This is a genomic window from Pedobacter sp. UYP24, from assembly GCF_054057295.1.
On the sequence record NZ_JBSRZD010000009.1, the window covers coordinates 57,672 to 115,342 of the forward strand.

General features: G+C 38.2%; 54 protein-coding genes (2 of these 54 cut by a window edge). 26 read left to right on the plus strand and 28 right to left on the minus strand.

Annotated features, from left to right (window positions below; translation table 11 throughout):
* The 13 genes from murI to ubiE all read right to left on the minus strand — a co-directional run.
* On the minus strand, positions 1-572 hold the 5' portion of the coding sequence (murI, locus tag ACVWYN_RS14950) for a glutamate racemase (RefSeq protein ID WP_457289679.1). It extends 250 nt beyond the left edge of the window; only the first 572 of its 822 coding nucleotides appear in the window; its start codon is at positions 570-572; its stop codon lies beyond the left edge, outside the window.
* Between the two features lie 95 nt (positions 573-667).
* On the minus strand, positions 668-1,249 hold the full coding sequence (locus tag ACVWYN_RS14955; protein ID WP_457289680.1) for an OmpH family outer membrane protein: 582 nt from the start codon (positions 1,247-1,249) through the stop codon (positions 668-670).
* Positions 1,250-1,292: 43 nt separating this feature from the next.
* Positions 1,293-1,823 carry an OmpH family outer membrane protein gene (locus ACVWYN_RS14960; RefSeq protein ID WP_457289681.1) on the minus strand — a complete coding sequence of 177 codons (531 nt, stop codon included), beginning with the start codon at positions 1,821-1,823 and terminating at the stop codon, positions 1,293-1,295.
* A gap of 35 nt (positions 1,824-1,858) precedes the next feature.
* The gene (gene bamA, locus ACVWYN_RS14965) at positions 1,859-4,402 is read right to left on the minus strand and encodes an outer membrane protein assembly factor BamA (protein ID WP_457289682.1); all 2,544 of its coding nucleotides are present in this window, start codon (positions 4,400-4,402) and stop codon (positions 1,859-1,861) included.
* A gap of 63 nt (positions 4,403-4,465) precedes the next feature.
* Positions 4,466-5,206, minus strand: coding sequence for an isoprenyl transferase (locus tag ACVWYN_RS14970; RefSeq protein ID WP_457289683.1), 741 nt, complete (start codon positions 5,204-5,206; stop codon positions 4,466-4,468).
* Between the two features lie 18 nt (positions 5,207-5,224).
* Positions 5,225-6,046, minus strand: a complete 822-nt coding sequence (gene porG, locus ACVWYN_RS14975) for a type IX secretion system protein PorG (RefSeq protein WP_457289684.1) — start codon at positions 6,044-6,046, stop codon at positions 5,225-5,227.
* Between the two features lies 1 nt (position 6,047).
* Complete coding sequence (locus ACVWYN_RS14980; protein WP_457289685.1) at positions 6,048-6,926, minus strand: NAD kinase; 879 nt, start codon at positions 6,924-6,926, stop codon at positions 6,048-6,050.
* Positions 6,927-6,929: 3 nt separating this feature from the next.
* Positions 6,930-7,592 carry a CBS domain-containing protein gene (locus ACVWYN_RS14985; RefSeq protein ID WP_457289686.1) on the minus strand — a complete coding sequence of 221 codons (663 nt, stop codon included), beginning with the start codon at positions 7,590-7,592 and terminating at the stop codon, positions 6,930-6,932.
* Positions 7,593-8,357, minus strand: a complete 765-nt coding sequence (locus tag ACVWYN_RS14990; protein WP_457289687.1) for an alpha/beta fold hydrolase — start codon at positions 8,355-8,357, stop codon at positions 7,593-7,595. It abuts the gene before it with no gap.
* A 94-nt stretch (positions 8,358-8,451) separates the two neighbouring features.
* The gene (locus ACVWYN_RS14995; protein WP_457289688.1) at positions 8,452-8,898 is read right to left on the minus strand and encodes a GatB/YqeY domain-containing protein; all 447 of its coding nucleotides are present in this window, start codon (positions 8,896-8,898) and stop codon (positions 8,452-8,454) included.
* Between the two features lie 14 nt (positions 8,899-8,912).
* Positions 8,913-9,671, minus strand: coding sequence for an SDR family NAD(P)-dependent oxidoreductase (locus ACVWYN_RS15000; protein ID WP_457289689.1), 759 nt, complete (start codon positions 9,669-9,671; stop codon positions 8,913-8,915).
* Between the two features lie 50 nt (positions 9,672-9,721).
* The gene (porT, locus tag ACVWYN_RS15005; protein ID WP_457289690.1) at positions 9,722-10,447 is read right to left on the minus strand and encodes a type IX secretion/gliding motility protein PorT/SprT; all 726 of its coding nucleotides are present in this window, start codon (positions 10,445-10,447) and stop codon (positions 9,722-9,724) included.
* Between the two features lie 8 nt (positions 10,448-10,455).
* Positions 10,456-11,187 carry a bifunctional demethylmenaquinone methyltransferase/2-methoxy-6-polyprenyl-1,4-benzoquinol methylase UbiE gene (gene ubiE, locus ACVWYN_RS15010; RefSeq protein ID WP_457289691.1) on the minus strand — a complete coding sequence of 244 codons (732 nt, stop codon included), beginning with the start codon at positions 11,185-11,187 and terminating at the stop codon, positions 10,456-10,458.
* Between the two features lie 52 nt (positions 11,188-11,239).
* Between ubiE and yihA the strand changes: the two genes are divergently transcribed.
* The 4 genes from yihA to ACVWYN_RS15030 are packed head-to-tail and all read left to right on the plus strand — an operon-like array spanning position 11,240 to position 16,391.
* Positions 11,240-11,869 carry a ribosome biogenesis GTP-binding protein YihA/YsxC gene (gene yihA, locus ACVWYN_RS15015; RefSeq protein ID WP_457289692.1) on the plus strand — a complete coding sequence of 210 codons (630 nt, stop codon included), beginning with the start codon at positions 11,240-11,242 and terminating at the stop codon, positions 11,867-11,869.
* A gap of 9 nt (positions 11,870-11,878) precedes the next feature.
* A complete protein-coding gene (locus ACVWYN_RS15020; protein WP_457289693.1) occupies positions 11,879-12,745 on the plus strand; it encodes a UbiA-like polyprenyltransferase in 867 nt (288 codons plus the stop codon).
* Between the two features lie 3 nt (positions 12,746-12,748).
* Positions 12,749-14,464: a M3 family oligoendopeptidase gene (locus ACVWYN_RS15025; protein WP_457289694.1), complete on the plus strand. Its 1,716-nt coding sequence runs from the start codon at positions 12,749-12,751 to the stop codon at positions 14,462-14,464.
* Between the two features lie 10 nt (positions 14,465-14,474).
* Positions 14,475-16,391, plus strand: coding sequence for an amino acid permease (locus ACVWYN_RS15030; RefSeq protein WP_457289695.1), 1,917 nt, complete (start codon positions 14,475-14,477; stop codon positions 16,389-16,391).
* Between the two features lie 397 nt (positions 16,392-16,788).
* On the opposite strand, the gene ACVWYN_RS15035 is transcribed toward ACVWYN_RS15030, so the two are convergent.
* Positions 16,789-17,775, minus strand: a complete 987-nt coding sequence (locus ACVWYN_RS15035) for an aldo/keto reductase (RefSeq protein WP_457289696.1) — start codon at positions 17,773-17,775, stop codon at positions 16,789-16,791.
* A 245-nt stretch (positions 17,776-18,020) separates the two neighbouring features.
* Between ACVWYN_RS15035 and ACVWYN_RS15040 the strand changes: the two genes are divergently transcribed.
* From ACVWYN_RS15040 to ACVWYN_RS15050, 3 genes are read left to right on the plus strand one after another with little or no spacing between them, the layout of a single operon-like run.
* On the plus strand, positions 18,021-18,608 hold the full coding sequence (locus tag ACVWYN_RS15040; protein ID WP_457289697.1) for a TetR/AcrR family transcriptional regulator: 588 nt from the start codon (positions 18,021-18,023) through the stop codon (positions 18,606-18,608).
* A gap of 18 nt (positions 18,609-18,626) precedes the next feature.
* Positions 18,627-19,094 (plus strand): hypothetical protein, encoded by a 468-nt coding sequence (locus tag ACVWYN_RS15045; RefSeq protein ID WP_457289698.1) that lies wholly within the window; start codon positions 18,627-18,629, stop codon positions 19,092-19,094.
* A gap of 8 nt (positions 19,095-19,102) precedes the next feature.
* Complete coding sequence (locus ACVWYN_RS15050) at positions 19,103-19,441, plus strand: DUF3817 domain-containing protein (protein ID WP_457289699.1); 339 nt, start codon at positions 19,103-19,105, stop codon at positions 19,439-19,441.
* 10 nt (positions 19,442-19,451) lie between these two features.
* Here ACVWYN_RS15050 and ACVWYN_RS15055 read toward each other — a convergent pair whose 3' ends face one another.
* A complete protein-coding gene (locus ACVWYN_RS15055) occupies positions 19,452-20,573 on the minus strand; it encodes a hypothetical protein (protein WP_457289700.1) in 1,122 nt (373 codons plus the stop codon).
* A gap of 6 nt (positions 20,574-20,579) precedes the next feature.
* On the minus strand, positions 20,580-21,209 hold the full coding sequence (locus ACVWYN_RS15060) for an ABC transporter ATP-binding protein (RefSeq protein WP_457289701.1): 630 nt from the start codon (positions 21,207-21,209) through the stop codon (positions 20,580-20,582).
* A 161-nt stretch (positions 21,210-21,370) separates the two neighbouring features.
* Between ACVWYN_RS15060 and ACVWYN_RS15065 the strand changes: the two genes are divergently transcribed.
* The 4 genes from ACVWYN_RS15065 to arsB are packed head-to-tail and all read left to right on the plus strand — an operon-like array spanning position 21,371 to position 23,717.
* A complete protein-coding gene (locus ACVWYN_RS15065) occupies positions 21,371-21,700 on the plus strand; it encodes an ArsR/SmtB family transcription factor (protein WP_457289702.1) in 330 nt (109 codons plus the stop codon).
* Between the two features lie 53 nt (positions 21,701-21,753).
* Entirely contained in the window at positions 21,754-22,221 is a 468-nt protein-coding gene (locus tag ACVWYN_RS15070) for a DUF6428 family protein (protein ID WP_457289703.1), read from the plus strand.
* A 10-nt stretch (positions 22,222-22,231) separates the two neighbouring features.
* Positions 22,232-22,654, plus strand: a complete 423-nt coding sequence (locus ACVWYN_RS15075) for an arsenate reductase ArsC (RefSeq protein ID WP_457289704.1) — start codon at positions 22,232-22,234, stop codon at positions 22,652-22,654.
* A gap of 1 nt (position 22,655) precedes the next feature.
* Positions 22,656-23,717, plus strand: coding sequence for an ACR3 family arsenite efflux transporter (arsB, locus tag ACVWYN_RS15080; protein WP_457289705.1), 1,062 nt, complete (start codon positions 22,656-22,658; stop codon positions 23,715-23,717).
* 46 nt (positions 23,718-23,763) lie between these two features.
* Here the strand turns inward: arsB and ACVWYN_RS15085 are convergent, their stop codons facing one another.
* The 5 genes from ACVWYN_RS15085 to ACVWYN_RS15105 all read right to left on the minus strand — a co-directional run bounded on the left by ACVWYN_RS15085 (position 23,764) and on the right by ACVWYN_RS15105 (position 30,853).
* On the minus strand, positions 23,764-26,298 hold the full coding sequence (locus tag ACVWYN_RS15085) for a hypothetical protein (RefSeq protein ID WP_457289706.1): 2,535 nt from the start codon (positions 26,296-26,298) through the stop codon (positions 23,764-23,766).
* 100 nt (positions 26,299-26,398) lie between these two features.
* A complete protein-coding gene (locus ACVWYN_RS15090; RefSeq protein ID WP_457289707.1) occupies positions 26,399-27,178 on the minus strand; it encodes a GLPGLI family protein in 780 nt (259 codons plus the stop codon).
* Positions 27,179-27,255: 77 nt separating this feature from the next.
* On the minus strand, positions 27,256-27,690 hold the full coding sequence (locus ACVWYN_RS15095) for a hypothetical protein (RefSeq protein WP_457289708.1): 435 nt from the start codon (positions 27,688-27,690) through the stop codon (positions 27,256-27,258).
* A gap of 992 nt (positions 27,691-28,682) precedes the next feature.
* On the minus strand, positions 28,683-29,291 hold the full coding sequence (locus ACVWYN_RS15100) for a TlpA family protein disulfide reductase (protein ID WP_457289709.1): 609 nt from the start codon (positions 29,289-29,291) through the stop codon (positions 28,683-28,685).
* 251 nt (positions 29,292-29,542) lie between these two features.
* Complete coding sequence (locus ACVWYN_RS15105; RefSeq protein WP_457289710.1) at positions 29,543-30,853, minus strand: ATP-binding protein; 1,311 nt, start codon at positions 30,851-30,853, stop codon at positions 29,543-29,545.
* 160 nt (positions 30,854-31,013) lie between these two features.
* Here ACVWYN_RS15105 and ACVWYN_RS15110 point away from each other — a divergent pair, with 160 nt between their 5' ends.
* Positions 31,014-32,075, plus strand: coding sequence for a phosphatidylinositol-specific phospholipase C1-like protein (locus ACVWYN_RS15110; RefSeq protein WP_457289711.1), 1,062 nt, complete (start codon positions 31,014-31,016; stop codon positions 32,073-32,075).
* 48 nt (positions 32,076-32,123) lie between these two features.
* Here the strand turns inward: ACVWYN_RS15110 and ACVWYN_RS15115 are convergent, their stop codons facing one another.
* A complete protein-coding gene (locus ACVWYN_RS15115) occupies positions 32,124-33,191 on the minus strand; it encodes a medium chain dehydrogenase/reductase family protein (RefSeq protein ID WP_457289712.1) in 1,068 nt (355 codons plus the stop codon).
* Positions 33,192-33,311: 120 nt separating this feature from the next.
* On the opposite strand from ACVWYN_RS15115, the gene ACVWYN_RS15120 reads away from it, so the two are divergent.
* Positions 33,312-34,187, plus strand: coding sequence for a helix-turn-helix domain-containing protein (locus ACVWYN_RS15120; RefSeq protein ID WP_457289713.1), 876 nt, complete (start codon positions 33,312-33,314; stop codon positions 34,185-34,187).
* On the opposite strand, the gene ACVWYN_RS15125 is transcribed toward ACVWYN_RS15120, so the two are convergent.
* Positions 34,177-35,715 carry a glycoside hydrolase gene (locus ACVWYN_RS15125; protein ID WP_457289714.1) on the minus strand — a complete coding sequence of 513 codons (1,539 nt, stop codon included), beginning with the start codon at positions 35,713-35,715 and terminating at the stop codon, positions 34,177-34,179. The genes ACVWYN_RS15120 and ACVWYN_RS15125 overlap by 11 nt on opposite strands.
* A 272-nt stretch (positions 35,716-35,987) precedes the next feature.
* On the opposite strand from ACVWYN_RS15125, the gene ACVWYN_RS15130 reads away from it, so the two are divergent.
* The 11 genes from ACVWYN_RS15130 to ACVWYN_RS15180 all read left to right on the plus strand — a co-directional run bounded on the left by ACVWYN_RS15130 (position 35,988) and on the right by ACVWYN_RS15180 (position 48,515).
* On the plus strand, positions 35,988-40,148 hold the full coding sequence (locus ACVWYN_RS15130; protein ID WP_457289715.1) for a two-component regulator propeller domain-containing protein: 4,161 nt from the start codon (positions 35,988-35,990) through the stop codon (positions 40,146-40,148).
* Between the two features lie 116 nt (positions 40,149-40,264).
* Entirely contained in the window at positions 40,265-40,789 is a 525-nt protein-coding gene (locus ACVWYN_RS15135) for a T9SS type A sorting domain-containing protein (RefSeq protein WP_457289716.1), read from the plus strand.
* 61 nt (positions 40,790-40,850) lie between these two features.
* Positions 40,851-41,462 carry a fumarylacetoacetate hydrolase family protein gene (locus tag ACVWYN_RS15140; RefSeq protein ID WP_457289717.1) on the plus strand — a complete coding sequence of 204 codons (612 nt, stop codon included), beginning with the start codon at positions 40,851-40,853 and terminating at the stop codon, positions 41,460-41,462.
* Positions 41,463-41,464: 2 nt separating this feature from the next.
* A complete protein-coding gene (locus ACVWYN_RS15145; protein WP_457289718.1) occupies positions 41,465-43,180 on the plus strand; it encodes a M23 family metallopeptidase in 1,716 nt (571 codons plus the stop codon).
* 5 nt (positions 43,181-43,185) lie between these two features.
* Positions 43,186-43,650 carry a thioredoxin-dependent thiol peroxidase gene (gene bcp / locus ACVWYN_RS15150; protein WP_457289719.1) on the plus strand — a complete coding sequence of 155 codons (465 nt, stop codon included), beginning with the start codon at positions 43,186-43,188 and terminating at the stop codon, positions 43,648-43,650.
* Between the two features lie 140 nt (positions 43,651-43,790).
* Positions 43,791-44,636: a transketolase gene (locus ACVWYN_RS15155; RefSeq protein ID WP_457289720.1), complete on the plus strand. Its 846-nt coding sequence runs from the start codon at positions 43,791-43,793 to the stop codon at positions 44,634-44,636.
* 15 nt (positions 44,637-44,651) lie between these two features.
* A complete protein-coding gene (locus ACVWYN_RS15160; RefSeq protein WP_457289721.1) occupies positions 44,652-45,611 on the plus strand; it encodes a transketolase family protein in 960 nt (319 codons plus the stop codon).
* A 14-nt stretch (positions 45,612-45,625) separates the two neighbouring features.
* Entirely contained in the window at positions 45,626-46,186 is a 561-nt protein-coding gene (locus tag ACVWYN_RS15165; RefSeq protein WP_457289722.1) for an RNA polymerase sigma factor, read from the plus strand.
* A 34-nt stretch (positions 46,187-46,220) separates the two neighbouring features.
* Positions 46,221-46,841, plus strand: coding sequence for a hypothetical protein (locus ACVWYN_RS15170; protein ID WP_457289723.1), 621 nt, complete (start codon positions 46,221-46,223; stop codon positions 46,839-46,841).
* Positions 46,842-46,851: 10 nt separating this feature from the next.
* On the plus strand, positions 46,852-47,298 hold the full coding sequence (locus ACVWYN_RS15175; RefSeq protein WP_457289724.1) for a hypothetical protein: 447 nt from the start codon (positions 46,852-46,854) through the stop codon (positions 47,296-47,298).
* A gap of 23 nt (positions 47,299-47,321) precedes the next feature.
* Positions 47,322-48,515, plus strand: coding sequence for an aspartate aminotransferase family protein (locus tag ACVWYN_RS15180; protein ID WP_457289725.1), 1,194 nt, complete (start codon positions 47,322-47,324; stop codon positions 48,513-48,515).
* Here the strand turns inward: ACVWYN_RS15180 and ACVWYN_RS15185 are convergent.
* From ACVWYN_RS15185 to ACVWYN_RS15200, 4 genes are all read right to left on the minus strand, one after another.
* Entirely contained in the window at positions 48,493-49,413 is a 921-nt protein-coding gene (locus tag ACVWYN_RS15185; RefSeq protein ID WP_457289726.1) for a DUF58 domain-containing protein, read from the minus strand. The genes ACVWYN_RS15180 and ACVWYN_RS15185 overlap by 23 nt on opposite strands.
* A 65-nt stretch (positions 49,414-49,478) precedes the next feature.
* Positions 49,479-49,796, minus strand: coding sequence for a thioredoxin (gene trxA, locus ACVWYN_RS15190; RefSeq protein WP_457289727.1), 318 nt, complete (start codon positions 49,794-49,796; stop codon positions 49,479-49,481).
* Between the two features lie 73 nt (positions 49,797-49,869).
* Complete coding sequence (dnaE, locus tag ACVWYN_RS15195; protein WP_457289728.1) at positions 49,870-54,300, minus strand: DNA polymerase III subunit alpha; 4,431 nt, start codon at positions 54,298-54,300, stop codon at positions 49,870-49,872.
* A gap of 101 nt (positions 54,301-54,401) precedes the next feature.
* On the minus strand, positions 54,402-54,884 hold the full coding sequence (locus tag ACVWYN_RS15200; RefSeq protein ID WP_457289729.1) for a lipocalin family protein: 483 nt from the start codon (positions 54,882-54,884) through the stop codon (positions 54,402-54,404).
* Between the two features lie 172 nt (positions 54,885-55,056).
* Here ACVWYN_RS15200 and mdh point away from each other — a divergent pair, with 172 nt between their 5' ends.
* Both mdh and ACVWYN_RS15210 read left to right on the plus strand, forming a co-directional pair.
* The gene (gene mdh / locus ACVWYN_RS15205) at positions 55,057-55,995 is read left to right on the plus strand and encodes a malate dehydrogenase (protein WP_457289730.1); all 939 of its coding nucleotides are present in this window, start codon (positions 55,057-55,059) and stop codon (positions 55,993-55,995) included.
* Positions 55,996-56,008: 13 nt separating this feature from the next.
* Positions 56,009-56,431, plus strand: coding sequence for an aspartyl protease family protein (locus tag ACVWYN_RS15210; protein WP_457289731.1), 423 nt, complete (start codon positions 56,009-56,011; stop codon positions 56,429-56,431).
* Here ACVWYN_RS15210 and ACVWYN_RS15215 read toward each other — a convergent pair.
* Positions 56,428-57,671, minus strand: partial view of a Gfo/Idh/MocA family protein gene (locus ACVWYN_RS15215; RefSeq protein WP_457289732.1) — the 3' portion only. It continues 118 nt past the right edge of the window; only the last 1,244 of its 1,362 coding nucleotides appear in the window; its start codon lies off the right edge, out of view; its stop codon occupies positions 56,428-56,430. The two genes, ACVWYN_RS15210 and ACVWYN_RS15215, sit on opposite strands and share 4 nt — an antisense overlap.

A 57,671-nucleotide genomic window follows, 5' to 3' on the forward strand; every position in this document is an offset into this window, starting at 1 on the left:
GCTAATAATATGGTGTCTATCTGCTCATTTTTTGAAAGCAGGTCGGCTATATATTTTTCAATAAAATAATCAGCTCCTGGATTAATGTGTTCGTTGTTCTCAACCAAAGGAACCCACATCGGACAGCTCTGTTGTTCTACGGTTACTGCCGGAAAGAACTTGCCGATCTCCATTAGGTAAGATCCAGAATTAATAGTACCTCTGGTTCCCATCACGCCAATAACATTTGATTTGCTGTAATTACCAATCACCTCAGCAGTAGGCCTAATCACACCAAGCACCTTATTTTCAGGGAATTTAATGGGAAGAACTTTTTGCTGTATGGATCTTAATGCTTTGGCCGAAGCCGTATTACAAGCTAAAATAACTAATGGACAACCCTGAGAAAAAAGCCATTCTACACATTCAAGCGTATATTCATAAACCGTTTCAAACGAATGATCGCCATAAGGGGAGCGGGCATTATCACCCATATAAACATAATTGTAATCAGGAAGCTTCTCCACTATGGACTTAAATACGGTTAAGCCGCCGTATCCTGAATCAAATATTCCTATAGACTGATTTTTCATGAAAAGAAAAGCGGGATTGAGTTTTATTACTCAATCCCGCAATTTAATTATTTAACATCATATACGGCACCTTTGGCACCAATAGGTGTTTTAAATTATTTTTTTGGTGCAGCAGTAGGTTTGGCTACAGGTGAAGCTGCAGTTGCAGAAATACCTAGTTTAGTTTTAATTAATGCAGTGATGTCTTCACCTCCATCAAAATAAACCAATGCTGGATTTGCCACATCAAATACGTAAGCATAACCTTTTTCTTTTGAAACTGCATTGATAGCTGCAGCAGCTTTTGACTTAATTGGGTTAAAAATATCAGTGTTTTTTTGCTCAAGTTCTTGTTGTGCTTTAGCCTTTGCATCTTCGATACGTTTTTGAAGGTCTTGCAGATCAGCACCTGCAGCTTGCAATTCCTTACCAACAGTTTCTTTGTTTGCTTCGCTAATTGTTTTTTCCTTGGCTTGTGCTGCCTGATACTTTGTTTGATATTCAGCAATCATTTTGTCGATGTCAGCAGACTTTGTCTTAGAAAGTGCTTCCAATGCGGTTTGGCCAGCTTTAAACTCAGGCATTGCCTCGATAATCAAAGCCGAATTCAAGTGTGCTAATTTTTGTTGTGCATTTGCCATATTGGCAGTAAACAGTAACCCAGCTGCTACAAAAAATGCGTTCCTTAACTTTCTCATCTCTATTGTTCTTAAAAATTGTTGTAATTTACTTATTTATGTGTTATTTCAAAATAGTTCCTGGCTTATAGCCTAATCTGGTAATCACGTCATTACTTACATCGTAAGTAATGCTTGCGTAGATCATCATGGTTGATTCGCTACTTTTATCAAAAATGAAATCAAAGAACTTGGCCTTCGCAATTTCAGCAATGGCTTTAGTTACCTTCTCCTGAATCGGACTTAAAAGCTTTGTCCTGTTTTGGAATAGCTCACCATCCGGACCGAAAATTCTGCGTTGAAAATCTTTAGCATCTTTCTCTTTTTCGATAATCTCGTTCTCTCTTCTTTTTCGCATATCTGCAGTTAGCAATACCTGGTCGGCCTGGTAAGCTTTGTACATTTTATCAATATCGGTAAAATTATTATCTACCTGCTTTTGCCATTGCTCAGAGAGTACATTAAGCTGACTTAATGAAGATTTATACTCAGGCAAATGTTTCAAAATGTATTCTGTATCCACGTAAGCGAACTTTTGTGCAAAGGCGCCAAATCCGGCAAACAGAAAGAAGCAAATTAAAAAGTATTTTTTCATTTTATTATGTTTTTCAATAGGTGTCAAACGTTCAATTAAAACCCTCCCAATTGCTGGGCAATACTAAAGTGGAACTGGCCCTTATTGGCATCTGGTAAACCCGGTATCTTATCAAATCCGTATCCATAATCCACACCAAGCAATCCAAATATAGGCAAGTAAATCTTGGCTCCAACTCCCACAGATCTTCTTATATTAAAAGGATTAAAGTCGCTAAACTTATCCCATGTATTACCACCTTCAGCAAATGCAACAACAAACGCTGTAGCAGATTGGCTTGCAATTACAGGATACCTTAGCTCCATTACGTATTTGTTAAAAATCGGACTACCTGACTTTTGAGCAAGATTTACATTAGAACCCACAGGAACTACCGAATTATTGGCATATCCACGCATAGCAATCAGTTCAGAACCTTGCAAGAAATCAAAACCCTGCATACCGTCTCCACCCAATTTAAACCGCTCAAATGCAGACTGACCAACCGCTCTGTTATATAAACCAAGGAATCCAAATTGCGCTTGTGCTTTAACTACAAACTTACCCGCTAGTCTTTGGTACCACTGAGATTCAAATTTCCATTTATGGTATTCAGTAAACTTATAACGCTGCTTGTCTGACGCTGTGCTATAATTTATATTATTTAATAAAGAATATGGTGGCGTAGCCTGAATGGTAAACCTGAAGATAGACCCATCAGTAGGGAAAATTGTACTGTTTCTTGAATCCCTGCTTAGTTCTTGCGTTAAGTTGAAGTTATAAGATGTTCCAGTATTAAACAAGTAACCAGGATAATTAGTCAAGATATATTGCTGTGCATTGATAGAGTGTGTAAGCTGGAAATAGTTGTCCGGAAATTTTAATACCCTTCCCAAACTGATAGTTACTCCATTCAAACGGATTTTTTGAGCATTCGGACTAGCAGAACTAGCACCATTTGACTGAGATGAAGTGAATGCACTTACCCCAAAACTAACTGGCTTCTTTCCACCAAGCCATGGCTCAGAAAATGAGAAACTGTACGACTGATAATATTTACCATTGGTCTGCCCCCTTAAGCTCAACTTTTGTCCATCGCCTTTTGGCAACGGTTTGTATGCAGCACCGTTAAACATATTTCTCAGTGAAAAGTTATTAAAGGTTAACCCTAAAGTTCCAATGATGTTACCACCACCAAACCCACCAGATAGCTCAATTTGATCTGAAGGTTTTTCTTCCACTGTATATTCAATGTCAACTGTACCATCAGCCGGATTAGGTTTTGGAACAGGAACTGTTTTAGATTCATCAAAATAACCAAGTTGACCCAATTCACGTATAGTACGCACTAGAAGCTCTTTAGAAAACTTCTCTCCTGGTTTTGTACGAACCTGGCGCAATGCAACGCGATCGTGCGTTATGGTGTTACCCTTAATCGTTACGCGATTATTGGTATACTGCGGACCTTCAGCAATACGCATTTCCAGTTCAACAGTATCACCATAAATTTTAGTTTGAACCGGCTCTACATTAAAAGTAAGGTAACCATCATTCAGGTATAAACTGGAAACATCTTCACCAGACGGGCTTCCACGAAGTTTCTTTTCTAGCTTCTCTTCACTAAACACTTCACCTTTTTCTATACCCAATATGGTTGATAAAGCTTTGTCCGTATATTTTGCGTTTCCTGCCCAGGTAATGTTACCAAAGTAATATTTAGGCCCTTCAAACAGGTCTATTTTGATACCAATAGATTTATCGTTGTATTTATAAATGCTGTCTTTTAGAATCGTCGCATCACGATAACCCTTCTCCTGCATTTTAGCGATAAGCTTTACCTTATCTTCATCATACTTTTCCTTATTGAACTTGCCCGAACCAAAAATCTTATAAAAAGCCTGCTGTTTAGTCTTTTTGAGGAATTTTCTAAGTTTTGCAGAAGAAAAATCTTTATTTCCGGTAAAGTCGATTTCATGTACTTTAACCTTGTCGCCCTTAGTAACAAATACTTGTAAAACCATTCCATTCTCAAGATTGGGATCAGCAATAGTTTTGTATTCTACTGAAGTAAAGAAATACCCTTTACCCAATAAATATTTCTTAATGATGGCGGTAGTGGAATTATAAAGGTTTTCGTTAATAATTGCCTTACCCTTTTTCTCATTAATCTTTTCAAGAATATCCGTCTTCTGAGATTTACTTAATCCGTTCAATTCAAAAGTACTCAAACGCGGGCGTTCTACCACAGCAATATCAAAATAGACACTATCTCCATCAATCTTACTGATATCCAATTTGATGTCATCAAATAAGCCCTGAGCCCACAATGCTTTAATTGCATTTGCAGTTGCTTCACCAGGTAATGTGATCCTTTCGCCTTTGATCAATTTCGATAAGGTAACGATTACCTCTTTATCAATAAATTGAGTTCCACTAATGGTAGTTCCACCAATAATATATTCTTTTGGATTGAAATAATCGAGGTCAAGACCATTCACCTTTAAGGTTGGCTGGGCAGGAGGAGTTTGTGGACGGGTAATTTGTGCCATGGTTGGTAAACCAATCAAAAGCAAAAATATGAGTTGATATATTCTTTTCATTTACAATCTAAAAATCGATGCTAAGTTAATTTAAACACCTGTTAAAAAGTGTTAAAGTTAAAATTAGTTCAATTGTTCACTAATTTTACCAAAGCGGCGTTCGCGCTTTTGGTAGTCTACAATAGCTTCAAAAAGGTTCTCCTGTCTGAAGTCAGGCCATAAGGTATCGGTAAAATAAAGCTCCGTATAGGCCATCTGCCACAATAAAAAATTACTTACCCTATGTTCCCCGCTAGTGCGGATCATCAGTTCAGGATCTGGCATATTAACTGTAGTCAGCTCCTTTGTAAAGTTCTCTTCATTGATATCAGCTATACTGATTTTTTTGTCTTCAATCTGTTGTGCAAGCTTTTTGGCCGCATTCAAAATCTCCCACTTCGCACTGTAACTTAAAGCAAGTGTTAATGTGCAGCGGGTATTATTTGCAGTTTTATCCATCGCACTTTTTAAGTCGTCAATACATTTTTGTGGTAACGATGCGATATCGCCTATAGCATTTAAACGGATGTTATTTTTTGTTAGCGTAGGTGTCTCCTGATTGATAGTTGATATCAATAGCTCCATCAGCGCATTAACTTCGTCAATAGGTCTGTTCCAGTTTTCAGTCGAAAATGCATAAACAGTTAAATATTTAATGCCTATATCTGCACAGCCCTCTACTATATCTTTAACAGAAAGCACACCGGTTTCATGACCAAAATGCCTAAATTTTCCCTGATTTTTAGCCCACCGCCCATTACCATCCATGATAATCGCTATATGTTCAGGAAGGCGTGTTTCGTCAATTTGTTCTTTGAATCCCATTATAATGTGCAAATATGCCTAAAATGTATAACATTTTTGGGACACAAAGGTAAAAGATATGCCAACACCTACAAACATATATGAATCTCTTTTCCTAAAATCTCCTCTTTGAGTTCCAATACGCCCGTAATCAGGGTTTGAAGATGGGTTAGAAAGTTTTTCACGAATTGCCCTATTCTCATCTGCCGGCCAAACATTTGGGTCTGCATAAACCCCACTCACATCATCCAGGTAATCTGTAAAAGCTGTTCGGTAACCTATCTGCGTAAACAAACCCCAACTGTCTTTAATTCTAAATTTTGCTCCTAAACCATAAGGCACCGATAATGCAAAATTTCTATAGGCATTCGCCTGCCCTTCTGTTTGATAAAACCGCAGCCGGTATTCTTGTACTTCAGTCGAATTTCCGATTTGGTAATTACCTTTGGGACTAAAAAAAACTAAACCCACGCCTGTAAAAATATAGGGTGTAAAATTCTTAGTACCACCTCCGGCAAAGTATTCCAAAAAGTTAAAGTCTGCTTGCAAGCTTACTTCATTTAATGAAGTACTAAAATTCAATGCCCGGTTTTGTTCATATGCGTTACTACTCTTAAGGTCGTTAGCTTTAACCTTACCGAAGTTGTAATGCAATCCAACCGCCCAATAAGGGTCTAAATTAATCTTCAGATAGGCCCCTGCTGATGGCCCGCTTACTTTTAAATATTGTGTTTGATTCAGGTCTCCAATATAAGCAGCACCTCCTGCCGCTAATCCTATCTCAAGCTTCTGGGCAGTAGTATTGCTATACTGAAAAGTAAATAATACAAAAAGCCCAGCAAAAAGTAGCTTATATCGCATCTTAATAATTCCGCGTATCAATGCCCCACAACAACTTGTTCCGCAGCGTGGTCAGGTAACTCTCCTCATTTAACCGAATTAAATTCACATGGAAAGATGCCTTGTTTAAAGTTATTTTAACAGACCGGTCTACTGTTTCAGTTCTGGAATCACAGGAAACCAGGAACTTCGCGCTGCGCGCTTCAATTTCAAAAGTGAGGGAAACATCATCCGGAACAATAAGCGGCCTTACGTTTAGGTTATGTGGCGCAATGGGCGTTACCACGAAATTCTGCGAACTCGGATAGATAATTGGACCGCCACAGCTTAATGAATATGCGGTAGAGCCAGTAGGTGTGGCAATGATCAACCCGTCTGCCCAATAAGAGTTCACAAATTCATTGTTCATATAAGCATGAATAAGCATCATTGCAGAATTGTCTCTCCTGTGTATGGTAACGTCATTCAGTGCAAAATTCACATCACCAAAAAGGCCTTGTTTTGAACTAAAATTTAGCAGTGTGCGCTTATCTAAGCTATAGTTTTTATTATGGATCGCCTCAATGGCAGTCTTTATCTCATCTTTATTGATACTGGCCAGGAATCCAAGGCGACCAAAATTGATACCGATTACAGGAATCCCAGAATCTCTAACCAATGCCAGCGTATCCAACAGCGTTCCATCTCCTCCAAGACTAATCAATACGGCTGTCTTACCAGGCAATTCCTTGTGGTCCTGAAAAGTGATAATGTTATCGGGAAGCTTAATTTTATCGCTAATAAAATCCAGATATTGTTTATGTACCAATATCGGAGTATCATATTGTTCAAGTACAGTAAAAACTTCTTGAACAAAAGGTAATACACTGTTGTTAAATTCTCTGCCGTAAATTGCAATCATTAATTAAACGTTTAAATAATTCATAAATGAATTATACCTGTCTTCCGTACCATCGTCAGAAAGTGTTGTATTGAATACAGCTTTTACCTGATAATTATAACGTTCAAAAGAAGCAATAATACCCGAAAGTTCTGTCTTATTAATTTTAAGCGTAACCTCTAGCTTCGTAGAATCCGGGAAAGATTGTACATAGGATGATAGGATTTGCGCATTATCGGCTTCTACAATCTGGGCCATATGCGACAAGGAATTATTCCTGTTGCCGATTTCCAGAACAATGATACCCCCTTGCTCTTTAACTGCATAAATCTCTGAGGTGTACTCAATAATGTTATTAATTGAGACTGATCCCAGATAGTTCTTTTTATAATCCAGTACTGGTACTACAGAGATTTTTAACTGGTTAAATAGCCTTATAATATCATACACATGTGCATCTTCATACACAAACGGATTAAGCAGTGGCAAAGAAATTGACCCGATTGTCTGTTGTGTATCCTTAACTTCTAACAAATTTTCTTCAGCAATTAGGCCCAAAAATTGGCTTTCGTTTACTATAGGCAAATGGCTAAGTTTAAACTCGGTCACCCTTTCCAACGACTTCTGAACTGAATCAGAGGCTTTTAGCGGTGGTATTGAATTGGATATGAGTTCAGATGCAAACATTTATTTCAATAAAATTCTATTTAAAAACTTGTCAAGGTAATCGTTAAAAACCTCCGGTCGCTCCATCATAGGCGCATGACCGCATTGGTCTACCCAATTCAACTCAGAATTTGGGAGCAACTGATGAAATTCATCAGCAACCTCAGGTGGAGTAACTTTGTCCTGTTTTCCCCAGATTAGTGAAACAGGTATCGTTATTCTGGATAATTCTTTAGACATATTGTGGCGTATGGCTGATTTAGCCAGGGCCAAAATTCGTATTACCTTTGATCTTTCATTTACTGCCTTAAAAACCTCATCTACCAACTCCTTTGTTGCAGTAGCTGGGTCATAAAAGGTAAACTGAACCTTTTCACGCACATAATCGTAGCTCTCTCTTCTTGGAAAGGAGCCGCCAAATGCATTCTCGTATAAACCAGAGCTGCCCGTCAGTACCAGTGCTTTCACATATTCCTGATGTGCAGATGTAAAAACAAGACCAACATGCCCGCCTAAGGAGTTGCCTATCAACACCACCTGGCCAAGCTTCTTAAATTTGATAAACTTGTGCACAAATTTAGATAAGCTTTTTACACCGAGCGTAAGTAGCGGCAATTCATAGAGTGGCAATATAGGAACAAGGACATGATAACGATCCTTAAAATGATCTATTACCGCTTCCCAGTTACTCAGCTCACCCATTAATCCATGAAGTAATACCAGGGTTTCGCCTTTTCCAGCTTCAATATATTTAAACCCATCATCTTCTATTACTTCGTATTTCATGTGATTTTGATATGTACAGCTACTAAGTTAGTAGACTAAATTTAATTTAATGTAAAAAAAGCAATATTTGTGTATCCATAACTACAAACACAATTTATGCCAATTGTGCTTTAACCAACTCTGCAATTAGTTTTCCGTCTGCCTTACCAGCCAACTCTTTATTTGCCAGCCCCATTACTTTACCCATTTCTTTTGCAGATGTTGCACCAGATTGCTTAATCAAATCAGCTACGATCAGCTCCAATTCTGCCCGATCTATCTGCTGTGGCATAAAGCCGGCAATCACTTCAATTTCCTCTTCTTCAATAAGGCTTAAATCTTCCCTGCCTTGTTGTTTGTAGATATCTGATGATTCCTTACGTTGCTTTACCAGTCGCTGTAATATTTTTAGTTCCCCTTCTTCCGTAATTTCTTCTGCTGTCCCTTTTTCCGTTTTTGCCAGCAATAAAGCAGCCTTGATAGCCCTCAAACCTCTTAACCTTGGTTGATTTTTTGAAAGCATTGCTTGTTTTATTTCCTGATCTATTGTAGTTGATACCATGTTAATCGTATATTTTAGTTTCTATTTATTATAGTAGCTGCTGCTTGTGCCGTTGGCATAATCAGCATATCGTTTATGTTTACATGTGCCGGCCTGCTTACCGCAAACCAAATCGCCTCAGCAATGTCATTTGCAACAAGTGGTTCCAGTCCGTCGTACACCTTCTTTGCCCTGCCATCATCTCCTTTAAAGCGTACTTTAGAAAATTCAGTTTCCACCATTCCCGGGTTTATTGCGGTAACTTTTATCCCGTAAGGCAGAAAATCTATACGCATGCCTTGGTTTAATGCATCAACCGCATATTTTGTTGCGCAGTAAACATTCCCATTTGGATATACCTCCTGACCGGCAATAGACCCTATGTTTATAATATGTCCTGATTTCTCTTTGATCATCCAGTTGGATACAATCTTGGTGGTATACAATAAACCTTTCACGTTTGTGTCTATCATGGTATCCCAATCCTGAATGTTCCCTTTATCAATCGGATCTAAGCCCTGACTAAGTCCTGCATTATTAATCAGCACATTCACTTTTTTCCATTGGGCTGGTAAAGTTTCCAGTTTGTAAGACAAGTCTTCGTTATCCCTTACATCAGCAACAATAGATTTAACTTCAATAGCATATTTATCTTCCAGATGCTTTGATATTTCAACAAGAAGACCTTCTCTTCTTCCCAGTAATACCAGATGATAACCTTGTGCTGCGAATAGATGAGCGCAAGCTGCCCCAATTCCTGAAGTAGCGCCTGTTATTAAAGCAATTTTTGCCATAGTCGATTATGAATAGTTAAACAAATTTATAATTTTTTTGAATGTTGCTGCTACTCGAAAAATAAACTGAAAGTCACATGACGCAGCATTAGCTTATCTATCGGGGCCGCATAGCGATGCGGCTCATCAATAAGCACATTATTGGTAGAGTAAGACAACTTGATCTCGGGCGACATCTTGAAATATTCAAAATAAAGATCCAAACCAAATCCAGCCTCATAAGAAATAAAACTGCGGGCATTGTTCACTAATTTCTCAGTTGGGTCTGTAACCAGACTATTATTTGTTTTTTTCTTTGACGATATATCTGCTGAGTATTTCGCCCCGCCTAAAACATAAGCCCTAAAATTATTACGCCTGTCAGATTTTATTTTAATCCCTACTGGAAACTCAACCAGCGTCGTTTGGATCTTTTTAAGGTTATTATCTGTTGCGTTAACATATTGATAGTCGATGGATCGGTCGTTAAACACCAATACAGGTGTAAACCTTACGTCAGCATTCTCCGCCAAACGTTTATTTACAACAAAACCAATCCCAAAACCAGCAGAAGGTTTAGAAGAGATAGACCTTAAAGCAGAAGTATTTGGTACCTGCCCATCAGGATCCACATAGGGATCTTGCCAATTTGCTTTTTTTAAAATCTTGAATTCAGAAGAGATGTACTGAAAAGTAAAACCATAATGCAAAGATTCATCATCTACCCCCCCACCCCAATTTTGGGCGCTTGCGGTAAGTCCAAACAATAAAAACAATACAAATAATTTTAATCTCATTCTATCAATTACTTAATACCAGTATAGATTGCACTAATACCGAAGGTGAGCCTTCTATCTTTAGCATCCTTAAATCCAACTTTAGCCATAATGGCTAGAAAATCCTTACCATCAGGAAAGGCGGCAACAGATTCAGGCAGATATTCGTAAGCGCGACTATCCTTTGAAAAAAGTTTACCCAGCATTGGGGTAATGTATTTAAAATATAGATTATAGCCCTGCTTAACAGGAAAGTTTCTGGGTTTAGAAAATTCCAGTATCACTATTTTACCGCCGGGCTTTAAAACTCGGTACATGTCAGCCAAACCTTTCTCCAGGTTTTCATAGTTCCTTACACCAAAAGCAACAGTTATTGCATCAAAATGATCATCATCAAACAACAATCCTTCAGAATCACCTTTCTGTACGGAGAAAATAGGTGCAAGATTGCGTTCTACAATCTTTTTACGGGCAACACCCAACATACCCTCAGAAATGTCTACACCTATTATTTGATCCGGGTTCAGCATTTTTATTGCTTCAAATGCGAAATCACCGGTACCTGTTGCAACATCCAGCATGATCTTAGGCTTAAGCGCTTTAAGCTCAGCAATTGCCTTTTTACGCCATATAATGTCTATGCCCATAGACATAAAATGATTTAAAAAATCATACGTACCAGAAATGTTGTTAAACATATCGGCAACCTGTTCTTTCTTGGTTGCAGTTGGAGAATGATATGGAGTAATGTTTTCGTTCATAGTGCGGCTCAAAGATAAGTATTGTTGAAACTTAATTTTCTACCTTTGTCAAATGATTATAAAATCGGCAACATTTATTTGCAGCAACACAAAGGTTTCTGCGCTGCCTATCGCCAATATGCCGGAATACGCTTTTATTGGCCGGTCAAATGTAGGAAAGTCGTCGCTCATCAATATGCTGGTAAATCAGCATGGGCTTGCAAAAACCTCCCAAAGGCCTGGTAAAACACAATTGATCAACCACTTTCTAGTTAATGAGAAATGGTATATCGTTGATCTTCCTGGATACGGTTATGCCAAAGTATCCAAAAACAGTCGCGAGAACTGGGAAAAATTCATTCGCAATTACATCACCAAAAGAGAAAGTCTTCAATGTGTATTTGTACTGATAGATAGCAGGTTAGAGCCTCAAAAGATAGACTTGGAGTTTTGCTGCTGGATGGGAGAAATCCAAATACCTTTTGCGCTCGTATTTACCAAGGCTGACAAACAATCTACTGTAAAAACAGGGCAAAATGTGGCCGCTTTTAAAAAGGCGCTTGGTGGATGGTTTGAAGAGATCCCACCATCTTTTGTAACTTCAGCAGAGAAAAGTACAGGCAAGGATGAAGTTTTGGAATTCATCACCAATGTAAATCTAGATTTTGCAATGCCCATTCTAACTCCTAAAGAAGATTATTAAACTAAACACATGAAAAAGTACTTTTCACTTGTACTATTTGCACACTCCGTATTTGCGCTCCCATTTGCAATGATCGGCTTTTTCTTGGGTGTAACTACAACAGACAACCCTTTTAACTGGATCCTTCTCGTACTGGTTATCCTTTGCATGGTTTTCGCAAGAAATTCAGCGATGGCATTTAACCGGTATCTGGACAGAAACATTGATGCAAAGAATCCGCGCACGCAAATGAGGGATATCCCGGCGGGAAAAATAAAGGCCAATTCTGCACTGCTATTTGTCATCGTAAATTGTATACTCTTTGTAGCTACAACCTTCTTTATCAATACGCTTTGCTTCTACCTCTCTCCTATCGCACTTTTTGTCGTGTTATTTTACAGTTACACCAAGCGATTTACCGCATTGTGCCATCTAGTACTCGGCTTAGGCCTGTCGTTAGCACCAATTGGCGCCTACATTGCCGTAACGGGGGCATTTCATGTTGTACCTGTGCTATATTCCTTTGCAGTATTATTTTGGGTAAGTGGTTTTGATATTATTTATGCGTTGCAAGATGAAGACTTCGATAAGCAAGAGCATCTTCATTCTATTCCAGTAGCCCTGGGCAGGAAAAATGCGCTCACGCTTTCGGTTGTGCTTCACGTTGGCGCAGCATTATGTGTCATACTCCCTATCCTATTCACCAGCTTCAGTTTCATCTATTACATAGGTGTAACGTTTTTCTGTGTAATGCTTATTTATCAGCACTTACTTGTTAAACCTACCGACATCAGCAAAGTCAACAAAGCTTTTGCTACCACAAATGGTTACGCTTCAGTAGTATTTGCAATCTGTTTTTTATTGGATGCCTTACTAAGAAACCATTTTAACTTCTAGATCATGATCGACCTTACCATACCTAAAAAGAAAAGAAATTACATTCCGCAGGAACTTGAAATTAAATGGGAAAAACTAGAACCGATTCTGGAGGAACTCCTGGAACGGTCTATCCGCAATGTTCATGAACTGGAGCAATGGTTAAAAGACAAAAGTGAGCTAGAGGCTGCGCTTGAAGAAGATTTTGCCTGGAGATACATCAAAATGAGTTGCGATACCACAAATGAAGCTCTTGTTAAGGATTTCCAGTATTACGCTACAGAGATCGATCCAAAATTATCACCGCTATCCAACCGATTAAATCAAAAATTTAACGACAGTACTTTTATAGATGAACTGGATCCCGACAAATATTTTGTTTTCATCAGGGCAGTAAGGAAAGCCATTGAGCTGTACCGCGAAGAAAACGTAGAGCTTTTAACCAAACTACAAGTTACACAACAAAGGTACCAGTCAATTACGGGCTCCATGAGCGTAATGATTAACGAGCAGGAATATACCCTTGAGCAGGCTGCAAACTTTGTTAAAGACACCAGTAGGAAGGTTCGTCAGCATGCCTGGGAAACCATACAGCAACGCAGACTAGTAGATAAAGATCAATTGAATGTTTTGTTTGATGAGCTGATCACTATGCGCCACCAGGTAGCATTAAATGCCGGGTTTGAAAACTACCGTGATTACATGTTCCAGGCATTAGGACGCTTTGATTACACGCCTAAAGACTGCTATCACTTCCATGAAGCCATAGAAAAAGAAATTGTACCAATTCTTAGAGAACAGGCTGAAAAACGAGCTGAGCTACTTGGACTTGAAGAATTAAAACCATGGGATCTTGACGTGAGTACCTCCGGCAAACCGGCACTTAAACCTTTTACTGACGGAGTTGAATTAATTGACAAAAGCATTTCCTGTTTTAATGCAATAGACCCTAAACTTGGTCAGCTGCTAGCCATCATGAAACACAATAACTTGTTTGATGTGGAGAGCAGAAAAGGCAAAGCACCAGGCGGTTATAACTACCCCCTGGCAGAAACAGGTGCGCCATTTATCTTTATGAATTCCGCTAATTCCCTGAGGGACCTAACCACCATGGTACACGAAGGTGGTCACGCTGTACATACTTTTCTTACTGCAGGTTTGGAACTGAATGATTTTAAGCACTGTCCTGCCGAAGTTGCAGAACTGGCTTCCATGAGTATGGAGCTCATATCAATGGATTATTGGGACATCTATTTCGACAACGAAGAAGATTTATTACGCGCTAAGAAAGAACAACTGGCTGATGTGCTCAAAACCTTACCATGGGTTGCAGTGATTGACCAGTTTCAGCATTGGATTTACACCAATCCTGGCCATAATGCAATAGATAGAGAAGATGCATTCAAGCAAATCTATACCCGCTTTGGTCACGGCTTTGCAAACTGGGACGGACTGGAACATGAGTTTGGAAACGTTTGGCAAAAACAACTTCACCTATTTGAAGTGCCTTTCTATTATATCGAATATGCTATTGCTCAACTTGGCGCAATAGCGATTTGGAAAAACTATAAAGAAAACCCTGAAAAGGCACTTGAGCAATACCTGGCCGCACTTTCTCTAGGTTATAGCAAGCCGATTAATGAAATTTATAAAACTGCGGGTATTAAATTCAATTTTAGTGTAGATTATATAGAAGAGTTGGCTGCTTTTGTCAAAGATGAATTACATAAACTAGGTTAAATTAATTTTTATGTTTGAAAAGTTATTTAGAAAGAAATCCATATCCAAAATCCTGGCAGATGCGGAGAATGGGTATGGCGATCACGGAACCACACTTCATAAAACACTTGGAGTAAGAGACCTTACCGCCTTTGGGATAGCAGCAATTATTGGCGCCGGCATTTTCAGTACAATTGGCAAAGCCAGTGCAGATGGTGGCCCTGCTGTAATCTTTCTATTTATATTTACGGCTTTGGCTTGTAGTTTTGCCGCTTTTGCCTATGCAGAGTTTGCATCTATGGTACCTGTTTCAGGAAGTGCCTATACCTACTCCTATGTAGCTTTTGGAGAATTGGTGGCCTGGATTATCGGCTGGTCGCTCATCATGGAATATGCCATTGGCAATATTACGGTAGCCATTTCGTGGTCTGATTATTTTACTGGGCTACTCTCCTCCATAAAAATACCGGCACTGGGCATAAATGGAATTAACCTGCCCGACTGGATGACGATGGATTACCTCTCTGCATTTAATGGACACAAGCATGCAGAGGCATTGGTCAATGCAGGCAAGGACTTTAATGACCTTGATAATGCCACCAGGATTGCTAATAACGCATGGAATACAGCACCTAAAATTGGAAACTTTCATTTGGTAGCAGATTTACCTGCGTTGGGCATCATCATTTTCATCACCTGGTTGGTATACCGTGGGATGAAAGAATCACGAAATGCCAGCAATGCCATGGTTATCGTTAAACTAGCAGTAATTCTGCTGGTACTTTCCGTAGGTGTATTCTATGTAGATACTTCCAATTGGCATCCTTTTGCGCCAAATGGCGTTTCAGGAGTATTAAAAGGCGTTTCCGCAGTCTTCTTTGCATACATCGGATTTGATGCCATTTCAACCACTGCAGAAGAATGTAAAAATCCGCAGCGTGATCTTCCTCGGGGTATGATGTGGGCAATCATCATCTGCACCATTTTATACGTTGCGATTGCCATTGTTTTAACAGGAATAGTGAATTATAAATTACTGGCTGTTGGAGATCCTCTGGCCTTTGTTTTCGATCAGATAGACCTTAAACTGATGAGCGGTATCATCGCCGTAAGTGCGGTATTTGCAATGGCCAGCGTACTATTGGTATTTCAAATGGGCCAACCACGTATATGGATGAGCATGAGCAGAGACGGACTATTGCCAAAAGCATTTTCAAGAATTCATCCAAAATACCAAACCCCTTCCTTCGCAACTATAGTGGTGGGCTTCGTTGTAGCGATACCATCGCTTTTCATGAACTTAACTATCGTTACTGATCTGTGTTCCATCGGTACTTTATTTGCTTTTGTACTGGTCTGTGCAGGAGTTCTTGTCCTTCAAAACAAGCCTGATATCCAAAGAGGAAAGTTTAAAATACCCTATGCAAACTCCAAGTATATTATTCCTTTTGTATTTGCAGGTGCGATTGTATTAGCATTCACGATGTACAAAAAAGAATCTACCTCTTTTTTACTCAATACCCCTAGAGTTTATGAGCCTGTTTCCTTTTTAACGTCATTAAACGCCGAAGAGCTATCAGCTATCAAAAAAGAAATTAAAGCTGCAGATGCTGAAGCTTTTTTGAACAGTCTTACGCCTGCACAATATGAAGATTTCATGTCTGCCTCAACCGTATCTGCCGATAAAAAATACGAAAGTGGATTAAGCCTCTTTAAGCATAAAATCCCGATGTGGATCTTTCTGTTCATCTGTGTAATCATCACCTACTATTGCATCACTAAAAACTTGTCATTGATTCCCGTATTGGGACTAATCAGTTGTCTTTATATGATGTGCGAACTGGGAATATCCAATTGGATAGGCTTTGGAATATGGTTAATAGTGGGACTTGTGGTGTACTTTATGTATGGATTTAAACACAGCAAGCTTAATTTAAGCAAACAATAGGGGAAGTAAGGGATTATTTTTTCTTTTTAATCTACATTATGAGAATAAATCTCTACATTAGATGTTAGTAATTATATTCAGTGTATGATCTGAATATATTCCCTTCCTATTTATCCCTAAAATTGTTTGGTTGGAAACCCTACAATAAAGGCTCCTCCCCGGGGCCTTTTTATTTTTCCCTCGTCATCACATAAGAACCCTCACTTTGCTTCAAAGTCATTTGATTTTTAGCTGTATCAAAAAATTACAAATTCGCAAACCTGAAGAATAAGCTACCAATAGACTTAAGGGTGGTATATTTGAGAATTATATGATTGCCAATTTCTAAAAGTTAAATGAGAATAGGCACCAGTATAAATTGATCTTTTGCTTAAAAGTGCCATAGATGCACTTGCCCTCACGATGCAACCCATGGCATCAATTGTGCAGGATATCGGTCGCCCTTTATTTCACCAGGCGCGAATGCTTTGTTGATGATATTCATTTCATCTGCTGAAAAAGTAATTTCAAGCGCTTTCAGATTGTCCTCTACCCGGCCTGGCTTATTCATACCAACAATTGGTATAATATCCTCACCTTGATTTAAGAGCCATGCCAAAGCCAGTTGACCGGCGCTTACACCTTTTTTAGCAGCGAAATCCTTTAGCCATTCGACCTTTTTAAGATTATGTTCGAGGTTCACGCCCTGAAACCTTGGGAACATATTTTTGTAGTCGCTGCTAGCCAGCGGAAAACGCATCTCTCCGGTTAGCAAGCCGTAGTAAAAGGATGAATAAGGAACAATACTTACACCTAATTCCCGGGCTACGGGCAATATCTCGTTCTCTATAAATCGGGTCGCAAGGGAATATTCAATTTCAAGCGCGGAAACGGGATGAACGCTATGTGCACGTTTCAATTGCTCGGCATTAGCTTCGGACAGCCCTAAGTACCTTACTTTTCCTTCAGTTATCAGATCTTTAATTGCACCAACAGTTTCTTCGATGGGAACATTCGGGTCGATGCGTGCGGGCTGATATAGGTCAATTTCATCGACACCTAATCGTGTCAACGAATACGCGCAGAAATTTTTGATGGCTTCAGGTCGGCTATCTAAGCCCAAAAAGCGACCTTTAAAGTCCCGTAAAGTCCCAGTCTTAACACTCAGTACAACGTTGTTTCGTCTTCCTTTAATGGCCTCTCCAATCGTTAGCTCATTAAAGCCCATTCCGTAAAAATCAGCAGTATTTATAAAACTTACACCAGAATCTATCGCATGTTGCAATGTTTTAATTGTTTGTTTTTTGCTGTTTTCACGCTCTTCAGGTGCGGGAGTATCCATTCGTGTGCCAATGGCAATAGGAGATATTTCTGGCCCATCTTTCCCAAGTTTTCTTGATCTCATAGAAGTATGTTATTTTAATCAAAAGTACAAAAAACAAACTTGTTCTGATAATTAGGATCTATCACATAGCTACATAAAGTAATTCTCACTAACTCGGCAAAATATCGCTTCTACCATTGCATTTTATTTAATACTAGAATTGATTATTATTTTCTATATCGAACAAGATTAGAACTTTACAAAATATTGACGCAGAAAAAAGACTAATTACATACTAATTGGTATGTTTGTGCCATATTATTTATATGTCGAAAGCAGCTACCACTAAACAAGTTATTCTTCAAAAATCGCTTGAACTCATTTACAAAAATGGGTATCAGGCAACCAGCATAGATGACATAATTGCAACCACCACTGTAACTAAGGGTGCTTTCTTCTACCACTTCAAATCAAAGGAGGATATGGGTTTGGCGCTTATCAATCAGGTATTCTATCCAAAGGCCATAGCCGCAATTGAGGCGTCACTTTATAACCCTAAAAAGGCAACAGAAGCAGTTTATAAAATACTTCATTCACTTCTCTTTGATTTTGACGTTTTTAATATTGCTTATGGGTGCCCTGTAGTAAATCTGGTCGAGGAAATGTCTCCGGTTAACGAATCTTTCAAAAAAGCGCTAATCCACCTCATCACTCGTGTGCAGCAAATATTGGAATCCGCATTTTTAAAAGCCCGAATGGAAGGACAGATTAGGCAAGACGTAGATTGCAGAAGGGTTGCTGCCTTTATTCTTGCAGGATATAGCGGCGCAAGGAATATGGGTAAGCTGTTTGGTAAAAAGTCATATTTGGATTTTCTAAGAGAAATAAAAACATATCTAAAGAATTTAGAATAAACAGCTCGAAATAAAAAAATGTATAATATCTTACTCCCTTTCCACTCTATGATCAGATGGCTCGTTCTAGCGAGTCTGATCTATTCTATATATATATCTTTCATCGGTTATACTAAAGACGAACAGTTCACTCAAAATAATGATCGCGTTCGTCACTGGACAGCTACAATTGCACATATACAGTTGATCCTGGGTATCTTGATTTATACGAAAAGTATGGTTGTAAAAGCCTTTTTCTCAGCATTACCAGAAAGCTCCAGCACAATGGAATTGTTTTTTTTTGGAGTTATTCACATATTTTTTATGCTTATCGCAATCGTTCTCATTACAATTGGCTCAGCAAAGGCAAAGAGGCAATCAGAAAGCAAAGATAAGTTTAAAACGATATTGATTTGTTTTTCCATAGCATTGCTAATCATACTCCTGGCAATTCCATGGCCATTTTCGCCGCTCTCTAATCGTCCTTATATCAGAACATTAAATTAAAATATATTATGGATTATTTTTTAAAAACACAAGTTGGCAGGTTGAGGCTTATCGGCTTCCTGGAAGGTATATCATTACTTATCCTGATTTTTATTGCCGTACCAATGAAGCATTTTTACAAAAACCCCAGCCTCGTTAGCAATATGGGCCCAATACATGGAATGCTTTTTTTGTTGTTTATTTTCTATACGATCAGTGTAGGTGTAGAAGAGAAATGGAAGTTTAGCGTTACGACCTGGAAAGTATTAATTGCCTGTATAATTCCATTCGGGACATTTTACATTGACCGGCACATTCTAAAAAAAGCTCAGCAAGAAAAGCTTGTCATGGATCAATTGAACAAGTAATAGTTTCAAGCTAATTACTTGTAGGATCTACATCCACAGAAGACCTGAATTTGTAATAATTAAAATGAAAAATAAGGTAGGAAGCAACGAGGTTGAATAGGAAAAGTGGCCAGAATAGTTGGTAAACTATTACAAAGAAAGACACTATGAATATGCCGAAGGCAAATTTTGCATAACCATCCTGATTGGCGCCAAATAAATGTAAGGAACTATAAAGAAGCGACATGATACTCAAGCAAAGCATCAGCATCCCTATCGCTAAAATTGAAGGCAAAGACCACAATAACCAAACCGCCTCGGGAATTAACAACATGGCATGCATTAAGAATTTTGAGCCAAACAGTTGGAAGTTCCCAAATGGCAGATTTCTTGTTAAAGTCAAAAACGAATCCTCAAATTGCTTCTCTTTAAAAATCAACATACAATGGGCAACCGCAATAGCAAGCATGGCAATACCGGTTACCCGTATGTCCATCTTGCCGTCCGAAAGGAGCATGAACAGGCCTATTATCAACAGATACGACAGGAATTTTAAAAGCAGATATTTTAGTTTCAACTGATCGAATACCTGATAAATAAAAAGGCTAAACAGTGGCTTCGCAAATCTCCTTGTTAATTTCATTATAACAGATTGATTACTACCCTCCAGTGATTTATCAATTAACCAGCTGTAATAGTAAGCGCTCAAAAATGTTATCGCAGTGATGAAAACAAAAATCAAGGCAGCAGAAAGATAGTACTGGTGAGTAATTGCAAGACCTACACTTACCAGCGCGTAAAAAAGCACCGGAAAGCTAATTTTCAATTGAACTATCATCCAGCCGGCCAACTTCTGAGGTCTGGTATAACTGTTCATACTATAAAATAAAAACTGCTGATGAATCATAAAGATCCTTCCCGAAACAAAATGACAACATTTTAAAACGTACAACATCATCACACCAAAAGCGATCATCATTGCAAGAAAGTTGGTTATAAACAACAACATCAAGCTTTTATGAAGTTCTATAACCGCCTTTAAAGAACCGGGACCAAGATTAATAAGTAACAAAATTAAAAAGAACCCCATGTGTTCCTTATAGAACCTATCAGAAAAAATCTTTGACAATACGTTAACTAACGATTTTAACATAGAATGCTATTTACTTAAAGTTCCTGATGCGACAGTCAACGCTTTAACTACAGGTAGCTTGTCGGGATCCAGTTGCTGATGGGAGGTAATCAAAAACGTAGTATGGTTTTTTTCATGTTCATTAGCCATCCAGGAATATAGGATATGAAGCGATTCTACATCAATTGTGATGAGCGGTTCATCTAGCAAAATGATACTGGGATTGCCAATAAACGCTAATAGTAAAGAAAGTTTTTTGAGCATTCCGCTCGAATAAGAGTTGACCTGGTTAGCTATATAGTCGCCCATCTTCATACTCGCCAATAGCTCCTTACATTGCGTTACCGATCCATTTTTAGCAGACCTAAACAAGTCGACTAAATCAATACCAGTAATAAAAGGAGGAAATAGCGGTTCTGCCTCACTAAAATTCACCTTTTTACGGTAATTAACCGGATCGCTTTTCAGGCTTGTTTCCCCATTTATAACAATATCCCCATTACAAGACAACATACCTGCCATCGACTTTAGCAATGTACTTTTGCCAGAGCCATTAACACCTTTTACCCAGAATATTCCGGGTTCCAAATCCAGTTGAGGTATGGAGAGTACTGTAGTTTGACCGTATGACTTTTTAAAATCTTTAAAATGAATCATTGGATAGGCTTGCCTTTAGGTTAAGTTCTATTGAGATAATCCGGATTACAAATTGTTACAAACGATTAAACAACCTTATTTAGTTGTTTAAACAATCATGGCATCTGCAAAACAATATTTTGATATCTAATTATATTAATCGTAATATTGCGATACTAACTATGGGACTTACAAAGACTGAAATTTTTACAACAGAGCAGAACCAGCTTTCCACGCTTTTAAAGGCAATTGCGCATCCTGCACGCATTGCAATCCTACAACAGATTATCTCTGCAAATGCCTGCATCTGCGGCGATTTGGTAGAAGAACTGGGCCTTGCACAGGCAACAATTTCACAACACCTCAAAGAATTAAAAAGCGTGGGAATCATACAGGGAACAATTGAAGGGGTAAAAGTATGCTATTGCATCGAACCCACAAGTTGGGCAATGTTGGAATCACTGCTTGGTAATTTTCTTGGATCCTACAAAAAACCAGAAAGCTGTTGTTAGCTTTTTTTCAACTAATCAATCGTCAAATTGCAATATTATAATAAGTATTAATTATGAAGCTATCAGAAATAAAAAAGATTCTTTCAACAGCCGAAGCTGTAAACTTCCAGTTGCACAATGGGACAATGGTTCCAGCGCACTTCCATGTTACAGAAGTAGGGATCATTACCAAAGACTTTATCGATTGCGGCGGTAAGGTGCGACATGAAAAGGTGGCTAATTTCCAATTATGGGATGCAGAAGATTTCGAGCATCGCTTAAAAGCAACAAAGCTTTTGAATATCATTAGCCTATCAGAAAAAGTATTAGGAATGGAAGATTTGGAGATCGAAGTAGAATATCAATTGGGAACTATTGGCAAATACGACCTTGGTTTTGATGGCGCAACTTTTCTATTGATCGCTAAGCAGACTGCATGTTTGGCAAAAGACGCCTGCGGTGTTGAAGAAGATTCAAAACTAGAAATGGTTAATTTGGCAGGCACAGAAAACAGTTGTACCCCTGGTGGTGGGTGTTGTTAAGCAATTGCATATGAAGAAAAAAGTATTGGTATTATGCACTGGCAATAGCTGTAGAAGTCAGATTGCTGAAGGCTACCTCAGGTATTTTGCTAGAGAGGAAGCAGAAATATATAGTGCAGGAATAGAAACCCACGGCGTTAATCCAAAGGCTGTTGAGACTATGAGAGCGGATGGGATTGACATTTCAAGGCACACATCAAATAACATCAACGAATATAAAAGTATTGATTTCGACTATGTGATCACCGTTTGCGACAATGCAAAAGAGAGCTGTCCATATTTTCCGACCAATGCGGTAAAGCTTCATCACAACTTTCCAGATCCTGCAAAAGCAAAAGGCAACGATACAGAGGTTATGGAACAGTTTCGAGAGGTGAGAGAAATGATCAGAAAATACGCACAAAACTTTGTAAACGAGAACTTAAAACGTTAAAATGAGTGCAAACAACTGTACCCCGATAGTAGGCAGAAAAAGACTCGGCTTCCTTGATCGCTACTTAACCCTTTGGATATTCGTAGCCATGGCAGTTGGCGTAGGGATTGGGTATTTCATTCCTTCCTCATCTGGTTTTATCAATTCTTTGTCCAATGGCACAACCAATATACCGCTGGCAATCGGACTTATTCTCATGATGTATCCGCCGCTGGCAAAAGTAAAATACGAAAAGATGGCTGAAGTCTTTAAGGACACCAAGGTGTTGAGCGTTTCGCTGATCCTGAACTGGGTAATCGGGCCGCTATTGATGTTCTTTTTAGCCATTACATTTTTAAGAGACTACCCAGAATATATGGTCGGGGTAATTCTGATTGGTCTTGCCCGGTGCATTGCTATGGTGGTCGTCTGGAATGACCTGGCTGAAGGCAACCGAGAATATGCGGCAGGACTTATCGCATTGAATAGCATCTTTCAGGTACTCTTTTACAGTGTCTTTGCCTACATTTTCATTACCGTTCTACCCCCCTATTTCGGTCTCAAAAGCCTTGAAGTAAACATTACCATAGCAGAGATTGCCAAGAGTGTAGGTATTTATTTAGGTCTGCCATTTGGAATGGGAATTATCAGCAGGTATACCCTAATCAAGCTAAAAGGCGAAGAATGGTTTCAAAACAAGTTCGTGCCGCTAATTTCACCTCTCACGCTAATTGCCTTACTTTTCACAATCGTTATCATGTTTAGCTTAAAAGGGAATATGATTATAAAGATCCCGATGGATGTACTACGCATTGCAGTACCGTTGGTGATCTACTTCTCCATTATGTTTGTAATCAGTTTTTTTGCAGGTAAATACTTTGGAGCAGACTATTCCAAGAGCACTGCAATAGCTTTTACTGCAACGGGTAATAATTTTGAACTTGCCATCGCAGTGGCAATTGGTGTTTTCGGCATCAATTCAGGTCAGGCATTTGCAGGCGTAATTGGCCCTCTTGTAGAAGTTCCCGCATTAATTGCATTGGTTAACCTAGCCTTCTGGTTTCGGCGGAGGAGTTTTACCTAAAAACCTTAAAATCTTTGTAAATCATGAAAGTTCGGACTCTTTCTTCTTAACGAATAGTAAGCGAGACTTTGAACAAAAGGTACCTACCCAGCAAACTCGTACTACTTGTTGATTCCTGGATGTTACTCACATAAGTGTTTGTAAACGTTTTTACATTGTATAAATTTTTACCTTGAATGGTATAGGTTATTCCAGATTTAGTTGGCTGGTAGATCAGCTCAGTATTTAGAATTCGATAATTTTTGTTGTTTAATCTGTAAAGGTCGTAAGATGCAACGTGGAATAAATGCTTTCCTATTTTACTCCTCGAAACTAAAGCGTATTTGTATGAATTGTTGGAATTGATTTTAACATCAGATAAATAGGTATTACTTTTCAAATAACGAAATTCAGTTGAAAAATTAACAGGTAATTTAAAACCAGTACTAATATTAAAAACTATGGATTTACTGATGTCGGAATATGGATTAATGACCTGACCTATTGCAGCATAATATTCGCTGGTTGAGGCGCTCAAATCCAGCGAAAAATTACTTGCTACAAAAGGAACAAATTTTTGAAAAACCAAATTACCTTGAAAAATTTTCACTCCCTTATAAAGGCTTCGTTGGGAATAGTAAATCGTATTATCGAAAAAATTTGTAGCCAAGAACCCAAAGGGGCTGAATTTGGCGCTTCCGTTTGCCTGGAAAGAAAAATAATTCTTTGAAAAATCACTGTTGTTATAACCAACTTCAACTTTTTGGGTAGAAAAACTATAAATTTTATTTAAACCTGAATTTACGTTTCTTACATCTGTAAGAATACTACTTTGGTAATATTCCAGACTACCAGGACTTTTATTTTCAAGAGTATAACGGATCTTTAAAGTTTGAGATTCGCTAATCTTAGCGCTTAACGACAATTCTGGTTGCAAGACCAAAAAAGAACTGTCTCTTCCATAGACAACTATTTGTCTTAAACTTCCCGTCATTAAGGCCTGCAGTCTTATCCTTTTATTATCGAAAGTATATTTTCCACCCAAATAAGACTCTCTGATAATAAAATTATTGGCATTAATAAATTTATCAGCTAATAATTCTGGTTCATGACCACTATCTGCATTGTATAGGGATGTAGCTATTTTAGCATCCAAAACGTTATAACCAATATTTGTATAAAAATAGTTATATCCTGATTTTTTCAGCAACTGAATATCGGCTTTAGTCGTGTTTGTGCGTATTGAAGCAAGTTGAAGTAAACTACTCGCTCCACCAAAATATGGAACTACAGTATACAGATTCGAGTTTACGTTGTAGTTCTGCCTCAAGTCTTCAAATTTGTGGTTTATGGTGGTTATTAATGCGATATTGGCATTGAGCTTTAATACGTATTTTAACTGCCCGCTAATACTCTTTAACCTATCTGACTGTTCTTGACTTACTGAGTCGGAAGGATTATAATTGAAAAAAGAAAGGTCTTTAGATAAATACTTTTCGGGTTTAAAAGTTGTTGAAAAAGCGACAACTAGTCTCGATTTCTTATTTAACCGCTGATCGGCAGTCCACTCAGCCTGGTAAATTTTGCTATTACTATTCCGGTTTTCTTTATCAAAAGTTCTGATGGTATCCGCTGTATAAAAAAGGCGGTTATCATTCCGTTCATCATACAAATTATTAAGAATTCCATAAAGACCTAAACTAATTTTTAGCTTGTCTGTAACCTGGCTTATTGCAGAGATACTTCCAGCTAAACTTTTATTTAACCTAAATTGGTTGTTATCAAAAGGGTTGGTACTTTCAATTGCATGATTGATAAATTTATTGGTTTGAAATGGTACGCCATTATTACTCAAACTAAGTAAATCATCTTGATATTTACCTGTATTATTGTTATTTACAAAAGTAAAAGCCTTAAAACCTTTGGTAAATGACACGAGATTCGCAGTTAAATCATTCCGATTATTGCTTCCATAGCTTAAATCTAAACTTCCGGAAACACTCTTCTTCGCTTTCACTTTAAGATTCAGCACCACCTCATTTGAGCTAATAATTCCATTCATCAGATCATCTTCCACATAATTTTCAATAGCCTGTACTTCTTCAACAAGCTGAGGCTTTAAGTTTTGTGTAATGGTTTTATAATTATCTCCTGTCATGTCATCCCCTTCCAGTAAAATTTTGGCAATTCTTTGTTGATTGAAATAGATTACGCCATCTTTACTTACGGTCATACCAGGCATTTTTTTAATCACGCTTTCAATATTCTGATCCTCTGGACTTGTTAGCCTGGCTACATTATATTTTGTGGTATCATTGGTTTTAGTGATAATGGGAATATCAGCTATAATCTTTATTTCATCCAATTGTGTGGCATCATCGGTCAAATTAAAATTATGGTTAACCAGAAAAGGCTCCTGCAGCTTTGAAACATTTATTGTTAAAGTGTCTTTTTTTAAACCAATGTAGCTTGCAATCAAATACAAATTTGCAATGCTATCAATATTTGCTTTTAATTCATATTCCCCATTCACATTTGACATGGAGTAGGCTACCAGATCAAGACTTTTTGCGTTTTTTAATTGCAGTGTAACGGATGGCATAGCCGAACCGTTATTACTCAGCTTACCTGATATGGTTAGTTGTTGGCAAAAACAACTACTCGAAAAAACAGTAAGAAAAAAAGCGTATAAATACTTCAAATTAAAATTTCTCCATCTTTGGAGGAAGACTTATAATCATATCAGACGAATTTGAACCATCAACTTTCAATGATGCTCTGGAGAGTGCTTCATTTTGCTTTATCTTCTTATTTAGGGCTACAATGAAGTCCTTATGTGTAATTTCCTTATCCTTAGCATAAGCAGTCGGGACATTTAAAATTGATTGGGGGAAATTCTCTTTTAAATTAATACCAGTAAGTTCATAAGTATAAACAGCCGCCGCATCTTTAACTAAAACAATTAATCCAGGTAGGCCACAAAACTTCCATGGCCCATTTGATATCGCAATATCATCTGTATACCATGCTTCATAAGTGCGTCCCCTAAATATTGTAGTTGCCTTTACGCAATTATAATTGGATATTTTGCGTTTTTCGTTAGAAACCCTCCATTTAAAATTTGAAAGTGTATCTTTTATAAGGTAATAATTACGTTGAACATTATCACCTATCAGGAACTGTTTAGATAGAAAATTTTTGTAAATGAAATTAGTTTTTTTCGTAGAAATAACAATAGTTTTAACAAGGCTATTATCTCCATCTGCAATCAATTCAGTATTCGTAACCTTTGGCAGTGGAACCTCCAGAGATCTATTGCCTGAAAAATAGGTCATATAATTTATTATGCGAGGCTCATTTGTAAAACCATCTTTAATGGTTAGTTTGTAATTCAAAGACCCTTTTATTTGTGCAGAAGCATTTAAACCAAATAAAATTATAATAAAAAATATTGATTGACTAACAGCTTTTCTGTTTGGCATAAAAGAATATTAAGAAAATTAAAGTGAAAAAAAAGGGCTGTAAATTTGAATTTACAACCCTCAAATAATTTTTAAATTTAGTTAGCAGCCATCCATTGCGCTACCGGTGCCATTCTCCACTGTGCGTCTGCCATAGCCTCAGCACAAGTATTACCATAACCATGCATTGTGGCTCTGTCTACTACATTACCACTGCCATCAACAAATACAACGGTGTAAGTAGCTTGGCAACGTGCCATTACAGCTGTTTTTGCTGTTACGAAAGAAGATAATGACATTATGCTAATTAAGCACATTGTCAAAAGTGTTGCGATTTTTTTCATAGGGATATTTTTAAGTGGTTTTAAATGAAAAGGCAATAAAAGTGCCATAATTCGTATTAAAAAAGAAAAATTAATATCTTCCAAACTTTCTGTACTGGCTTCCATTCCTTCTGCTGTATAAATCCTATTGACGCCGTCCTGATGGATTACCAGTTGTATATTACTGGCAGTCTCAATTACTACGAGCACTATTTCCGCAGTGCGATGTAAATTTAATACATCAGATCTTACCGCCAGGTACCATAATAAGTAATAATTGTTTAGCAAGACCAACAAAACGGTTACTGAAACAGGATGTGTAAAATCATTACTTATTTTCCTTTAGATTCATACTCTAGGTTTCCTTGGAAACCTAAGCCTTGCATTGTTCCTGGAAAAAACTTAGAATACCTACCGATTATTTTCATTTCCAAGTCGCATTTCAATAAGCTATTAGAGATTAATCTATATTGTTATTTAGTTGGTACATACTTGATAGATAGTTGGTACATAGTTGATACATCCGTAGATGTAGCAAACATGAATGAACAAATGTGTTAACTATGTTTCATTCTTTATGGGAAAATTAACTCTACTGGTATATTAATCGGAAAAGTTGGCAAAGCTGCCAGCTATATGCTTAATGGTAAAATAATAAAACATCATTAAAGTTAAGGAGATGATTCCATTTAGCTGGATCTTGTGATACTACCATTATCACAAAAATCATGGATTGAAAAAATTGAGAACTTTGATCCTCTTTGCGGATCAGTTCCGTTCCTATTTTTATAATATAGGGTATCTCTAGGGCCTCTATAGGGCCTAATTAGGGTATACATAGGGTTATTGCCCAATTAATACTTATGAGATAGCTATCAAGGTATCTGAACAAAAAGAAAAGAGAATTAATAACATTGATCGTGTTTCGATATGAAATGCATACAAATCGGTGTTTAATGGGTGTGTTCTGGGTGTTTGATGGCTGTTGGCTCGGTGTATTCACCCAGAACATACCCCTAGAAGGCCGAAAAGACCCAGAACTTATACTTTTTTGTGTACAAGTAATATAAACGAATATCCAAACACACTAGCCAGAATATTTAGACATATACACAATAGTATAAATCATAAATAAAAATGTCATGGCTAAAAAACATCAAGGATGTAAGCTTCAATTCCAAGAATGATAAAATTTTATCAGGTCACTTAACGAGCTTATCAATAAATGAGGAGACTTCAGGATTTTCATAATAGGCACCTCCTACGTGATGGAAGGCAATGTTCCCTGCCTTATCTAAAATTACAGTAGTTGGCATTGATCCCGAAAAATACTCATTTGGAATTTCACTGGCTGATATAAATACCGGAAGGCTTAAGTGTTTGTTATTCATGAATGCTGTTGAGGCCGTGATCTTTCCATCAACATCCACCAGGATAAAAATCACGTTTTTGTTGTCTTTATATTTTGAATACAAGCTATTAATTGATGGCATTTCGGCAATGCAAGGAGGGCACCAAGTTGCCCAGAAATTCATAAAAACCACTTTCCCTTTCTGATCGGCCAATGTGATCGTTTTTCCATTTACATCTGTAAATAAGACCTGCTGTTCAGGAACTGAAGTTCCATTCTGCTTAGCGTTTTGTCGAATATCTGGTTGAAAAAAGCCCACTTTCATTAATCCCTGAATCAACAACCCTTTAGCTTCCGGACTAAAAACCATGGCAAGCATAAAAAGCACGAGTATCGTTGTGGTGATATTAGAAAAAGTTAACCACTGTTTATGGTCCTTTTTAGTGTTGTGATTGCTCATATTGCGAAATTACAATTTTCATTTCTCCGGTCATCTGTTGATTCCTGATTTTACTGCTAAACTACAGAAGCTGCTTTAATCATTAGTTTCACTATTTACGCTTCGATTAATCACATACTAATTCTTAGTTTTATAGCAATCTGGGGCAGGAACAAAATAATTAATAGATCATATTTTGCCTAACTATTTTTTATTTGTTCCTGCTATGGTGTATCAATTGTAACTATTGGTCTAGATATAAGTTTATTCATTTACATATCTTCCATTGAATAACCTGCGAATTCGACTTTATATTTGGACAACTCTTTTTGTATCGATTGTGATTTAATTTCAAGCATGCTTAAATTGATTTTTTTAGCATTGCGCTTCACCTCTGCTAAAACAGCAGTTTTATCAAGTTCATTGATTGCGATCAGGTCAATCTCATTTCCACCCCTTGTGTCCCAGTAGCTTCCTATTGCTGTAATACGTTCGCTTTCAGCCAGTTTTTCTCTAAAATATTTTTCCAGGATCAATCCGCTATATTGCTCATAATTTCCACCTATATATTCTCTTAGCAATTCATATTTACCCAATTCAATCATCGACTGATTTGGGTAAATAAATCTAAACCAGAACCTCAAATAGTTGTCGCTAATGCTCCATTTTGCTTTCCTGCTTTCAGGCTTAGAGAACATAGGCCTATTTTTACTGATCAACAAATAGTCCTTCTCCAGGTTAGCTAAATAGGCACCGGTATTCTTTCCGACAATAGAATCAATCTCTGTCTGTGTTGTTTTTCCTGAAGCAATCAATTGTAATATAGAAAAATAGGTACCATATTCCTTACCAAACTCTGAAATAAGTAGATCCCTGCCCTCCACTAGAAAAGGACTGTCAGACCTTGTTACGAAATCAAACATTTTGGCAACCTTTGTTGCCCCAGCCTCCATCAATAACGTTATATATTTTGCTATACCTCCCGTAATCGCATACAAACAAAGTAAATCTTCAGCTTCATATTTAGGGTTATAATCACTCAAAATCTTTTTCATCACGCTTACCGGAAATGCCTGAAGTGTAATTTTTGAAGTTAAGCGCCCAAATAAAGGTTCTTTCCTATTTTCAAAAATCCGTAACATGAGTGAGTATATTGACCCACAAACAATAAAGTTAATTTTCGCCTGGTCCTTATATTTATCCCAAAGCCGTTGAATATCACTAAAAATTCCCGGGTTTACATATTCAAATTCCTGAAACTCATCAATGACAAGCGTGTAGTGCGTTTTGGTAGCATAGATCAGCAATTGCTCAAAAAGGTCTTGGAAGGTAGTAATGCTGCCAAAGATCTGTAATCCCAGCGCATCCTGAACTTCGCTTTGCAACTGCGTACACAGCAAGCGCTCATTTTTGCGGGAAATAAATAAATAGAGATATTTCTGATTCTTTACAGACTCCAGCAGTAAGGACGTCTTACCAATGCGCCTACGGCCCACCACCACCGTAAAACAAGCTGTGCTTTTTGATTGAACCTCATTTATCCTAAGTAATTTCAGCTCTTCAGATCTTCCGTAAAATCTCATAATTATACTTTAACAACCATTATCTTAATGGCCATTAAAATAATGACCATTACAAAAATACAATCCTAATATATTAATTACTAATTTGAGGTAATTTTTTATTTTATTTTTCGTGCAATGATAAGACTCATTTTATGGGTCTTATTCCCTATTTTTAAATATGAAAGCATTATTTTTTGCAACTTGTCTGCTAGCCTCACCAATTATTCTTGTTACTGATAATTTAGAGGACAATACCCCTATCAATAAAATACAGGTAATTGGATCTCATAACAGCTATAAACAAGCAATAGATCCCCTATTATTTAATTTCTTTCAAAAAATGGATTCGGTGTCGGCCAGTAAAATTGATTACGAACACCTCCCTTTTTCTACACAGTTGGATTTGGGCCTAAGAAACATGGAGTTTGATGTTTATTCTGATACTTTAGGTGGAAAATATGCACATCCAAAAGGATTGGAATTGGTTAAAAACCAAGCGCCGTATGATGAAAAAGGGGAGATGAAGGCCCCAGGCTTCAAAATTCTCCACATTCAGGAATTGGATTTTAGAAGCTCGGCCTTAACCTTTACCGATGCATTGCAGCAATTAAAAAAATGGTCTGATAGACACACGGATCATAGCCCAGTTTTTATCACCTTGGAAGCAAAAGACGAGAAAATTAACCTGCCTGACATGACCATTCCCGAGAAATTTAGTCAGCACACTTTTGACGAACTTGATAAAGCCATCTTGACTACCCTGGGAGAAAAACATGTACTAACGCCAGATAGGGTAAGAGGTAAATATAAAACGTTGGAGGATGCGGTATTACATCAAAACTGGCCCAAACTGAAGAATGCAAAAGGAAAATTTGTCTTTATTCTTGATGCTAGAGATGAAAAAATGGAGACTTATATCAAAGATCATGCATCGCTGAAAGGTCGGGTTTTATTTGCAAATGCAGATGCAGGAATGCCGGAAGCGGCCATCATGATCAGAAACAACCCAAAAGATCCGTTGATCCCACAGTTGGTTAAAAAAGGTTACATCATCAGAACCAGAGCCGATGCCGATACTCAACAAGCTAGAACAGAGGATTATTCTGATTTTGAAGCTGCAGAAGCATCAGGGGCACAAATCATCACGACAGATTACTACATAAAAAGCACTCATTTCAAATCAGATTTTCAAATCATTTTCAAGAACGGTAAGTACATTAGAAAAAACCCATTATTTTAATCAAGCTATCTGCTATGTCTTTTCTTACCTAGCAGCCGCAGCTAATCGTTAAGGTAAGAGGATCACTTTTCCATAGGCAGTCCGTGACTCCGCAAACTTCATTGCGGTTACAATTTCACTTAGTGGATAGCGGGCTGCTATCTGTGGCTTCAATTTCCCGGCCTGTACCAATGCCATGAGTTGATCGTAATCTGCGGTCATATCTGTCATAAATTTTATACTGCCTTTTCCTGCCCAGATATTGTAGAAAGTAGCGTCCTTTCCGTTTGGAAATACCTTCCACCAGAGCACCTTTGCAATCAGATAAATAAAGGGTAGCCACAATGAGCGTGTTGAGTTTAATTCTGATGAAATGGCCATGCAAACCAGCTTCCCACCTTTTTTTATTAACCGGAAAGAACGTTCAGCAGTTTCTCCGCCTATGTTATCAAAAACTGCCGCGACACCTTCTGGAGCTAGCTTGCGCACCACCTTATCCCAATTGGAATCGTGATAATCAACTGGCTCGATACCTTTTTCTCTAAGTACCTGATGGTGGCGGGCGGAGGCCATTCCGATGATCCGCAAACCATCCAATTGTGCCAATTGCGTCAGGATGGTCCCTACCCCACCATTAACTCCATGTACTAAAATGGTATCTCCACTTTTTAATTTTACTGCGCGATGTAACATTTGCCAGGCAGTAATGCCGTTAACTACCAGTGATTCTGCCTCTGCCGGATCAACATTTAATGGAACGTTTAGCAAAACACCAACTTCAGCAATCACATGGCTGGCCCAACCACCTGTTTTAGTTAATGCCGCTACACGTTTTCCTAACCAATCTGCATCAACTCCTTCGCCACAGACAGTAACTGTACCCGCCAGGTCATATCCCGGAACGAAGGGAAAAGAAGGCTGACCAGGGTATCTTGCTCTACGCATAGATTGCTCGGCAAAAGAAATACCAGTAGCTTCTACCTTAATCAACACTTGTCCGGCTCCCGGCGCAGGTATTGAAAGTTTTTCTATTAAAAAGCCCTCTGGTTGTACGATTCCAGGTAAGACTACTTTTATGGCGTTTAGATCAGCAGTTGCTGAATTTGAACTTGATTGTTGATTTAATATAGTTTTCATAATTCGATCTTTTTATTTACAGATTGACTTTACAAATCTATATCACCTGGCCTTCTCAAAATTGTAAGAAAACGAAGCAAGGGTATTGCTTAAATACTCCTTATATTTATCAGGTCTCTTATGGAAAACAGCCTATTGCCCGATGCCGAAAACGGCACATATTACCCTGCCGGATCTCCGCTGGAGCTAGTGATTAGCCATTTCTATCACTTTGATTTTTCAATGAATAAAGAATCAGTTAGTCACCAATTGGTTCCGAACCTGGAAATGATGCTGGCATTTAGTTTCGGTACTCCTGTAGAGATTAAACTTCCAAAAGCATTATCAACTCCGCTGGTAGTCAGCAGATCGGCAATTATTGGCCCGCTGAGGCAATTGTTACAATACAAATTGGAGCCGGGTGCGGACTTGTTGCTGATTAATTTTAAGTTTAATGGATTCCATCGCCTCTTTAGCAATGGAATTAAAGAATTGAAGCAAACAGGGGCTACCGGGTATGAAGGGGTGATAGCAGATGCGGATTGGATGGAAGACTGGTGGGAAGAGCTGGCAAAATTACCAGATACTGAACAACGCATTGCTAGGTTTACGGAATTAACTATTGCCGCAATAAGCACAAGTGACATGCTGACTAGCGCCATTATTGCCAACAATATTTTTTTTAATGACCCTAAACTGGATCCCGCAAAAGCTTTTGCTGAAAGTAATGGGGTTACACCCAGAGCTATACAATTACGTTTCCAGCAAACAGTGGGCTATTCTGTTAAGGAATTACTGCGCTACCTGCGTTTTAAGGCCGTAGTTACAAAAATAGTGGAGCTTAAAGGGATAAAGCCTAATCTGATGGAATTGGTAGAGGCGCACAATTACCACGACCAGAGCCATTTGAATAAGGATTTTAAGTACTTCTTGGGCATGTCGCCATTGCAGTTCTTTAAGCAATTAAAAAGTGGCAGTATTTGCATCAATGCGGATACCTACTCTTCTACTTCTTAATTATTCCGGTTAATGTTAAAATGGAACGATGTGGTATAACGATTTTATCTTTCGGTATTTCCTCCAACTTTAGATCGGATGTTGAAGATGTTAAATTTGCCGAAACAAGCTTCATTTTGCCACCAATAATATGAATATCGGCAGTAAGATCTTCCGCATTCGGGTTAATCAGGACAATACTTATACTTTTACCTTTTTTAAAAGCGGATGCAAGTACTTGATTTTTCGATTGCGTTCCTGATGCCTTAACATCGATTCTTACCGCGCCAGGTTTTATAAAACGACTATAATTACCTAATGCCCATAGCATTTTACTTGCATAAAAGTTCCCTTCAACTTTATTTTTATCGAGATAGATTAGTCCGTCTTTATAGTTATAAGGAGATAAAGCCGTCCACCATTGCCAGGCTGTGGCATTGGCAACTGTTAAATCAGTGTGTATTACAGTCGCCAGATATAAAGCGGCATCTATCCCTAAATCGCGACCCCTTCCTTTAATTTCACCAGCATTATCGCCAAGGATACAATATTCAGACTGCCAGTAGTTAAGCCCTGGTATTTTTGAAATTCCTTCTGCTATCGCCTTGCGGGCTCTAGTTGATAGCTCTGTTGGAGATGTGGAAAAATAACTATGACCAGTTATAGTATGAGCTACTGAAGGTAAATTACCAACGTAGTTTTGACCGCCAGGTTTGAAAAAATCATTGATCTGTGACCCTGTTCCATGCTTGTCACCATCACGGATCAAATATTCAACACTACCCGCTTCAGCAATGATGAGTTTTGTCTTCACTTTTTCACTTACAAATGCTCTATTAATTGCTCCTGTAACGCCCGCAATTTCGGTATTTAAATAGGGTGATCCTTCCTGAGTTCCATCACTCCAGTCCCATTGCGGTTCATTTACCGGAGAGAGGTAATTAAATTTAATTTTGCTGATTTTTTCAACTCCGCTTATCACCTTAACCAGAAATGTTGCAAAATCATCATATCGGCTAGCTGCGATATTGACCTTTCCATTGCTGGAAAAAGCTTTCCCGTTGACCGTATAATTGACCGGTGGGCTATTCGTGAAAGCTAGAAATTGATTTACTTTACGCTCCTTTGCTGCTTTTAAGAACCAAATTTGTCCGGATTGTTTTTCCCAGTTATAACTGCCATCTGCATTTAAAAAGGATTCCGCTCTTCTCCACTCATCCCTAATTCCACTTTCCTTTCCTTGCTCAGTACTTCCGGCACCTATATTGAATCGCCACATGGATAAGCCAATTCCTTTGGGCGATCCATCAGGAAAATTGTCGTTACTGAAAAGTAAGTCTGCAATTTTATTTTTCTTTTCGTCAGGCCAGTTGCCCACAAACTGACATGCCCAGGCATCAGATGCTCCAAAATTATTGATGGTTTGATATGTTTTTGTGAGGTCGATATTTAAAGAGATTTGCTTATCTTGACCACTAGCAGCAGAGTTAATAAAAAGGGCAGCGGTAATAAGTAAAAATAAGGTATTTGTAAGGCTTTTGTGTTGCATCAAATTACGGTATCTACTAATTCATTGAGTTATCCATTGTGTTTTGCCGACCTATAGGTTGCCGTCAGGTCGCAAATTTCAAAGATAAGGTCTTAATGAACGACAAACAAGATTTGACTCCGCTAAAATTGTGTATGAATAATATAGTATAATCTTAATTTTTTTCGTTTATTTATAAATCATCCTGACCAAATATCGAATAACGCCTGATGAAAAAATATACTTGCAAAGTCCAATTTTTGATAATATCTGCCTTTTTGCTAGTCTTTGTAATGACTGCACAAGGACAAACGAGACAAATTCATTTTAATCACCTGGATAGCAGGAATGGTCTTTCAGAGAACAATGTAAATTGTATACTTCAGGATTCCAGGGGGTTTATCTGGATAGGAACCAGAGATGGTTTAAATAGGTTTGACGGCACCAATTTTAAAATTTTTAGACATAAGCATAAGGACAATAGCACATTAAGCAATGATTTTGTTACCGATTTGGCAGAAGACCATCTAGGCAATATCTGGATAGGGACAAACGAAGGGGGACTTAATAAATACGACCGTAAGCAAAACCGCTTTTATAGTTATGAACATGACGAAGCAAAGAAAAATAGCATTGCAGCAACAAGGATTAATACGATTGCAGTTGCTGATGATCAAACGATCTGGCTAGGTACAACTAATGGTCTTGATCATTTTGATCCAAAAACAGGAACTGCAATTCACTACCAAACTTCAGCTGCAGACCCAAAAAGCATCAATAGCAACGCGGTAACGGCTCTGCTTGTGGACAGCCAACACCGCCTTTGGGCCGGCACCCAATACGGACTTGGTCTCTTTGACTCAAAGACAAACTCCTTTCACCGATTTATAGCTGATAATTCGAAGGGAGCAATATCTGGCAATGGAGTCACCTCAATTTTTGAGGATAGTAAAAAGAGAATTTGGATTGGCACCTATGATTTTGGATTAAACTTGTTTGAAGAGTCTACAAATACCTTTAGGATGTTTCGGCACCAGGCGGGACAGGTTAATTCACTGGCACATGACGATGTAAAAACCATCTCTGAGGACAATAGCGGTAACCTTTGGATTGGAACCGAAAATGGTGGCCTCAGCATCCTTCATCCAGACACCTGGCACTTCATTACACATGTGCATGATGAAATTAACCAAAACAGTTTGACCAACAACTCTATCAACATCATCAAAAGAGATCGTGCAGGCAATATGTGGATTGGGGTATATAGCAGTGGGTTAAACCTTTATAAAATTCAAAGTAATAACTTTTTGCATTATAATCATACTTCATCTAATAGCATATCTAATAATTTTGTGCTCAGTTTTCATGAGGATAGTCAGGAAAACCTTTGGATTGGAACTGATGGTGGCGGCTTAAATTTCCTGGATAAAAAGACTGGAAAATTTAGCGCCTTCATGAAAAATTCATCTCCAGGCAGCATCACTGGGAACTACGTTCTGGCGATAGAAAGCGATAGTGCTGAAAACTTGTGGATAGGTACTTGGGGAGATGGCATTAGTATTTATAATCCAAGGACTAAAAAATTCAGGACATTGAGAAACGACCCTAAAGACCCGGGAAGTTTGGGTAACAATAATGTTTATTCGATTGCTCCTGGTCAGGGTGGTGAAATGTGGATAGGTACCTTCGGGAGCGGTCTAAACAAATATAATCCCAGAAGCGACAAGTTTGCTCATTTCGAGCATAATTCTGCAGATGCTCATTCTATAAGCAGCAATCTTATTACCGCCATTGAACCCGATAGAAAAGGTAACGTATGGGTAGGTACAAATGACGGGGGTTTAAACTATTATGACCAAAAAAGCAACAGTTTTACACGGTATGAAAGTGGGAAAGGCAATGGATTGAGCGACAATACCATCACCGATATACTGGAAGACCACTTGGGTAATATTTGGGTCACTACGTTTGCCGGTCTCCATAAATTTAATCCGCGTACTTCTAAATTCGAAGTATTTTCTGACAAGAATGGGCTAAGTAACCATTATACACAGGCTGTGGTAGAGGACAAGCATGGAATATTATGGGTTAGTTCAAATGGAGGTTTGTCTAAATTCAACCCGAAAACCAAACGATTTATCAATTTCACTGTAGAAGATGGCATCCAGAGTAGTGAGTTTAAACAAAAGTCAGCTTTAGTAAGCCGATCTGGAGAGATTTACTTTGGTGGCAATAATGGATTTAATTCTTTTAATCCTATGACTATTGGTACAGCTGATTATCAAACTCCCGTGGTGATTACTAAGTTTCAATTGTTTAATAAAACCGTTGAGGTCGCTAAAAATTCGCGGGACAGTTCTCCACTAAAACTGGATATTTCTGAAACAAAATCCATCAGGCTAAACCACAACCAATCTTTTATTTCCTTTGAATTTGCAGCACTGGATGCCATATCTCCCGAAAAAAAACGTTATGCGTATAAGTTAGAAGGTTTTGATACCAACTGGAACGAAGTAGGAAACAACAACAATGCAGTCTATACCAATCTGCCTCCTGGAAAATATGTATTTAAGGTTAAAACCCAAAGCAGCACTGGTATTTGGTCGCCCAGGATGGCAAGTATTGAAGTCACTATTGTTCCACCCTTCTGGGCAACCTGGTGGTTCAGAGTCCTGTCAGTCCTGGTTATTTTCGCAATCATTTATGTGGTGTACCGGTACCGGATCAACTCCATACTAAAACAAAATGAGCTACTGGAAAACCTGGTGAAAGAAAGAACGGCTGTAATCCAGAACCAGGCTAACGAAATGCAAGCGCTAAATGAAGAACTGCAGGCACAATCTGAAGAACTGACCGTACAATCTGAAGAACTTTATGCGCAAAAAGATTACGAGCAAGCATTAAGGGCTGAAGCAGAAAAAGCCAACCGTGCAAAAAGCATTTTCCTGGCCACCATGAGCCATGAGATCAGAACCCCAATGAACGGTGTAATTGGTATGGCCTCCCTGCTTGGTGAGACGGAACTGAATGCCGAACAAAGAGAGTTTACGGAAACCATTATTTCTTGCGGCGACAGTCTGCTGAGTGTGATTAATGACATCCTTGATTTTTCTAAAATTGAATCTGGGAAACTGGATATTGAAGAGGAAGATTTTGAACTGTGCCAGGTTATTGAGGAAGTTATGGATTTGTTTGCGCAACAGGCTGCCAGAAAAAACATTGACTTGATTTACCAGATTAGTACTGGTCTTCCCGATTATATAGTGGGCGATAGTCTTAGGTTAAAACAGGTACTTATCAACATGACCAGCAATGCATTGAAATTTACCTCAAAGGGTGAGGTTTTTATCAATGTTTATAATGTAGACTCTGGGTCGCCAGATGTGCTAACCCTAGGTTTTAGTGTCCACGATACAGGAATTGGTATTCCTGAGGAAAAAATGGATAATCTTTTTAAAGCATTTAGTCAGGTTGATTCATCAACTACCCGAAAATATGGTGGCACAGGATTGGGCTTAGTCATTAGTGAGCGTTTGGTCAATTTAATGGGTGGTAAAATATGGGCGACCAGTGAAGCCGGAAAAGGATCGATATTCCACTTTACGATACAGGCTCGTGTTAGCAAACAGGCACCTGTGCAAACCACATCAGAAGTAAACCTGGAGGGTCTTTTAGGTAGTAAGGTGCTGATTGTAGACGACAATAAGACCAATCTAATAATTCTTAAAACTCAATTGCTAAACTGGAACCTTGTTCCTATTGTAAGCAATTCTGTAGGGGAGGCATTAGAATATTTGGAGAAAGAACCAGATATTAAGCTAATCATTACGGATATGGAAATGCCTGAAAATGATGGCATTGACCTTGCAAAGGCCAACATGAGGAATAAAAACCCTTTACCAGTTGTGATGCTCAGCTCTATAGGTGATGAGACCAAGCATAAATATCCAGGTCTTTTTTCTGCCATCCTAACTAAGCCTGTTAAGAAAAAACAATTGTTACGAAGCATTCAAGAAGCCCTGAAAACACAATTATCAGCACCAGTTGTCTCAATACACACGAAGATTCTTGAAGAAAATTTCGCGCTAGAATTCCCTTTGCGTATACTGGTGGCAGAAGACAACGAGGTTAACCAGCGTCTGATTTTAATGGTATTAAAAAAGCTAGGTTATGAAGCAAAGTTGGCAGAAAATGGACTTACAGCAATAGAAGCCATAAAAAGCGATATTTACGACTTGGTATTAATGGATGTGCAGATGCCAATAATGGACGGTCTGGAAGCTACACGTTTGATTAGGAAGCTTTTAGTTAAGCAGCCTTACATTATCGCAATGACTGGAAACGCCATGCCTGAAGACAAAGCAATTTGCCTGAAAGCCGGGATGAATGACTATTTGGCTAAACCTGTTAAACTGGAAAGTATCAAAAACTCCATTAAAGAGGCTGCAAAATAGAAGCTAGCGGTAGATTGGACAAACGTAATAACTTGTTAAATATTGTTAAAAGTGTAAATTAGAAACAAAAAGCTTGATTTTTTTGTTTTATTATTTATATTTTTGACTTCACCAATATGAGTATAAAACGAATTGTAACGCTTGTGCTGAATATCTTTTGCCTGATTGGCATTTGCGTATTAGGCAGTACAGTTGTTTTTGCTCAGAAAGCGGATAGTTCTATCAATAGTATCCGATCTAAAAAGATGGTAAATACGCCTCAAATTAAGGGTACTGTACCCACCTATAAACCAAAGTATCTTTTTGGTTTTATTCCCTATGCGGAAGCAATTTCTGCAAGCAAAACGACTCCTACTGGTATTGCTGCTAAAAACGATAAATTACTTGCCGTATTAAAGGTTTATCCGAATCCTGTAGATGACGAGGTAAATGTAATCGTTCGCATAGATCGTGAAACTAGTTTCTCTGTTAAAATTATGGATCTTCTTGGCAACGAGGTAGTCACGCTGGCAAATGAACGTATTGGCGCAGGTGAACAGACGAAGACCTATAACATCCCTGAACGTTTGAATACAGGAATCTATTTTCTGAAGGTTGTTGCCGGATCTGAGACCGTTGTAAAGCGCATCTCAGTACTATAAAAGGCTAACATATTTTCCTTTTTCTGTCTCATAATTCCTATTTTCGTAAAAACACTATTGAATGAAAATTATTGCTATTGGCCGTAACTATGTCGCGCATGCTAAGGAATTAAACAACCCCATTCCAAATAAGCCTGTTATTTTCCTTAAACCAGATACTGCAGTTCTCAAAGACAACAAGCCTTTTTATTTGCCAGAATTTTCTAGCGATATCCATTATGAAGTTGAGGTTGTGTTGAAAGTTTGCAAAGAAGGAAAAAATATTGCAGAGAAGTTTGCATCGAAGTATTTTGATGAGGTTGGTCTGGGTATTGATTTTACTGCAAGAGATATACAAACAGATCATAAAACCAAAGGCTTACCCTGGGAACTCGCTAAGGCATTTGATAATTCAGCAGCAGTTAGCGCCTTTTTACCGAAGGAAAAGTTAGGGGATTTAACACAGCTTGACTTTGATCTGGAAATAAATGGTGATCTTAGACAAAAAGGAAATACCAGCAACATGCTTTTTTCTTACGAGCAAATCATTGCTTTTGTATCACAATACATCACCTTAAAAAAAGGAGACCTCCTCTTTACGGGAACTCCAGAAGGCGTTGGACAAGTGCACCAGGGTGACAAGCTGATTGGTAACCTTGCAGGTAATAAATTGTTAAATTTTGAGATTAAATAGCAATGGTAAAATCATATCTCTTATTGTTATTACTTGCTATGACAATAGTGCAAACCAATGCACAGCAAATATTTAGCGGCAACAAATATCCACTTAATAATTTCAGAATGCCATTGGATATTGCTCCTCCTGCACTTGCAGGATCCTTTGGAGAGCTCAGGTCAAACCATTTTCATTCTGGCATGGACTTCCGCACTAACCAGCGCCAGGGCTACCCAGTTTATGCTGTTGCAGATGGTTACATTTCCAGACTAAGGGTGCAAAATAGTGGCTTTGGATTGGCGCTATATATTAATCATCCAAATGGATTTACCTCTGTATATGGACATCTTTCGAGGTATAGTCCGAAGATTGCACTCCAGGTTAAAACGCTACAGTATCAAAAGAAAAGCTACGAGATAGATGAGTTTCCAGATCAATTATTGATACCTGTACACAAAGGTGATGTGATTGCTTACAGCGGAAATACAGGTAGCTCTGGTGGACCACACTTACACTTTGAAATTAGGAATACCAAGACGGAGCCTACCATAAATCCACAGTTGTTTGGACTGGAAATCCCAGATAATATACCACCGGTTATCTCTTCCATATATGTATACCAGTTAAATAAAAAGCCATTCGATGAATTTACTTCCAAGCGTTTTTTACAAGTGTCAGGTAGTTCTGGGAGTTACCAACTCACTGGATCATCCACCCTAAATTTAGGTGGAGAAATTGGATTCGGCCTTGTGGCAACAGACCGACATAACGGTGCCTCAGGGCTTAACGGTGTTTATTCTATAGAATTGTTTCTGGATGGAAAGCATGTATTTACTTCAGCAGTTGAGAGTTTCGAGTTTGAAGATAGTAAAGCAATCAATTCCCATATTGACTGCCCACTTTATATGAATACCAAAAGAAGCGTTCAGAAAAGTTTTGTAGATCCTGGCAACCCACTTACCATCTATAGCAATCTGGTAAACCGCGGACGCATTGATTTTAACGATGGCACTTTACATCAATTAAAATATATCGTAACTGATGGCAAGGGAAATAAAAGTACACTTAGTTTTCAGGTTAAGGCAGAAATGGCTTCGATACAAGCTACTCCTTCACTGGGATCAACATTCTCTTATGCGAAAGACAATGAATTTAATAATGACCAAATTAAGGTCCTTTTACCTAAGGGAACACTTTACAACGACCTTAACTTTGTTTACAAGACACAACCAAAACCGACAGCTAATGCATTTTCTTCCATTCATCAGATCCACAACAGCCTTACCCCGCTTCATATTGGATTTGAATTATGGATAAGGGCAGATAGCAGTCTTGATAAATATAAAGACAAAGCATTGGTTGTAAGTACTGGCAGGGCCTCACAAGGAGGTTATTACGAAAACGGTTATGTAAAAGCTAAACCCCGGAGTTTTGGTAGTTTTTTTATTGCAATTGATACGGTACCACCTATTGTTTTACCACAAAACATCACAAACGGTAAAAACATGGCAGGCATTAGCAAGATGATGTTCAAGATCCGCGACAATCTTTCTGGCATTAAAAGCTTTAATGGGTATATAGACGGAAAATGGGTTTTGATGGAATTTGATGCTAAAACAGCATCTTTATGGTATACATTTGATGAGTTAACCTCTCTCGGAAAGCATACCTTTGAATTGGTTGTGGCAGACATGAAAGACAACATTAAAAACTATTCAATTACATTTTACAAGTAAATACGATGAGCGAATTAAAGGAAGGCCAAAAGGCACCAGAATTTAGTGTACAAGATCAGGATGGAAATCAAATTTCTCTGGCACAATTTGTCGGAAAAAAGGTTGTACTTTATTTTTACCCAAAGGATGACACCCCTGGTTGTACAGCAGAGGCTTGCGATTTCAGGGATAATTATCAAGGACTTGCAGCCAAAGGTATTGTAGTACTTGGTGTGAGTACGGACGATGAAAAATCACACAAAAAATTCATTAACAAACACCAACTGCCGTTTCCGCTACTCGCAGATACAGATAAAAAGATTGTAGAAGCTTATGGAGTTTGGGGAGAAAAAAGCATGTATGGCAAAACGTATATGGGCACCAATCGCAAAACATTTATTATTGATGAAGAAGGAACCATTTTACACATCATTAGTAAAGTAGACACTAAAAATGCCTCAGCTCAGGTATTGGACCTTTTATCGGTTTAAATAAATTGTTGCTCCTGTCTCTATAATTGTGCATTAAGGTTTCTTAACAACATGTAGTAAGCTATAGAATTATAGTCGGATAGGCATAAATATGAAGACAATTTTATCTAAGTTTGTTTTATTAATCAATAACCAAGTTAATGAAACATACAATTAAAGAATTAGAAGATATTGCATCCCAGGTAAGAAGGGATATTGTTAGAATGGTTCATGGATGCCAGTCAGGCCATCCTGGTGGATCTTTAGGTTGTGCAGATTTCATGACCGCACTTTATTTTGAAGTGATGAATCACTCATCAGATTTTACAATGCTGGGTAAGGATGAAGATTTGTTCTTCCTGTCTAACGGGCATATTTCTCCTGTATTTTATAGTGTTTTAGCCAGATCTGGTTATTTTGACATAAGTGAAATGGCTACTTTTAGAAAGCTTAATTCTAGGCTTCAGGGACATCCTACTACGCATGAAGGACTTCCGGGCATTAGAGTAGCATCAGGATCTTTAGGGCAGGGAATGTCTGTTGCAATTGGTGCAGCGCTTGCTAAAAAGCTGAATAAAGATAAGGCTATTATTTTTTCTCTACACGGAGATGGCGAATTACAGGAAGGCCAAAATTGGGAAGCAATTATGTATGCTCCTTTTAATAAAGTTGATAATTTGATTGCAAGTATAGATTACAATGGACAACAGATTGATGGTCCAACAGAGAAGATATTGTCTTTGGAAAATCTTCAGGATAAATTTGAGGCTTTTGGATGGCATGTGATCAATTCTGATGGTAATGATATGGAGGCTTTAGTTAAAGCGCTTCACTATGCAAAATCATTAACTGGCAAAGGCAAACCAATTTTAAACTTAATGAGTACCCAAATGGGATATGGTGTGGACTTCATGGTAGGATCGCACAAGTGGCATGGTGTTGCGCCAAATGATGAACAATTGGCATCAGCATTAAATCAGTTAACAAGTTCCCTAAAAGATTATTAAGCCGACCAAATAAGAATGAAAAAGTACACATATACTGAAAAAAAAGATACACGCTCTGGCTTTGGCGCCGGATTGTTGGAAGCTGGACAGAAAAACCCTGAAGTTGTAGCACTTTGTGCTGATCTTGTTGGCTCTCTAAAAATGGAAGCATTTATTAAGGAGTTTCCTGAAAGGTTTTTCCAGATTGGTATTGCAGAAGCAAATATGATAGGAATAGCATCAGGCCTAACCATCGGTGGTAAAATACCATTTACAGGTACATTTGCCAATTTCTCCACAGGCAGGGTTTATGATCAAATCCGCCAGTCAGTAGCTTACTCAGATAAAAATGTAAAAATTTGCGCATCCCATGCCGGTTTAACCTTGGGAGAGGATGGGGCTACACACCAAATTCTTGAAGATATAGGTTTGATGAAAATGTTGCCAGGCATGACTGTGATTAACCCATGTGATTACAACCAAACTAAAGCAGCAACAATTGCCATAGCAGAGCACCATGGCCCTGTTTACCTGCGTTTTGGAAGACCAGTAATTCCTGTATTTACAGATCCTGATCAAAAGTTTGAGATAGGTAAAGCATGGATGGTAAATGAAGGTACTGACGTTACAATTATTGCCACAGGTCATATGGTTTGGAAAGCAATTGAAGCTGGAGAAAAGTTAGCCGAGCTAGGTATTGATGCCGAGATTATAAACATCCACACCATCAAACCACTTGACGAGGAAGCGGTACTAAAATCTGTTAAGAAGACAGGTTGTGTGGTTACTTGTGAAGAACACAACAAATTTGGCGGACTGGGCGAGAGTATTGCCAGACTTCTTTCTACTGAATTACCTAGTCCACAAGAATTTGTAGCCGTGAATGATAGCTTTGGAGAAAGCGGAACACCTGATCAGTTAATGACCAAATACGGCCTCGACAGCATAAACATTATTGAAGCAGTACAAAAAGTGATCAAAAGAGTTAAGAAGTAACAGCATTACCCTATATGAAGCAAGTTGAAGACTCAGAGATTCTCGAGAAATTTTCAAATGAAAAAACTCGTAACGAAGCCTTCAACTTGCTTTTAACTAAATATCAGCAAAAAATCTATTGGCATATCCGCCGACTGGTAATTGATCATGATGATGCAGATGATCTTGTTCAGGATGTATTTATAAAGGTTTGGAAAAACCTGGAGAAATTCCGCAGTGACTCGCAGCTTTATACTTGGATCTATAGGATAGCTTCCAACGAATCAATCACATTTCTAAATAAGAAAAAGCAAAAAAACAACATACCGTTAGATGAAGTTTCGTTAGAACTGAATGAAACTCTTGTTGCTTCTTCCTACTTTAATGGAGATAAGATCCAAATGAAATTGCAGCAAGCAATACTTACCTTACCGGATAAACAACGTCTGATTTTTAACATGAAATACTATGATGACCTTAAATATGAGGAAATCTCTGAGATTACAGGAACGAGTGTAGGTGCTTTAAAAGCTTCTTTTCACATAGCAACAAAAAAAATTGAAGCTTTTTTGCTAAATGATGACGTTACCTTTTAAACCTTTTGCGATTTAAAACATCAATATATCTGTAATGGGAGAAAATTTAGAAAATAAGGATTGGAGAGCGGAGGCACCCACATTAGCTGGGATTGCTGTGAGGGAGGTGTTTTCTGTTCCAGATGGCTATTTTAATGAGTTAAATACGCAGATATTATCCCGGGTTTATTTGGAAGAATTAAAGTCTGAAACCAGTAACCAAGGCTTTGAAGTGCCCGAATTATATTTCACTGGCGTGGCAGAAAGTATCAAAACGATAACATACTTAGAGACCTTAAAATTAAAAGATCAGGTTTATAGTGTTCCTGAAAACTACTTTGAGGAATCACGAGCTGCAATTATAGCTAAAACTACGGGTGTTGTTCAGAAATCTAAAATTGTTCGTCTTTGGCACTCTAAATTATTAAAGTATGCTTCTGCAGCGTGTTTTGTAATTGTTGCTGGCTTGGGAGTTTATTTTAACCAGGGATCTACTGTTCAGCGTGTTAGTAATACTGATATTGCTACAGAACAAATGTTGTTTGATATTGATGAGGATGTGATTATTGAGCATATAGCAGCACCGGAAACGAATAAAATAGCCAATGACCAGGCTGCATTAGAAAACTATATTCTTACTAACTTTTCTTCCGCTGATTTAACTACTGAATACTAATATTACCTAAATGAAATATCTAATTATTATAGTGCTGTTTTTCACATTTCCTTTAACCTCTTCTGCACAACGCGGAGGTGATAGATTCAAGGAAATAGAAGCTTATAAAGTAAGTTATTTAACCCAAAAACTAGACTTATCGCCAGATGAGGCTAAAATCTTTTGGCCTATTTACAACTCATGGCAAAGTGATCAATCAGAACTTCGTAAAGAACGTATGCAAAAGATGATTAGTTTCCGTAAGATTGATGAAATAGAACAACTTTCTGATAGTGAAGTACAAACTCTTATTGTTAATGATTTCAACATTAAACAAAGAGAACTCAATCTGGAGAAAAAATATTATAACCAACTAAAATCCAACCTTCCCATTAAAATTGTTGGTAAATTTTACAGAGCCCAGGAAGCCTTTAAAAAAGAGATATTATCTAAATACCGTTCTCAGGGACACCCTTAATTGAATATTTTGTAGTTTTGGCAATGCTTACACAACGCCAGCTATTTCTTCAGCATAATGCTCAGACTACTCTAGCTCCTCTCCTTCTGGAGTTTTCCAGAGCCAAAGGAATATATCTTTACGATACACAAGGAAGGCCCTACATGGACCTGATTGCAGGTATTGGAGTAAGTAACGTTGGCCATTGCCACCCTAACGTTGTTAAAGCAGTAAAAGACCAGGCGGAAAGCTATATGCACATTATGGTGTATGGCGAGTTTGTGCAGAGTCCGCAGGTTAATTTTGCTAAAGCACTTGCAGACCTGCTTCCTGATCCGTTAGATTGCACCTATTTTGTTAATTCTGGCACAGAGGCCGTTGAAGGCGCTATGAAACTTGCTAAAAGATATAAGGGACGCACTGAATTTATTGCTTGTAACAACTCTTACCATGGAAGTACACAAGGTGCATTGAGCCTGATGGGAAATGAAGAGTTTAAGCAAGCTTATCGACCATTACTTCCCAATGTAAAATTCATTGATTACAATAATATGGAAGACTTGGAGCGCATCACCTCTAAAACAGCTGCTGTATTTATTGAAACGATACAAGGTGAAGCTGGAATAAGGATTGCAGACAAAACCTATTTTAAAGCATTAAGGCAAAAGTGTACGAAAACAGGAACCTTGCTTATACTGGATGAGATTCAGTGTGGTTTTGGAAGAACAGGAAAAATGTTTGGATTTGAACATTTCGATATTATTCCAGACATCTTATTACTTGCCAAGGGGATCGGCGGCGGAATGCCAATAGGCGCTTTTGTTAGTTCAAGAGAAATTATGCTTTCGCTTGCTACCAATCCAATACTCGGACATATCACAACTTTTGGTGGGCATCCGGTAAGTTGCGCGGCAGGATTGGCTACACTAGAGGCTATTGTACGTGAAAACATGGTTGCTGAAGTGACCAGCAAAGGAGAATTGTTCAAAGAATTGCTGGTTCATCCTATGATTAAATCGGTAAGGGGAATTGGTCTAATGATCGCAATAGAATTTGAGAGTTTCGATCTCAACAAGAAAATTATTGATGCATGTATTGAAGATGGGGTAATCAGCGACTGGTTTTTGCATTGCAGTAACTCAATGCGTATAGCTCCTCCTTTAATAATTACTAAAGAAGAAATTACTAAAGCCTGTAAAATTATACTGAAAAACATCAGCTCATCTTCTGCCTCTTAATCAGATAGCCTTGTAATATTGGATAAAATCCTCCGGAAATATCAGCATCAATCATATCTATTTTGTATTGTGTGCATTTCATCTGGATGCTCTGCCTATACTCTTTAATTTTATAAAGATAGGCTTCCTTTACTTTAGAGGCATGTGCTTTAACTACATTTCCTGTCTCCATATCTACAAATTCATATGGCCTATTTTCAAAATTGAAGTCAACTTCTTTAGACTTATCAATAACATTGAAAATCACTACCTCGTGCTTGTTAAACTTTAAATGCTGCATGGCTGAAAAAAGTGCATCAGTACTTTTGTCGTCCTGAATGGTGTTTAGGAGATCACTAAAAATAACCACCATAGATCTTTTGTGTACTAAATCGGCTATTTGATGCAGTGCTTGCTCCAAGTTAGTTTTAACATTTAACTGTGTTGTATTTAAAAGCGTCTCCAAATGGGTAAACAAATACTTTTGATGTGTAGTTGTAGATTTAGCAGGCGTATTTAATAATAGATGGTCTGAAAACAGGCTCAGTCCAAAAGCATCTCGCTGTCTGCGTAATAAAAAGATGAGCGCCGCTGTAGCTTCTACTGAGAATTTTAACTTGTTGTAGGACTGCTGAGGAAAATACATAGATGAAGAAACATCTATAACAAATTGGCAACGCAGATTGGTTTCCTCTTCATAGCGCTTGATAAACATTTTATCTGTTCTCGCAAAAAGCTTCCAATCTATATTTTTAATATTATCACCTGCATTGTATAATCTATGCTCCGCGAATTCCACTGAGAATCCATGAAAAGGGCTTTTATGGAGACCGGTAATAAAGCCTTCAACAACCTGACTGGCTAGCAATTCCAGATTAGATCCAAAAGGAATATCCTGCTTATCGATGGGTGACTCCATAGGGTAAATATAAAAAAAGCGTCCATTATTAATGAACGCTTTCTAAAAGTATATATACTTATTTCTTACAACTGTTTGTCTAATTTACCTGCCAACACAGATTTCGGAACAGCACCAACTTGCTTATCTACAACTTCTCCATTTTTGAAGTATAATAAAGCAGGAATGTTACGAATACCGAATTGAGTAGATATCTGAGGATTATTGTCGACATTAACTTTACCTACAATTGCCTTTCCTTCATATTCTTTTGAGATCTCATCTACTACAGGTCCTACCATACGACATGGTCCACACCATTCTGCCCAAAAATCAACCAAAACGGGTTTATCTGATTTTAATACAAGTTCCTCGAAATTTGCATCTGTTATTTCCAAAGCCATAATTCTTATTTTTATTTATACAAATATATAATCAATTGTAATGCCATTCAAATATGCTCATGCCAAAATGACATTAGTTCAACGTTGGGTTAACATCCAGGGCCATCAATTGTTCCAGCAAATAGTTATTGGGGTTAATTTTAATTGTTTTGGAGGGCATTTTGATTCTAACATTCTGTTCCCGGTCTGATACCTCAAACAGCAATTGGCAACGTTGGTGTTCTGAATTTTCCTTATTGTGTTCCAATAAGACATGAATTTGCCCCATTAAATCGTCTGTAATTTTCTCCAGAGGAATTTGCAAAGTAATAGACTTAGCCAGCTTATCTCTAACTTCAGACAACAGATCGATAGAACTAATCTTAAACTCCCAGTCTCCTTCCTTTCTAAAACGTTCTGCAACTCTTCCGTTAATACGCAAGAAATAACCGTCCGTAAGAAACTGTTTGAATTTAATAAAATCATCTCCAAACAATGCCAGTTCGCAGGTATCTTCATAATCCTCGAAAACAATTGTTGCAAAAGGTTTCCCAGTTTTTGTCATACGTTGTGATGCTAAAACTACCAAACCTCCAACCACTAATTCTCGGTTCTTAATACTTTCAAAATCTGCAAGAACCTCCTCATTGGTATCTCCTAATCTAATTTTATTAACAAGAGATAGATGTTTTACCGTATGCATACAGAACCTGTCCAGTTCAAGCTTATAATTATCTAGTGGGTGGCCACTCAAAAAGATACCAATTGCATCCTTTTCAAATTTAAGCCGGTCTAATAATGTCCATTCAGGTGCTACAGGCAATGTTGGCTCCGATATAAGATCTGCTACAGAACCACCAAACAAAGACGATTGTGAAGATGATTCATTGTTTTGAAAATCATTGGCATATTTTATCAGTTTCTCTATGCCATTCATTTTATCATTTTGTCCGATAAAAAAGTATTGTGCCCTGTGGTTACCAAATCCATCAAACGCTCCGCTATATACGAAACTCTCGTAGGCTTTTTTATTTACAGTACGCGTATTTGATCTTTTTGCGAAATCATATACACCCTTATACAATCCATTCTCCAAGCGGTCTAAAATGATACTCTCAACAGCTTTATCACCAACCCCCTTAATACCTGACAGCCCAAATCTAACCTGATTCTTCACATTTATAGAAAACTTTATGTCAGATTCGTTAACATCCGGACCTAAAACCTGAACGCCCATTTGTTTACATTCTTCCATGAAGAAAGCAACTTGTTTAATATCGCTCATATTGTTAGACAATACCGCAGCCATATATTCGGCAGGATAATGTGCCTTTAAATAGGCAGTTTGATAAGCAATCCATGCATAGCAAGTGGAATGGGACTTGTTAAACGCATAAGAGGCAAAAGCCTCCCAGTCTTTCCATATCTTCTCCAAAATAACAGGATCATGACCTTTTTCTGCTGCCTTGTCGATGAATTTCGGTTTCATCTTATCAAGCACTTCCTTTTGCTTTTTACCCATCGCTTTACGCAGAACATCTGCCTCACCTTTAGTAAAACCCGCTAACTTTTGCGACAAAAGCATCACCTGTTCCTGGTAAACTGTAATTCCATAAGTTTCCTTCAGGTATTCCTCGCAGGCATCCAAATCATACTTGATTTCCTCTTCTCCGTTCTTTCGTTTGACAAAGCTGGGAATATACTCCAGAGGGCCCGGGCGGTAAAGCGCATTCATCGCAATCAAATCGCCAAAAACGGTAGGCTTAAGCTCCTTCATATACTTCTGCATTCCATTACTTTCATATTGGAAAATACCGATAGTTTCACCTCTTTGGAAAAGCTCGTAAGTCTTTACATCATCTATAGGAAAGTTATCAGGATCAAGCTCCAGGTTGTGAACCTGCTTTACCAACTTAACAGTATCCTTGATAAGGGTTAAGGTTTTTAGACCTAAAAAGTCCATTTTAAGCAACCCCGCACTTTCTACTACTGAGTTATCAAACTGAGTAACATACAAATCAGAATCCTTTGCCGTAGCAACGGGCACAAAATTGGTAATATCATCTGGAGTAATAATTACCCCGCAAGCATGGATACCTGTATTTCTCAAAGATCCCTCTAATATCTGAGCCTGTAATATGGTTTCTGCACTGAGATTCTTGCTGGCGGCCATAGCCTTTAGTTCCAGCACCTTCTCGTATTCATCCGCCCTAAGTGCCCCCTTTAATACCTTTTCATCCAGGGTGAAAATCTTGGCAAGCTTCATATTAGGAATAAGCTTCGCAATTTTGTCTGCCTCAAACAAAGGCAGATCCAAAACTCTTGCCGTATCTCTTATCGAAGATTTGGCAGCCATTGTACCATAGGTAATGATTTGTGCTACCTGATTTGACCCATATTTTTTAATTACGTAATCCATTACGCGTCCACGACCTTCATCGTCAAAATCAATATCAATATCAGGCATTGAAACACGATCCGGATTAAGAAAGCGCTCAAAAAGCAGGTCGTACTTTATTGGATCTATATTGGTAATCCATAAGCAATAGGCTACCACAGAACCCGCAGCAGAACCACGACCGGGCCCAACTGAAACATCCAGCTGCCTGGCCATTGCAATAAAATCTTGCACAATAAGAAAATACCCCGGGTATCCCGTTTTTTCAATAGTTTGAAGTTCAAAATCCAAACGTTCGGTAATTTCCGGTGTTAACTCGCCATAGCGTTTGCCCGCACCAACAAAAGTTAAGTGTCTCAGGTATTTATTTTCACCCCTCTTTCCTCCATCTTGCGCATCTTCCAACACAACAAATTCTTGTGGTATATCAAATTTAGGCAATAGCACTTCTCTGGCTAGTTTGTATATCTCAATCTTGTCTACTATCGATTGAATATTAGTAATAGCCTCTGGTAGATCTGCGAAAAGTGCCTTCATCTCATCGGCCGACTTAAAATAATATTCTTGATTCGGCAATCCGTAGCGGTATCCGCGACCTCTACCTATTTGAGTAGCCTGCTTTTCGCCATCTTTGACACACAATAAGATGTCATGGGCATTTGCATCTTTTTTGTTGATGTAATAGGTATTATTCGTAGCAACGATGCTCACGTTGTGCTTCCTTGCAAGAGAAATCAAGGTTACGTTTACGATATTTTCATCATCCTGACTATGGCGCATGACTTCCATATAAAAATCATCACCAAATTGCTCCTTCCACCATAACAAAGCTTCTTCAGCCTGACGTTCACCAATATTGAGGATCTTACTAGAGATCTCTCCATACAGATTTCCTGAAAGAACAATAATATCTTCCTTATATTTTTCTATTACTGCCCTGTCTATTCTAGGTACATAATAGAAGCCTTTTGTGTAAGCAATTGACGACATCTTTGCCAGGTTATGATAACCCTTTTTATTTTTTGCAAGCAATACTACCTGATACCCGTCGTCTTTTCTCTTTTTATCTTCATGGTTGTCGCATACAAAAAATTCACACCCAACTATTGGCTTGATCATAACTTCTGTTGCCAGATCCCCATTTTCAATTGCTGCAGCATTTTTTGTTTCGACAGCCTTATTGTGGTTGAGTACCTGAGTTACAAAGTGAAATGCACCCATCATGTTGGCATGATCAGTCATCGCAACTGCGGGCATTTTATGCGTTGCGGTAGTCTTAACCAAATCAGCTATACTAATGGTTGACTGTAATACTGAAAACTGGGTATGGTTGTGCAAATGTACAAATGCGGCATCCTTTAAACTTTCGATGCTACTGGCCAGGTCTTTTTTACCAAGTCCGGCTCCATCCTTTCGTTGAAGTCTTTTACGAATATCTTCTGAGGCAGACTTTAGATTAATATGTTTCAATCCAACCTTACCTATCGCACCAGGGTTTCTCTGTTTATAAAGTGTTAGGTAATCTGGCGCACATTGCAACTGATCTTCTTTGAACACATCAATTTTAAGCAACTGCAGGAAACATCTGGTTGTAGCCTCCACATCTGCAGTGGCATTGTGCGCTTCAGAGAAAGGTTCTCCAAAAAGATACTGATGAAGTTCTGTTAAATTAGGCAACTTATACCTCCCATTTCTTCCACCAGGTAACCGCATCAATTCTGCTGTAACTTCAGTACAGGTATCAAGTACTGGCATCTGTAAAAGGATATTATCCATACCAAGGCGATGGAATTCACAGCCCATAATGTTAACATCAAAGCCAACATTCTGACCAACCAGAAATTTTGATTTAGATAAGGCAACAACAAATTTCTCTAAAACTTCTGATAGCACAATACCTTGCTCGGTGGCCAGTTCAGTTGATATACCATGAATTCGCTCCGCATCATATGGGATATTAAACCCTTCCGGTTTAACCAGATAATCTTGATTTTCTATCAGATTACCGAATTCATCATGAAGCTGCCAGGCAATTTGAATACAGCGCGGCCAGTTTTCTGTATCGGTAAGTGGGGCATTCCAATTACGAGGCAAACCAGTAGTTTCAGTATCAAAAATCAAGTACATAGGAATATATTAAATTGACCGCTTCGGTGATCAAATGATTCATCAAAAATACGGAAATTTAATAAGTGGTTTGAGGAATGATTTTGATTTTTACCTAAATATTAGGATATCGCCATAGTTTTTATTGTAACAGACTTATGCTCTTGAGAAACCAATTTAGAAGTATCATAACCTTTTTTATGACACCTATTAATGATCTGAGAAAGGAGTTCTTCAGGTAACGTTGGTATGCGTGACATGATGAACAAAAATTTATGTTTTGGATGCCCCACTACTACATAGGAATAGTCGTCTGCTAACTCGATTACCCAATAATCAACCTTAAAAGGCCATACAAATTGAGCCTTCAGCACGGCATTCCCGGTTCCGCGCACAACAAATAGTTTCGATCTGATGTATTTTTGCTTCTCATCTGCAACCAACTTATAAGTTGTAAATACAGCATAATATCCATCAGGGTGGATCACATAAGTTTCCGTAGTTTCTCTCCATTGTTTATCCATAATGGTGGGAATTGAATATAACGAATACCACTTTCCTGCATAAGAAACGATATCTACTTTCTGTACTGGCTTGTTATCCATATTCCCCCCTTAGCTAAATTGCACTAAATGTAAATTCTTTATCATAAAACCATTAATCCAACATAAAGTTTTTAAAACCATATCAATAACGAAGCATATTTTCTAACTTCGGAAATAACGATTTGTTGGCACGTTTATGCTGACAACCTAAAGACCTTTAAATTAAACAAATATGAAAATTACCGTAGTTGGCGCGGGAGCTGTAGGAGCAACCTGTGCAGACAACATCGCCAGAAAAGAATTAGCTGAAGAACTTATATTATTAGATATCAAAGACGGTTTTGCCGAAGGTAAAGCCATTGATATGATGCAGACTTCTGCCTTGCTCGGTTTTGATACCAAGATTAAAGGAGTGACCAACGATTATGCAAGTACTGCAGACTCTGAAGTTGTTGTGATTACCTCGGGCTTACCACGCAAACCAGGCATGACAAGGGAAGAGCTGATCGGCATAAATGCAGGTATCGTTAAAGGTGTAACTGAAAATATCCTTAAATATTCGCCAAATACAATCATCATCGTTGTATCAAATCCTATGGATACAATGAACTACCTAACCTTCAAATCATCCGGATTACCAAAAAACCGCATCATTGGAATGGGTGGCGCATTAGATTCTGCAAGGTTTAAATTTTACCTGAGTCAGGAACTTGGCTGCTCTCCATCAGACTTAAACGCGGTAGTAATAGGTGGCCATGGTGATACCACAATGATACCACTTATCAATCACGCTACCTGGAATAGCATCCCTGTAACACAGTTATTAACTAAAGAACAACAAGATAAAATTGTTGCAGATACTATGGTAGGTGGTGCAACTTTAACTAAACTGATTGGAACTTCTGCATGGTATGCTCCGGGAGCCGGCACAGCTGCTATGGTAGAAAGTATTGTACGTGATGAAAAGAAATTTATATCATCTGGCGTTTACCTGGAAGGCGAATACGGACAAGATGACATCTCTTTAGTGGTACCTGTAATTCTTGGAAAGAACGGTGTTGAGCAAATTCTTGATTTTAAACTGACTACTGATGAGCAAGCCCAGTTTAACAAAAGTGCAGATGCTGTACGTACCATGAATAATGTACTTCAGGACATGAAACTTATATAATTAGTATGATTTGATGAGAACAATTACTGTTCCCCTAACACTAATAAATTTACAAGACGACGGTTTCCACCTTTTGGTGGAAATTGTTGTTTTTGGAGAAAAATTATTTGCAGTTGTTGATACCGGTGCATCAAGATCGGTATTTGACAAGTCTTTCATCAAGAAACATGTGTTGCTTAGCGATACACAAGAAACTCATGCAACAACATTGTTTTCAACCACCAGTACCTTACAGGCAATAATACCCGAACTAAAGATCGGAAAGCTTAAAGTAAGAAATTACCACACGGTTGCACTAGATCTGGAAGGTGTAAACCAGACTTATGAAAGCATGGGACATCCAACAATTTGCGGAATTATCGGCAGTGATATCATGATCCAGCACCTGGCTAAAATAAACTTTAAAAACTTAAAGCTTTACTTTTATACCGATTAAACTTTAGGCTCCCATCCCTTTTCATACGACCTGCTCCAGAGTTTTTGTGCATCCTTATCATTGATGATATGACCATTTGTAGCATCAATTTTTAAATCTCTTCCTACACGTAGCGAAATATTCCCGAGCTGCATCGCAACTACACTCTTATGCCCGATCTCTACATCGCAGTTTGGCTTCCTATTGTTCCTTATTGCATCAAGAAAATCCATGACGTGGTAATTGTCCAATCCAACACTTGGACTGGAAGTATTACGACCATCAATCGCATCTTCTTTCATGAGTGATTTTACCTCACTGATAAGCTTACCATCTAAATCGTAAATTTTATAGCTATCGCCACCAGTATCCAGGCTACCCTTATCCCCATAAAAGATAATTCCCCTATCCAGTTGCTCCACTTTTCTGGCATTTGCACTACGGCCTTCCCAAACTAAAGTAGCCCCACCTGGATATTCAATAGTTGTTAATTGAGTATCTGGGGTTTCCCAATCGTCTTTATAACTATACCTTCCACCAATCGAACTTACTCTGGTTGGAAAATCCACACCTAATCCCCAACGGGCTACATCCACTTCGTGGGTGCCATTGTTAAGCGCTTCACCAGTACCCCAGTGCCAAAACCAATGCCAATTATAATGTATCAATCCATCCTTATAAGGCATTCTTGGCGCAGGTCCTTGCCATAGTTCATAATCAAGCCATGATGGTACCTCGGCAGGTTTTAAAAAATTAGCCTTCCTGGCGTTGGTGTACCAGGTTTTTGCCATGTACACTTTACCAATTATTCCTTCGTGAAGTTGTTTAATACCTTGAGCCAGTACAGGAGCTGAGCGGCGCTGCGCGCCCATTTGCACTACAACCTTATGCTTTCTTGCTGCTGCAATTGCCATCTCCCCTTCATTCGGATTATGACTTAGCGGTTTTTCAACGTATACATGTTTACCTGCCGCACAACCCAGAATGGTTAATGGCGAATGCCAATGATCTGGCGTGGCAATATAAATGGCATCTGTATCCTTGTCTGCCAGTACTTTTCTAAAATCTTTTTCAGATATAGGAGCCTTTTCCTGTTTGGCATCCATTACTGTTTTTATAGCCTTAGGAATTGCACGCGAATCCACATCGCAGATGTAAGAAATATCAGTATTTTTCTGACCTGCAAAAACACCTGCCATGCCATTACCGCGACCGTTTACACCTATTACTCCTACCCTGATGGTATCATTGGCGCCAATAA

Bases quoted from the DNA above. Each gene is read 5' to 3' on its own strand.
- porG (WP_457289684.1), bottom strand. From the start codon at position 6,046: ATGCGATATAAGCTACTTTTTGCTGGGCTTTTTGTATTATTTACTTTT.
- ACVWYN_RS15090 (WP_457289707.1), bottom strand. From the start codon at position 27,178: ATGCCAAACAGAAAAGCTGTTAGTCAATCAATATTTTTTATTATAATT.
- ACVWYN_RS15185 (WP_457289726.1), bottom strand. From the start codon at position 49,413: ATGGAGTCACCCATCGATAAGCAGGATATTCCTTTTGGATCTAATCTG.
- ACVWYN_RS14970 (WP_457289683.1), bottom strand. From the start codon at position 5,206: ATGGGATTCAAAGAACAAATTGACGAAACACGCCTTCCTGAACATATA.
- ACVWYN_RS15105 (WP_457289710.1), bottom strand. From the start codon at position 30,853: ATGAGATTTTACGGAAGATCTGAAGAGCTGAAATTACTTAGGATAAAT.
- ACVWYN_RS15040 (WP_457289697.1), top strand. From the start codon at position 18,021: ATGTCGAAAGCAGCTACCACTAAACAAGTTATTCTTCAAAAATCGCTT.
- ACVWYN_RS15170 (WP_457289723.1), top strand. From the start codon at position 46,221: ATGGGAGAAAATTTAGAAAATAAGGATTGGAGAGCGGAGGCACCCACA.
- ACVWYN_RS15020 (WP_457289693.1), top strand. From the start codon at position 11,879: ATGAAAAAGTACTTTTCACTTGTACTATTTGCACACTCCGTATTTGCG.
- ACVWYN_RS15115 (WP_457289712.1), bottom strand. From the start codon at position 33,191: ATGAAAACTATATTAAATCAACAATCAAGTTCAAATTCAGCAACTGCT.
- ACVWYN_RS15110 (WP_457289711.1), top strand. From the start codon at position 31,014: ATGAAAGCATTATTTTTTGCAACTTGTCTGCTAGCCTCACCAATTATT.
- ACVWYN_RS15030 (WP_457289695.1), top strand. From the start codon at position 14,475: ATGTTTGAAAAGTTATTTAGAAAGAAATCCATATCCAAAATCCTGGCA.
- ACVWYN_RS14990 (WP_457289687.1), bottom strand. From the start codon at position 8,357: ATGAAATACGAAGTAATAGAAGATGATGGGTTTAAATATATTGAAGCT.
- ACVWYN_RS14995 (WP_457289688.1), bottom strand. From the start codon at position 8,898: ATGGTATCAACTACAATAGATCAGGAAATAAAACAAGCAATGCTTTCA.
- mdh (WP_457289730.1), top strand. From the start codon at position 55,057: ATGAAAATTACCGTAGTTGGCGCGGGAGCTGTAGGAGCAACCTGTGCA.
- ACVWYN_RS14955 (WP_457289680.1), bottom strand. From the start codon at position 1,249: ATGAGAAAGTTAAGGAACGCATTTTTTGTAGCAGCTGGGTTACTGTTT.
- trxA (WP_457289727.1), bottom strand. From the start codon at position 49,796: ATGGCTTTGGAAATAACAGATGCAAATTTCGAGGAACTTGTATTAAAA.
- ACVWYN_RS15060 (WP_457289701.1), bottom strand. From the start codon at position 21,209: ATGATTCATTTTAAAGATTTTAAAAAGTCATACGGTCAAACTACAGTA.
- ACVWYN_RS15100 (WP_457289709.1), bottom strand. From the start codon at position 29,291: ATGAGCAATCACAACACTAAAAAGGACCATAAACAGTGGTTAACTTTT.
- ACVWYN_RS15180 (WP_457289725.1), top strand. From the start codon at position 47,322: ATGCTTACACAACGCCAGCTATTTCTTCAGCATAATGCTCAGACTACT.
- arsB (WP_457289705.1), top strand. From the start codon at position 22,656: ATGAGTGCAAACAACTGTACCCCGATAGTAGGCAGAAAAAGACTCGGC.
- ACVWYN_RS15175 (WP_457289724.1), top strand. From the start codon at position 46,852: ATGAAATATCTAATTATTATAGTGCTGTTTTTCACATTTCCTTTAACC.
- ACVWYN_RS15125 (WP_457289714.1), bottom strand. From the start codon at position 35,715: ATGCAACACAAAAGCCTTACAAATACCTTATTTTTACTTATTACCGCT.
- ACVWYN_RS15160 (WP_457289721.1), top strand. From the start codon at position 44,652: ATGAAAAAGTACACATATACTGAAAAAAAAGATACACGCTCTGGCTTT.
- ACVWYN_RS15000 (WP_457289689.1), bottom strand. From the start codon at position 9,671: ATGGCAAAAATTGCTTTAATAACAGGCGCTACTTCAGGAATTGGGGCA.
- ACVWYN_RS15050 (WP_457289699.1), top strand. From the start codon at position 19,103: ATGGATTATTTTTTAAAAACACAAGTTGGCAGGTTGAGGCTTATCGGC.
- ACVWYN_RS15055 (WP_457289700.1), bottom strand. From the start codon at position 20,573: ATGTTAAAATCGTTAGTTAACGTATTGTCAAAGATTTTTTCTGATAGG.
- ACVWYN_RS15165 (WP_457289722.1), top strand. From the start codon at position 45,626: ATGAAGCAAGTTGAAGACTCAGAGATTCTCGAGAAATTTTCAAATGAA.
- bamA (WP_457289682.1), bottom strand. From the start codon at position 4,402: ATGAAAAGAATATATCAACTCATATTTTTGCTTTTGATTGGTTTACCA.
- ACVWYN_RS15070 (WP_457289703.1), top strand. From the start codon at position 21,754: ATGAAGCTATCAGAAATAAAAAAGATTCTTTCAACAGCCGAAGCTGTA.
- yihA (WP_457289692.1), top strand. From the start codon at position 11,240: ATGATTATAAAATCGGCAACATTTATTTGCAGCAACACAAAGGTTTCT.
- ACVWYN_RS15075 (WP_457289704.1), top strand. From the start codon at position 22,232: ATGAAGAAAAAAGTATTGGTATTATGCACTGGCAATAGCTGTAGAAGT.
- ACVWYN_RS15025 (WP_457289694.1), top strand. From the start codon at position 12,749: ATGATCGACCTTACCATACCTAAAAAGAAAAGAAATTACATTCCGCAG.
- ACVWYN_RS15145 (WP_457289718.1), top strand. From the start codon at position 41,465: ATGGTAAAATCATATCTCTTATTGTTATTACTTGCTATGACAATAGTG.
- bcp (WP_457289719.1), top strand. From the start codon at position 43,186: ATGAGCGAATTAAAGGAAGGCCAAAAGGCACCAGAATTTAGTGTACAA.
- ACVWYN_RS15120 (WP_457289713.1), top strand. From the start codon at position 33,312: ATGGAAAACAGCCTATTGCCCGATGCCGAAAACGGCACATATTACCCT.
- ACVWYN_RS15130 (WP_457289715.1), top strand. From the start codon at position 35,988: ATGACTGCACAAGGACAAACGAGACAAATTCATTTTAATCACCTGGAT.
- ACVWYN_RS15135 (WP_457289716.1), top strand. From the start codon at position 40,265: ATGAGTATAAAACGAATTGTAACGCTTGTGCTGAATATCTTTTGCCTG.
- ACVWYN_RS15085 (WP_457289706.1), bottom strand. From the start codon at position 26,298: ATGCCATCCGTTACACTGCAATTAAAAAACGCAAAAAGTCTTGATCTG.
- dnaE (WP_457289728.1), bottom strand. From the start codon at position 54,300: ATGTACTTGATTTTTGATACTGAAACTACTGGTTTGCCTCGTAATTGG.
- ACVWYN_RS15045 (WP_457289698.1), top strand. From the start codon at position 18,627: ATGTATAATATCTTACTCCCTTTCCACTCTATGATCAGATGGCTCGTT.
- ACVWYN_RS15210 (WP_457289731.1), top strand. From the start codon at position 56,009: ATGAGAACAATTACTGTTCCCCTAACACTAATAAATTTACAAGACGAC.
- ACVWYN_RS14980 (WP_457289685.1), bottom strand. From the start codon at position 6,926: ATGATTGCAATTTACGGCAGAGAATTTAACAACAGTGTATTACCTTTT.
- ubiE (WP_457289691.1), bottom strand. From the start codon at position 11,187: ATGAACGAAAACATTACTCCATATCATTCTCCAACTGCAACCAAGAAA.
- ACVWYN_RS15065 (WP_457289702.1), top strand. From the start codon at position 21,371: ATGGGACTTACAAAGACTGAAATTTTTACAACAGAGCAGAACCAGCTT.
- ACVWYN_RS15155 (WP_457289720.1), top strand. From the start codon at position 43,791: ATGAAACATACAATTAAAGAATTAGAAGATATTGCATCCCAGGTAAGA.
- porT (WP_457289690.1), bottom strand. From the start codon at position 10,447: ATGAGATTAAAATTATTTGTATTGTTTTTATTGTTTGGACTTACCGCA.
- ACVWYN_RS15200 (WP_457289729.1), bottom strand. From the start codon at position 54,884: ATGGATAACAAGCCAGTACAGAAAGTAGATATCGTTTCTTATGCAGGA.
- ACVWYN_RS14960 (WP_457289681.1), bottom strand. From the start codon at position 1,823: ATGAAAAAATACTTTTTAATTTGCTTCTTTCTGTTTGCCGGATTTGGC.
- ACVWYN_RS14985 (WP_457289686.1), bottom strand. From the start codon at position 7,592: ATGTTTGCATCTGAACTCATATCCAATTCAATACCACCGCTAAAAGCC.
- ACVWYN_RS15035 (WP_457289696.1), bottom strand. From the start codon at position 17,775: ATGAGATCAAGAAAACTTGGGAAAGATGGGCCAGAAATATCTCCTATT.
- ACVWYN_RS15140 (WP_457289717.1), top strand. From the start codon at position 40,851: ATGAAAATTATTGCTATTGGCCGTAACTATGTCGCGCATGCTAAGGAA.